The organism is Streptomyces sp. NPDC051684 (assembly GCF_044453445.1).
Taxonomy (GTDB): Bacteria; Actinomycetota; Actinomycetes; order Streptomycetales; family Streptomycetaceae; genus Streptomyces.
Genome location: NZ_JBITCS010000034.1, coordinates 1 through 56,154 on the forward strand (window position 1 = coordinate 1; position 56,154 = coordinate 56,154).

Annotated in this window: 51 protein-coding genes and 2 tRNA genes (1 of these 53 only partly in view); 25 read left to right on the forward strand and 28 right to left on the reverse strand. The window is 70.8% G+C overall.

Translation table 11 applies throughout. The features are described 5' to 3' along the window. Nucleotides 1-196: 196 nt before the first annotated feature. The 5 genes from glmU to ACIA8D_RS32150 all read left to right on the forward strand — a co-directional run bounded on the left by glmU (nt 197) and on the right by ACIA8D_RS32150 (nt 4,752). Nucleotides 197-1,654, forward strand: coding sequence for a bifunctional UDP-N-acetylglucosamine diphosphorylase/glucosamine-1-phosphate N-acetyltransferase GlmU (gene glmU / locus ACIA8D_RS32130; RefSeq protein WP_399237684.1), 1,458 nt, complete (start codon nt 197-199; stop codon nt 1,652-1,654). 130 nt (nt 1,655-1,784) lie between these two features. Beyond that, entirely contained in the window at nt 1,785-2,762 is a 978-nt protein-coding gene (locus ACIA8D_RS32135) for a ribose-phosphate diphosphokinase (protein ID WP_399237685.1), read from the forward strand. A 190-nt stretch (nt 2,763-2,952) separates the two neighbouring features. Further along, nucleotides 2,953-3,546: a 50S ribosomal protein L25/general stress protein Ctc gene (locus ACIA8D_RS32140; protein WP_399237686.1), complete on the forward strand. Its 594-nt coding sequence runs from the start codon at nt 2,953-2,955 to the stop codon at nt 3,544-3,546. A gap of 82 nt (nt 3,547-3,628) precedes the next feature. After that, nucleotides 3,629-4,222 carry an aminoacyl-tRNA hydrolase gene (pth, locus tag ACIA8D_RS32145; RefSeq protein ID WP_399237687.1) on the forward strand — a complete coding sequence of 198 codons (594 nt, stop codon included), beginning with the start codon at nt 3,629-3,631 and terminating at the stop codon, nt 4,220-4,222. A gap of 74 nt (nt 4,223-4,296) precedes the next feature. After that, a complete protein-coding gene (locus tag ACIA8D_RS32150; RefSeq protein ID WP_399237688.1) occupies nt 4,297-4,752 on the forward strand; it encodes a hypothetical protein in 456 nt (151 codons plus the stop codon). Between the two features lies 1 nt (nt 4,753). Here ACIA8D_RS32150 and ppc read toward each other — a convergent pair whose 3' ends face one another. Next, nucleotides 4,754-7,492 (reverse strand): phosphoenolpyruvate carboxylase, encoded by a 2,739-nt coding sequence (gene ppc, locus ACIA8D_RS32155; protein WP_399237689.1) that lies wholly within the window; start codon nt 7,490-7,492, stop codon nt 4,754-4,756. A 302-nt stretch (nt 7,493-7,794) separates the two neighbouring features. Here ppc and ACIA8D_RS32160 point away from each other — a divergent pair, with 302 nt between their 5' ends. Both ACIA8D_RS32160 and ACIA8D_RS32165 read left to right on the forward strand, forming a co-directional pair. Next, nucleotides 7,795-8,784: an acyl-CoA desaturase gene (locus ACIA8D_RS32160; protein ID WP_399237690.1), complete on the forward strand. Its 990-nt coding sequence runs from the start codon at nt 7,795-7,797 to the stop codon at nt 8,782-8,784. Between the two features lie 12 nt (nt 8,785-8,796). After that, nucleotides 8,797-9,498 (forward strand): TetR family transcriptional regulator, encoded by a 702-nt coding sequence (locus ACIA8D_RS32165; RefSeq protein ID WP_399237691.1) that lies wholly within the window; start codon nt 8,797-8,799, stop codon nt 9,496-9,498. A gap of 51 nt (nt 9,499-9,549) precedes the next feature. Here the strand turns inward: ACIA8D_RS32165 and ACIA8D_RS32170 are convergent, their stop codons facing one another. Continuing rightward, nucleotides 9,550-9,939: a VOC family protein gene (locus ACIA8D_RS32170; protein WP_399237692.1), complete on the reverse strand. Its 390-nt coding sequence runs from the start codon at nt 9,937-9,939 to the stop codon at nt 9,550-9,552. Continuing rightward, nucleotides 9,936-10,736 carry a trans-aconitate 2-methyltransferase gene (locus tag ACIA8D_RS32175; RefSeq protein ID WP_399237693.1) on the reverse strand — a complete coding sequence of 267 codons (801 nt, stop codon included), beginning with the start codon at nt 10,734-10,736 and terminating at the stop codon, nt 9,936-9,938. Before ACIA8D_RS32175 ends, ACIA8D_RS32170 begins: the two co-directional genes overlap by 4 nt. An 88-nt stretch (nt 10,737-10,824) precedes the next feature. Between ACIA8D_RS32175 and tamR the strand changes: the two genes are divergently transcribed. Then, the gene (gene tamR, locus ACIA8D_RS32180) at nt 10,825-11,322 is read left to right on the forward strand and encodes a MarR family transcriptional regulator TamR (RefSeq protein WP_399237694.1); all 498 of its coding nucleotides are present in this window, start codon (nt 10,825-10,827) and stop codon (nt 11,320-11,322) included. A gap of 84 nt (nt 11,323-11,406) precedes the next feature. Here tamR and ACIA8D_RS32185 read toward each other — a convergent pair whose 3' ends face one another. Next, nucleotides 11,407-12,156, reverse strand: a complete 750-nt coding sequence (locus ACIA8D_RS32185) for a LuxR C-terminal-related transcriptional regulator (protein ID WP_385760490.1) — start codon at nt 12,154-12,156, stop codon at nt 11,407-11,409. Between the two features lie 289 nt (nt 12,157-12,445). Between ACIA8D_RS32185 and ACIA8D_RS32190 the strand changes: the two genes are divergently transcribed. Then, nucleotides 12,446-12,901, forward strand: coding sequence for a GNAT family N-acetyltransferase (locus tag ACIA8D_RS32190; protein ID WP_399237771.1), 456 nt, complete (start codon nt 12,446-12,448; stop codon nt 12,899-12,901). Between the two features lie 114 nt (nt 12,902-13,015). On the opposite strand, the gene galK is transcribed toward ACIA8D_RS32190, so the two are convergent. The 3 genes from galK to galT are packed head-to-tail and all read right to left on the reverse strand — an operon-like array spanning nt 13,016 to nt 16,233. After that, nucleotides 13,016-14,179, reverse strand: a complete 1,164-nt coding sequence (gene galK / locus ACIA8D_RS32195) for a galactokinase (protein ID WP_399237695.1) — start codon at nt 14,177-14,179, stop codon at nt 13,016-13,018. Nucleotides 14,180-14,206: 27 nt separating this feature from the next. Then, the gene (gene galE, locus ACIA8D_RS32200) at nt 14,207-15,169 is read right to left on the reverse strand and encodes a UDP-glucose 4-epimerase GalE (RefSeq protein ID WP_399237696.1); all 963 of its coding nucleotides are present in this window, start codon (nt 15,167-15,169) and stop codon (nt 14,207-14,209) included. After that, nucleotides 15,169-16,233, reverse strand: a complete 1,065-nt coding sequence (gene galT / locus ACIA8D_RS32205; protein ID WP_399237697.1) for a galactose-1-phosphate uridylyltransferase — start codon at nt 16,231-16,233, stop codon at nt 15,169-15,171. Before galT ends, galE begins: the two co-directional genes overlap by 1 nt. Nucleotides 16,234-16,468: 235 nt before the next feature. Here galT and ACIA8D_RS32210 point away from each other — a divergent pair, with 235 nt between their 5' ends. Both ACIA8D_RS32210 and ACIA8D_RS32215 read left to right on the forward strand, forming a co-directional pair. Further along, entirely contained in the window at nt 16,469-18,151 is a 1,683-nt protein-coding gene (locus ACIA8D_RS32210) for a sodium:solute symporter family protein (RefSeq protein WP_399237698.1), read from the forward strand. Nucleotides 18,152-18,169: 18 nt separating this feature from the next. Then, a complete protein-coding gene (locus ACIA8D_RS32215; RefSeq protein ID WP_385760508.1) occupies nt 18,170-18,472 on the forward strand; it encodes a hypothetical protein in 303 nt (100 codons plus the stop codon). 121 nt (nt 18,473-18,593) lie between these two features. Here the strand turns inward: ACIA8D_RS32215 and ACIA8D_RS32220 are convergent. From ACIA8D_RS32220 to ACIA8D_RS32235, 4 genes are all read right to left on the reverse strand, one after another. Continuing rightward, nucleotides 18,594-18,666 (reverse strand) — tRNA-Arg (locus ACIA8D_RS32220). 47 nt (nt 18,667-18,713) lie between these two features. Beyond that, nucleotides 18,714-19,403 (reverse strand): LuxR C-terminal-related transcriptional regulator, encoded by a 690-nt coding sequence (locus ACIA8D_RS32225; RefSeq protein ID WP_385760511.1) that lies wholly within the window; start codon nt 19,401-19,403, stop codon nt 18,714-18,716. Between the two features lie 249 nt (nt 19,404-19,652). After that, nucleotides 19,653-21,275 carry a PQQ-binding-like beta-propeller repeat protein gene (locus ACIA8D_RS32230; RefSeq protein WP_399237699.1) on the reverse strand — a complete coding sequence of 541 codons (1,623 nt, stop codon included), beginning with the start codon at nt 21,273-21,275 and terminating at the stop codon, nt 19,653-19,655. A gap of 175 nt (nt 21,276-21,450) precedes the next feature. Then, nucleotides 21,451-23,274, reverse strand: a complete 1,824-nt coding sequence (locus ACIA8D_RS32235) for an ABC-F family ATP-binding cassette domain-containing protein (RefSeq protein ID WP_399237700.1) — start codon at nt 23,272-23,274, stop codon at nt 21,451-21,453. 272 nt (nt 23,275-23,546) lie between these two features. Between ACIA8D_RS32235 and ACIA8D_RS32240 the strand changes: the two genes are divergently transcribed. Further along, the gene (locus tag ACIA8D_RS32240; protein WP_399237701.1) at nt 23,547-24,614 is read left to right on the forward strand and encodes an agmatine deiminase family protein; all 1,068 of its coding nucleotides are present in this window, start codon (nt 23,547-23,549) and stop codon (nt 24,612-24,614) included. A 12-nt stretch (nt 24,615-24,626) separates the two neighbouring features. Here ACIA8D_RS32240 and ACIA8D_RS32245 read toward each other — a convergent pair whose 3' ends face one another. The 6 genes from ACIA8D_RS32245 to rsmI form a co-directional block, all read right to left on the reverse strand. Then, entirely contained in the window at nt 24,627-25,532 is a 906-nt protein-coding gene (locus tag ACIA8D_RS32245) for a 4-(cytidine 5'-diphospho)-2-C-methyl-D-erythritol kinase (protein ID WP_399237702.1), read from the reverse strand. After that, nucleotides 25,529-26,395, reverse strand: a complete 867-nt coding sequence (gene rsmA, locus ACIA8D_RS32250) for a 16S rRNA (adenine(1518)-N(6)/adenine(1519)-N(6))-dimethyltransferase RsmA (protein WP_399237703.1) — start codon at nt 26,393-26,395, stop codon at nt 25,529-25,531. The genes ACIA8D_RS32245 and rsmA overlap by 4 nt, the downstream gene beginning before the upstream one ends. Nucleotides 26,396-26,497: 102 nt before the next feature. Continuing rightward, entirely contained in the window at nt 26,498-27,742 is a 1,245-nt protein-coding gene (locus ACIA8D_RS32255; RefSeq protein ID WP_399237704.1) for a ubiquitin-like domain-containing protein, read from the reverse strand. A 163-nt stretch (nt 27,743-27,905) separates the two neighbouring features. Further along, nucleotides 27,906-28,838, reverse strand: coding sequence for a TatD family hydrolase (locus ACIA8D_RS32260; protein WP_399237705.1), 933 nt, complete (start codon nt 28,836-28,838; stop codon nt 27,906-27,908). A 24-nt stretch (nt 28,839-28,862) separates the two neighbouring features. Then, a complete protein-coding gene (locus ACIA8D_RS32265) occupies nt 28,863-29,315 on the reverse strand; it encodes a hypothetical protein (protein ID WP_399237706.1) in 453 nt (150 codons plus the stop codon). 198 nt (nt 29,316-29,513) lie between these two features. Continuing rightward, nucleotides 29,514-30,389 carry a 16S rRNA (cytidine(1402)-2'-O)-methyltransferase gene (rsmI, locus tag ACIA8D_RS32270; protein ID WP_399237707.1) on the reverse strand — a complete coding sequence of 292 codons (876 nt, stop codon included), beginning with the start codon at nt 30,387-30,389 and terminating at the stop codon, nt 29,514-29,516. Between the two features lie 63 nt (nt 30,390-30,452). Between rsmI and ACIA8D_RS32275 the strand changes: the two genes are divergently transcribed. The 5 genes from ACIA8D_RS32275 (at nt 30,453) to ACIA8D_RS32295 (ending at nt 37,262) form a co-directional block, all read left to right on the forward strand. Next, entirely contained in the window at nt 30,453-32,216 is a 1,764-nt protein-coding gene (locus ACIA8D_RS32275) for a dolichyl-phosphate-mannose--protein mannosyltransferase (protein ID WP_399237709.1), read from the forward strand. 126 nt (nt 32,217-32,342) lie between these two features. Further along, entirely contained in the window at nt 32,343-33,974 is a 1,632-nt protein-coding gene (locus ACIA8D_RS32280) for a penicillin-binding transpeptidase domain-containing protein (RefSeq protein ID WP_399237710.1), read from the forward strand. Nucleotides 33,975-34,166: 192 nt separating this feature from the next. Next, a complete protein-coding gene (locus ACIA8D_RS32285; RefSeq protein ID WP_399237712.1) occupies nt 34,167-35,855 on the forward strand; it encodes a penicillin-binding transpeptidase domain-containing protein in 1,689 nt (562 codons plus the stop codon). Between the two features lie 55 nt (nt 35,856-35,910). Then, complete coding sequence (locus ACIA8D_RS32290) at nt 35,911-36,414, forward strand: YbaK/EbsC family protein (RefSeq protein ID WP_399237713.1); 504 nt, start codon at nt 35,911-35,913, stop codon at nt 36,412-36,414. Then, a complete protein-coding gene (locus ACIA8D_RS32295) occupies nt 36,411-37,262 on the forward strand; it encodes an EamA family transporter (RefSeq protein WP_399237714.1) in 852 nt (283 codons plus the stop codon). The genes ACIA8D_RS32290 and ACIA8D_RS32295 overlap by 4 nt, the downstream gene beginning before the upstream one ends. Nucleotides 37,263-37,305: 43 nt before the next feature. On the opposite strand, the gene ACIA8D_RS32300 is transcribed toward ACIA8D_RS32295, so the two are convergent. The 5 genes from ACIA8D_RS32300 to ACIA8D_RS32320 are packed head-to-tail and all read right to left on the reverse strand — an operon-like array spanning nt 37,306 to nt 41,917. Beyond that, entirely contained in the window at nt 37,306-38,097 is a 792-nt protein-coding gene (locus tag ACIA8D_RS32300; RefSeq protein ID WP_399237715.1) for an SDR family NAD(P)-dependent oxidoreductase, read from the reverse strand. A 9-nt stretch (nt 38,098-38,106) separates the two neighbouring features. Further along, nucleotides 38,107-39,312: a serine hydrolase domain-containing protein gene (locus ACIA8D_RS32305; protein ID WP_399237716.1), complete on the reverse strand. Its 1,206-nt coding sequence runs from the start codon at nt 39,310-39,312 to the stop codon at nt 38,107-38,109. A gap of 13 nt (nt 39,313-39,325) precedes the next feature. Beyond that, the gene (locus ACIA8D_RS32310; protein ID WP_399237717.1) at nt 39,326-40,102 is read right to left on the reverse strand and encodes an energy-coupling factor ABC transporter ATP-binding protein; all 777 of its coding nucleotides are present in this window, start codon (nt 40,100-40,102) and stop codon (nt 39,326-39,328) included. After that, the gene (gene cbiQ / locus ACIA8D_RS32315; protein WP_399237718.1) at nt 40,090-40,851 is read right to left on the reverse strand and encodes a cobalt ECF transporter T component CbiQ; all 762 of its coding nucleotides are present in this window, start codon (nt 40,849-40,851) and stop codon (nt 40,090-40,092) included. The genes ACIA8D_RS32310 and cbiQ overlap by 13 nt, the downstream gene beginning before the upstream one ends. 1 nt (nt 40,852) lies before the next feature. Next, entirely contained in the window at nt 40,853-41,917 is a 1,065-nt protein-coding gene (locus ACIA8D_RS32320; protein WP_399237720.1) for an energy-coupling factor ABC transporter permease, read from the reverse strand. Between the two features lie 188 nt (nt 41,918-42,105). Here ACIA8D_RS32320 and ACIA8D_RS32325 point away from each other — a divergent pair, with 188 nt between their 5' ends. Next, nucleotides 42,106-42,480, forward strand: a complete 375-nt coding sequence (locus tag ACIA8D_RS32325; RefSeq protein ID WP_399237721.1) for an SsgA family sporulation/cell division regulator — start codon at nt 42,106-42,108, stop codon at nt 42,478-42,480. Here the strand turns inward: ACIA8D_RS32325 and ACIA8D_RS32330 are convergent. Both ACIA8D_RS32330 and ACIA8D_RS32335 read right to left on the reverse strand, forming a co-directional pair. Continuing rightward, on the reverse strand, nt 42,470-44,668 hold the full coding sequence (locus tag ACIA8D_RS32330; protein WP_399237722.1) for an MMPL family transporter: 2,199 nt from the start codon (nt 44,666-44,668) through the stop codon (nt 42,470-42,472). The two genes, ACIA8D_RS32325 and ACIA8D_RS32330, sit on opposite strands and share 11 nt — an antisense overlap. Nucleotides 44,669-44,781: 113 nt before the next feature. Next, complete coding sequence (locus ACIA8D_RS32335; protein ID WP_399237723.1) at nt 44,782-45,369, reverse strand: TetR/AcrR family transcriptional regulator; 588 nt, start codon at nt 45,367-45,369, stop codon at nt 44,782-44,784. 168 nt (nt 45,370-45,537) lie between these two features. Here ACIA8D_RS32335 and ACIA8D_RS32340 point away from each other — a divergent pair, with 168 nt between their 5' ends. Further along, on the forward strand, nt 45,538-48,864 hold the full coding sequence (locus tag ACIA8D_RS32340) for a S41 family peptidase (RefSeq protein ID WP_399237724.1): 3,327 nt from the start codon (nt 45,538-45,540) through the stop codon (nt 48,862-48,864). A 132-nt stretch (nt 48,865-48,996) separates the two neighbouring features. Beyond that, nucleotides 48,997-50,007: a DUF6528 family protein gene (locus ACIA8D_RS32345; protein WP_399237725.1), complete on the forward strand. Its 1,011-nt coding sequence runs from the start codon at nt 48,997-48,999 to the stop codon at nt 50,005-50,007. Here the strand turns inward: ACIA8D_RS32345 and ACIA8D_RS32350 are convergent. Then, a complete protein-coding gene (locus ACIA8D_RS32350; protein ID WP_399237772.1) occupies nt 49,996-50,625 on the reverse strand; it encodes a MerR family transcriptional regulator in 630 nt (209 codons plus the stop codon). The genes ACIA8D_RS32345 and ACIA8D_RS32350 overlap by 12 nt on opposite strands. Before the next feature lie 176 nt (nt 50,626-50,801). Here ACIA8D_RS32350 and ACIA8D_RS32355 point away from each other — a divergent pair, with 176 nt between their 5' ends. The 4 genes from ACIA8D_RS32355 (at nt 50,802) to ACIA8D_RS32370 (ending at nt 54,456) form a co-directional block, all read left to right on the forward strand. Beyond that, nucleotides 50,802-52,337 (forward strand): flavin-containing monooxygenase, encoded by a 1,536-nt coding sequence (locus ACIA8D_RS32355; RefSeq protein ID WP_399237726.1) that lies wholly within the window; start codon nt 50,802-50,804, stop codon nt 52,335-52,337. Beyond that, complete coding sequence (locus ACIA8D_RS32360; protein WP_399237727.1) at nt 52,334-53,278, forward strand: alpha/beta fold hydrolase; 945 nt, start codon at nt 52,334-52,336, stop codon at nt 53,276-53,278. Before ACIA8D_RS32355 ends, ACIA8D_RS32360 begins: the two co-directional genes overlap by 4 nt. After that, nucleotides 53,275-54,150, forward strand: coding sequence for an SDR family oxidoreductase (locus ACIA8D_RS32365; protein WP_399237729.1), 876 nt, complete (start codon nt 53,275-53,277; stop codon nt 54,148-54,150). Before ACIA8D_RS32360 ends, ACIA8D_RS32365 begins: the two co-directional genes overlap by 4 nt. Nucleotides 54,151-54,273: 123 nt before the next feature. Continuing rightward, entirely contained in the window at nt 54,274-54,456 is a 183-nt protein-coding gene (locus ACIA8D_RS32370; RefSeq protein WP_399237730.1) for a hypothetical protein, read from the forward strand. An 80-nt stretch (nt 54,457-54,536) separates the two neighbouring features. Here ACIA8D_RS32370 and ACIA8D_RS32375 read toward each other — a convergent pair whose 3' ends face one another. Next, on the reverse strand, nt 54,537-55,337 hold the full coding sequence (locus ACIA8D_RS32375) for an exodeoxyribonuclease III (protein ID WP_399237731.1): 801 nt from the start codon (nt 55,335-55,337) through the stop codon (nt 54,537-54,539). A 67-nt stretch (nt 55,338-55,404) separates the two neighbouring features. Between ACIA8D_RS32375 and ACIA8D_RS32380 the strand changes: the two genes are divergently transcribed. Beyond that, the gene (locus tag ACIA8D_RS32380) at nt 55,405-55,911 is read left to right on the forward strand and encodes a GNAT family N-acetyltransferase (protein WP_399237732.1); all 507 of its coding nucleotides are present in this window, start codon (nt 55,405-55,407) and stop codon (nt 55,909-55,911) included. A 61-nt stretch (nt 55,912-55,972) separates the two neighbouring features. Here the strand turns inward: ACIA8D_RS32380 and ACIA8D_RS32385 are convergent. After that, nucleotides 55,973-56,046 (reverse strand) — tRNA-Ala (locus ACIA8D_RS32385). Nucleotides 56,047-56,137: 91 nt separating this feature from the next. Next, nucleotides 56,138-56,154 carry the end of a gephyrin-like molybdotransferase receptor GlpR gene (gene glpR / locus ACIA8D_RS32390; protein ID WP_399237733.1) on the reverse strand. Its footprint extends 1,225 nt past the window's final position, so the window shows 17 of its 1,242 coding nt (coding positions 1,226-1,242); the start codon falls outside the window, past its right edge; its stop codon occupies nt 56,138-56,140.

A 56,154-nucleotide genomic window follows, 5' to 3' on the forward strand; every position in this document is an offset into this window, starting at 1 on the left:
TATACCCCCGGGTTTTTTATGTGGCTGATTTGTGTTTTGGGGGGTTTGGGGGGGGGGTGGGGGGGGGGGGGGGGTTTTTTTGTGGGGGGGGGGCCCCCCCCCCCGGGGGGCCCCCCGCCCCCATGCCCGCCCCAAAACGCCCCGGTATCCTGCGGATGTCCACCCCACAACGCATCCGACGCCGAAGGGCCCACCCGTGAGCAGCGCCAACACCCCGGCAGCCGTCGTCGTACTCGCAGCGGGTGAGGGCACCCGTATGAAGTCGGCCACGCCGAAAGTCCTGCACGAACTCTGCGGCCGGTCGCTCGTCGGTCATGTGCTCGCCGCCTCCCGCGAGTTGGAGCCCCAGCAGCTCGTCGTGGTCGTCGGGCACGAGCGGGAGAAGGTCGCCGCGCATGTGAACGCGGTCGACGCGGGAGCCCGCACCGCCGTGCAGGCGGAGCAGAACGGCACGGGGCACGCCGTGCGGATGGGCCTCGAGGGCCTCAATCCGGACAACGGCCTGGAGGGCACCGTCGTCGTGGTCTGCGGCGACACCCCGCTGCTCACCGGCGGGACGCTCAAGGCCCTGTCCGCGACGCACGCCGCCGACGGCAACGCCGTGACGGTGCTGACCGCCGAGGTCCCGGACGCGACGGGCTACGGGCGCATCGTCCGGGACAACGTCTCGGGGGCCGTCACCGCGATCGTCGAGCACAAGGACGCGACGGAGGCGCAGCGCGCGATCAACGAGATCAATTCGGGGGTCTTCGCCTTCGACGGCCGTCTGCTCACCGAGGCACTCAAGCAGGTGCGTACGGACAACTCGCAGGGCGAGGAGTACCTCACCGACGTGCTCGGGATTCTGCGGGAGGCGGGGCACCGGGTGGGTGCGTCCGTCGCCGCCGACCATCGTGAGATCGCCGGGATCAACAACCGTGTGCAGCTGGCGGAGGCCCGACGCACCCTCAATGACCGCCTTCTCGAGCAGGCGATGCTCGCGGGCGTCACGGTCGTGGACCCGGCGAGCACGTTCGTCGACGTCACGGTGACGTTCGAGCGGGACGCGACCGTGCTGCCGGGTACGCAGCTGCACGGCGCCACGCATCTCGCGGAGGGCTCCGTGGTCGGTCCCAACTCCCGTCTCACGGACACCCGTGTCGGTGCGGGCGCACGGGTCGACAACACGGTGGCGTACAGCTCCGAGGTGGGGCCGGAGGCGTCGGTGGGTCCGTTCGCGTATCTGCGGCCGGGTACCCGGCTCGGTCTGAAGTCGAAGATCGGGACGTTCGTCGAGGCGAAGAACTCGTCGATCGGTGAGGGCACGAAGGTGCCGCACCTGTCGTACGTGGGCGACGCGACGATCGGTGACTTCACCAACATCGGTGCCGCGAGTGTCTTCGTGAACTACGACGGGGAGAGCAAGCACCACTCCACGGTCGGGTCCCACTGCAAGACCGGTTCGGACAACATGTTTGTGGCTCCTGTCACTATCGGGGACGGTGCGTACACCGCCGCCGGGTCCGTGATCACGAAGGATGTGCCGGCCGGTTCGCTGGCCGTGGCGCGGGGCCAGCAAAGGAATATCGAGGGTTGGGTGGCCCGAAAGCGTCCGGGGAGCGCGGCCGCCAGGGCGGCGGAGGCGGCGTCCCGGAATCCGGAATCCGCGGAGTGACGCGGTCTGACCGGAAACAGGTGCGCCCGACACGGCGTACCGTGATAGGTGCTCACGATTCGCCTGGCTCGCTGCTAAAGGGACGCGCGGGCAGCTGCGGCGGACGAACTCGTCTGAGGAGACTAGTGCTGTGACCGGGATCAAGACGCAGGGCGAGAAGAAGTTGATGCTCTTCTCTGGCCGCGCCCACCCCGAGCTTGCCGAGGAGGTCGCGCACCAGCTCGGTGCCGGGATCGTCCCGACCAAGGCGTTCGACTTCGCCAATGGCGAGATCTACGTCCGCTACCAGGAGTCCGCTCGCGGTGCCGACTGCTTCCTGATCCAGAGCCACACGGCTCCGATCAATAAGTGGATCATGGAGCAGTTGATCATGATCGACGCGCTGAAGCGCGCGTCGGCCCGCTCCATCACCGTCATCGTGCCGTTCTACGGTTACGCGCGGCAGGACAAGAAGCACCGTGGACGTGAACCGATCTCGGCGCGTCTGATCGCGGACCTGATGAAGACCGCGGGCGCGGACCGCATCCTGACGGTCGACCTGCACACGGACCAGATCCAGGGCTTCTTCGACGGCCCGGTGGACCACCTGTTCGCGCTGCCGATCCTGGCGGACTACGTGGGCGCGAAGGTGGACCGCAGCAAGCTGACGGTGGTCTCCCCGGACGCCGGCCGCGTGCGGGTGGCCGACCGCTGGTGCGACCGGCTCGGTGCCCCGCTGGCGATCGTGCACAAGCGCCGCGACAAGGACGTCGCCAACCAGGTGACCGTCCACGAGGTCGTCGGTGACGTGAAGGGCCGCGTCTGTGTGCTCGTCGACGACATGATCGACACGGGTGGCACGATCTGCGCCGCCGCGGACGCGCTGTTCGCGCACGGTGCGGAGGACGTCATCGTGACGGCGACGCACGGTGTGCTGTCCGGTCCCGCCGCGGACCGTCTGAAGAACTCGAAGGTGAGCGAGTTCGTCTTCACGGACACGCTGCCGACGCCGGGCGAGCTGGAGCTGGACAAGATCACGGTCCTGTCGATCGCTCCGACGATCGCCTCCGCGGTGCGCGAGGTCTTCGAGGACGGCTCGGTGACCAGCCTCTTCGAGGGCGAGGCCTGATCCGCTAGCGGATCTCCGCACTGAAGATCCATTTGGGTGCGGCCTCCCGCGCCGAGTAGACTGCTGAAGTTGCTCGGCGAGGGAGGCCGCACCTTTTTGGTTCGGCTGTCCGTTATCGACGCGCTCTTCGTAGCAGGCCGTTCGTGGCCGGGTGACCGTTTCCCCTAGTTCTACGAGGAGTTGAGAGCACATGTCCGAGGTCAAGCTTTCCGTCGAGACCCGCACCGAGTTCGGCAAGGGTGCGTCCCGCCGTCTGCGCCAGGTCGAGAAGGTTCCCGGTGTCGTCTACGGCCACGGCAACGAGCCGCAGCACATCGTCCTCGACTCGCACGCCCTGATGCTGGCGCTGCGTACGCCGAACGTCCTGATCAACCTGGACATCGACGGCAAGAGCAACGAGCTGGTCATCCCGAAGGCGGTGCAGCGCGACGCGATCACGAGCTTCCTGGTCCACGTCGACCTGCTCCAGGTCAAGCGCGGCGAGAAGGTCACCGTCGAGCTCCCGATCCACACCGAGGGCGAGCTGGCCCCGGGTGGCAACCTGCTCGAGCACGTGCTGAACACGCTGTCGGTCGAGACCGAGGCCACGCACATCCCCGAGTCGGTCACCGTCTCCGTCGAGGGCCTCGATGCCGGTGCCTCGATCCACGCCAAGGACATCACGCTGCCCAAGGGCACCACGCTGGCCACGGACGAGGACGCGGTCGTCCTCCAGGTCCTGGCCGCGCAGGCCGAGGAGGCCCCGGCCGAGGCCGAGGGCGAGGAGGCGGCCGCGGAGGCCTGAGCCTTCGAGGTCTGACCTGGTGTACGGGGTGGTGGGCGCGGCCCACCACCCCGTTCCGCTATCTCTACCGAAGGAAACGTGGATGTCCGACGAGAACGCTCCCTGGCTGATCGCCGGGCTCGGCAACCCTGGTCCCGAGTACGCGATGAACCGGCACAACGTCGGTTTCATGGTGGCCGATCTGCTGGCGCAGCGGATGGGTGCCAAGTTCAAGCGGGCGACGAAGGGGCAGGCGCAGGTCGTCGAGGGGCGGATCGGCCCGCCGGGGCCGCTGAACCGCCGGGTGATCCTGGCGAAGCCGATGTCGTACATGAATGTCTCGGGTGGTCCCGTGACGGCGCTGTGCGATTTCTACAAGGTGCCCGCCGAGCACATCGTGGCGGTCCACGACGAGCTGGACATCGACTACGGGGTGCTGCGGCTGAAGCTGGGCGGTGGCGACAACGGGCACAACGGCCTGAAGTCGATCACGAAGTCGCAGGGCAGCGACTACCACCGGGTGCGGTTCGGGATCGGTCGTCCGCCGGGGCGGATGCAGGTCGCGGACTTCGTGCTGAAGGACTTCTCGTCGACGGAGCGCAAGGAGCTCGACTACTTCGTGGACCGCGCGGCCGACGCCGCGGAGGCGCTGGTGATCGAGGGCCTGGAGCGGGCGCAGTCGACGTACAACTCCTGACCTGTACGGACTTGTCGGCGGCGTTTTCGGCCGGGAGTTGACCGTACGCAGGGTGATGGCCAAGGATCCCGGCCATGTTGCCTGTTGCCCGTCAAGTCGCGGCGGCCGCGGTCGCCGCGTTGCTGCTGATCGCCGGCGTGTGGGCGTCGTGGGGTGCGGCGCAGCACGTGATGTTCCCGACGGGTCGTGAGCGCGGCACGATGACGGTGGGCCGGTGCTCGGACGACGCCTGCGCCGGCTCGTTCTCGCCCGCCTCCCCCACTGCCGTACGGCATACGAGCGTGACGATCGACCGCTCGATCGGGGAGAAGAAGGGCGCGCGTTTCCCCGTGGTCCTCAAGCCGGGTTCGACCGATGCGGTGCGCGCGGGCACGGCCGGTTTTCTGCAGGCCTGGGTGCCGCTCGGCGGTGCGCTGCTGCTGGCGGCGGTGGTGCTCGCGGGCGGGATACGCAACCGGCGCCTCACGTGGGTCACGGGAGGCGCCGGTCTCGCGCTGCTGACGGCGGCGTTCGTCGCCGTCGGGTTCTAGGTCAGCCGGTGTTGCGCAGGCCCGCCGCCACACCGTTCACGGTGAGGAGCAGGGCGCGGCCGAGCGTCGGGTCCGGGGTCTCGTCGGCGGCCGCCGCGTCGCGCTGCCGCTTGAGCAGGGCGACCTGGAGGTACGAGATCGGGTCGAGGTAGGCGTCGCGGATCGCGAACGTCTGCTTCAGCACGGGCTGGGAGTCGAGGAGTTCGCTGCCGCCGGTGATGCGCAGGACCTCGGCGACGGTCAGCTCGTGCTCGGCGACGATGGCGTCGAAGACGTGCTTGAGGTCGTCGGGCACGAGGGTGTCGACGTAGTGCTTGGCGATCCGCAGGTCCGTCTTGGCGAGCGTCATCTCGACGTTGGAGATGAAGTTGCGGAAGAAGTGCCACTGCTCGTGCATCTCGTCGAGCACGGTGTCGAGGCCGGCCTCGCGCAGCGCCTTGAGGCCGCTTCCGACGCCGAACCAGCCGGGGACGATCTGCCGCGACTGGGTCCAGCCGAACACCCACGGGATGGCGCGCAGGCCGTCGAGGGAGACGCCGGAGCCGGGGCGGCGGGAGGGCCGCGAGCCGAGGTGCAGGTCGGCGAGCTGGTCGACCGGGGTCGAGGCGAGGAAGTAGTTCGGCAGGTCCGGGTCCTCGACGAGCTCGCGGTACCGGGCGTGCGCCGCGTCGCTCACCACGTCCATGGCGGCGTCCCAGCGGGCGAGGGCCTCGTCGGACTGGCGCGGCGCCGTGTGCAGGGCGGAGGCCTGCAGCGTCGCCGCGACGGTCAGTTCCAGGTTCTCGCGGGCCAGGGACGGCACGAGGTACTTGTCGGAGATGACCTCGCCCTGCTCGGTCACCTTGATCTCGCCCTCCAGGGTTCCCCAGGGCTGGGCGAGGATCGCGTCGTGCGAGGGGCCGCCGCCGCGGCCGACGGTGCCGCCGCGGCCGTGGAAGAGGCGCAGGCGCACGCCGTAGCGGTGGGCCACGTCGCGCAGCCGGCGCTGGGCGCGGTGGATCTCCCACTGGGAGGTGGTGATGCCGCCGAACTTGGAGGAGTCGGAGTAGCCGAGCATGACCTCCTGCACGTCCCCGTTGAGCGCGACGAGGCGCCGGTAGGACGGGTCGGAGAGCATGTCCTCCAGGATCGTGTCGGCCGCCTTGAGCTCGTCGGTGGTCTCCAGGAGCGGCACGATGCCGATCTTGGCCCAGCCGGCGTGCAGGTCGATGAGTCCGGCCTCGCGGGCGAGGACGGTGGCGGCGAACACGTCGTCGGCGCCCTGGCACATCGAGATGATGTACGACTCGATGACCTCGGGCCCGAACACGTCGAGCGCCTTGGCGACGGTGTGGAAGACGCCGAGGGTCTTCTCGCCGTCGGCGTCGAGCGGCGCCGGGGTCGGTGCCAGCGGGCGGCGCGAGCGCAGTTCCTTGGCGAGCAGCTTGCCGCGGTAGTCGCGGGGCATGTCGGCGTAGCGCCAGGACTCCTCGCCGAGCCGGTCGAAGAGCTGGCCGAGGGTGTGGTGGTGGGCGTCGGCGTGCTCGCGGACGTCCATCGTGGCGAGCTGCAGGCCGAAGGCGGAGAGCGTACGGATCGTACGGTTCATGCGGCCTTCGGCGAACAGGCCGCCGCGGTGCTCGCGCAGGGAGGTCTGGATCAGCGTCAGGTCGTGCAGCAGCTCGGCGGTGCCGAGGTAGTCGCGGCCGTCCTGGTGCGGGGTGTTGTTGGCGAGCCGCGTCTTGGTGTTCTCGAGCTTCTGCCGGATCGCGGTGGCCTTGAGCCGGTAGGGCTCCTCGGCGTTGAGCCGCTTGTAGCGGGGGCTGATCTCGGGGAGGCGCTCCAGGTCGCACTGGAGCGAGGTGAGGAGCTCCTCGGTGGCGCCCGTGTAGCGGATCGAGTTCGACAGGAAGCCGCGCAGCTCGTCGATCATGTCGAGCGCGTCGTTGATGCCGTGCTCGTGCTGGAGGATCAGGACGTCCCAGGTGACCTGCGGCGTCACGTTCGGGTTGCCGTCGCGGTCGCCGCCGATCCAGGTGCCGAAGGTGAGCGGGCGGCTCTCCTCGGGGAGCGTGTAGCCGACGCGCTCCAGTTCGGCGGTGAGGTCCTCCAGGACGTCGCCGACGGCGCCGGCGTGCAGCTCGTCCAGGTAGTAGATCGCGTTGCGGGACTCGTCGGTGACCTCGGGGCGCACCACGCGCAGCTCGTCGGTCTGCCAGACGAGGTCGATGTTCTCGGCCAGCCGGGTGTCGTAGCGGCGGCGGTCGGTCTCCAGGACCGGGGTCTCCAGGAGCTCGGCGACGCGGCGCAGCTTGTTGAGGACGCTTCGCCGGGCGGCCTCCGTCGGGTGCGCCGTGAAGACGGGCCGCACGTTCAGGTTCTTGACCGTGTCGCGCAGGTGGTCCGGGTCGGCGTCCTTGAGCCGGTCCGCGGTGCGGGCGAGCAGTCCGCCCTCGGCGGCCCGCATGGCGCGCAGCTCGCGGCCACGGTGCACCTGCTCCGTCACGTTGGCCAGGTGGAAGTACGTGGAAAAGGCGCGGACCAGCTTGGCCGCGGTGTCCAGCTCGGTACCGCCGAGCAGCTCGGCGGCGGCCTCGCCGTCCTCGCGGGTCAGGCGGCGGACCCTTTCGACCAGCTCGAGGAGCTCCGGGCCCTCCTGGCGGACCAGGGTCTCGCCCAGCAGGTCACCGAGCCGACGGATGTCGGCGCGCAGCTCGGCGCTGGTGCTCGTCGCAGCGGTCTGTTCGTCGGCACTGCTCACAGGTGCGGCTCCTTGCAATGGTGAAGCACGTCGGGCACGTGGTGAAGCACGTCGGGAGGGAGGATCCCCGGATCCGGGTACGTAACCCGGGGTGGAGATTCAGTGCGGACCGCGCTGTCCGACCGATTCCAAGGATATGTGCCACCGCCGACGGCGAGGTCGGAGCCTCTTGCCGCACGGCTGCACGATGAATTACTTACGGTGCCGTAGGTTACGGAACCGTAGGCAAGCTGTCCGCGGATCCCCGTGGATCTCCTGACCCGTCACAGCCCGTCTCAACCCTCGACTTACAGGGGACTCCCATGGCCACCAGTAGCGATGTGATCGAAGAAACCGCCGGTCCGGCGTCAGGACCGCCCGCCACCTCGCATTCTGCGACACTCGGCGGCGAACGGAAGCGCTCCGTGGAGCAGATCACACTGCTCCTGTTCATCGTCCTCCCGTTCCTGGCCCTGCTCGCGGCGGTGCCGCTGGCCTGGGGCTGGGGGGTGAGCTGGCTCGACCTCGGGCTGCTCGTCGTCATGTACTTCGTCGGCTGCCACGGCATCACGATCGGCTTCCACCGGTACTTCACGCACGGCTCCTTCAAGGCGAAGCGGCCGCTGCGGATCGCGCTGGCGGTCATGGGCTCGCTCGCGGTGGAGGGTCCGATCGTGCGCTGGGTCGCGGACCACCGCAAGCACCACAAGTTCTCCGACGCCGAGGGCGACCCGCATTCGCCGTGGCGGTACGGGGAGACGGTCCCGGCCCTGCTGAAGGGCCTGTGGTGGGCGCACATGGCCTGGATGTTCGACGAGGAGCAGACCTCGCAGGAGAAGTACGCGCCGGACCTGGTCAAGGACCCGGCGATCCGCGCGATCTCCCGCCAGTTCATCATGTGGACGCTCGTCTCGCTCTTCCTCCCCGCCCTGATCGGCGGCCTGGTCACGATGTCGTGGTGGGGCGCCCTCACGGCGTTCTTCTGGGGCTCGCTCGTGCGGGTGGCGCTGCTGCACCACGTGACGTGGTCGATCAACTCCATCTGCCACGCCGTCGGCAAGCGCCCCTTCAAGTCCCGCGACCGTTCCGGCAACGTGTGGTGGCTGGCCGTCCTGTCCTGCGGCGAGTCCTGGCACAACCTGCACCACGCGGACCCGACGTCGGCGCGGCACGGTGTGGAGCGCGGCCAGATCGACTCCTCGGCCCGCCTCATCCGCTGGTTCGAACAGCTGGGCTGGGCGCACGATGTGCGCTGGCCGTCGAAGGACCGGATCGCCTCGCGCCGCAAGGAGCAGGTCGCCGACGCGGCCTGAGGCCCACACGGCATGATGGAAGACGTGGCGACCGACTCAAGCACCCCGAGCAATTCGAGCAGCGACAGGCCGGACCGGCCCGAGAAGGCTCGGCGCACGCGCAGAACGCGGATGACGGGAGCGGAGCGACGGCAGCAGCTCCTGGAGATCGGTCGTGTCCTGTTCGCCGCCAAGGGCTTCGAGGCGACGTCGGTGGAGGAGATCGCGGCGAAGGCCGGGGTCTCCAAGCCGGTGGTGTACGAGCACTTCGGTGGCAAGGAGGGCCTGTACGCGGTCGTCGTGGACCGCGAGATGCGCCAGCTGCTCGACATGGTGACCGGTTCGCTGACGGCCGGTCACCCGCGTGAGCTCCTCGAGCAGGCGGCGTTCGCGCTCCTCGACTACATCGAGGAGTACACGGACGGTTTCCGCATCCTGGTCCGCGACTCCCCGATTCCGCAGTCCACGGGCTCCTTCGCGTCGCTGATCTCCGACATCGCGACGCAGGTCGAGGACATCCTCGGCCGCGAGTTCAAGAACCGGGGCTTCGACCCGAAGCTGGCGCCGCTGTACGCGCAGGCGCTGGTCGGGATGGTCGCGCTGACGGGTCAGTGGTGGCTGGACGCGCGCAAGCCGGAGAAGGCGGAGGTCGCGGCGCATCTGGTGAATCTGGCGTGGCACGGCCTCGATGGTCTTGAGCCGAAGCCGAGGCTCATAGGGCACCGGAAGCGTTGAGCGCGCCGCACCGGGGCCGAGGTCGCGGGGCTCCGCCCCGGACCCCGCGCCTCAAGCGCCGGCGGGGCTCGAATGTGGGGACTTGGGCTCCAGGATCTCCAGTCTGTTTCCGACAGGGTCGGAGCAGTAGAAGCGATGGTGGCCGGGCAGACGGTCGTCCCATTCGATCTCGACGCCCCGCCCGGTCAGTCGCCGCGCGTACGCCTCGATGTCCCGCACCAGCAGGCCCGGGTGCGCCTTCCTCGCGGGGCGGAAATCCGCCTCGATGCCCAGGTGCAGCTCGATGGCCCCGGCCCGGAACCAGCAGCCGCCCCGCGCCGCGAGCGCAGGTGGCTTGGGGGTTTCGGTCATGCCGAGGGTGTCGGCGTAGAAGGCGCGCAGGGCGCCCTCGCTGCCCGGCGGCGCCGCGAGTTGTACGTGGTCCAGCGAGAGCAGCGTCATGGGCGGGTCGCCACCGCGAAGATGCGGCGGAACGGGAGGACCGTGCCGTGGGGCGTTGACGGGTACGCCTCGCGGAGCAGGTCGCGGTACTCGGTGACGAAGGCGTCGCGGGCCTCCTCGTCGTCCTCCAGCGCCGTCAGGACCGGGCGCAGGCCCGTGCCCTTGACCCAGTCGAGGACCGGGTCGGGGCCCTCCAGGAGGTGCAGGTACGTCGTCTCCCAGGCGTCGACCTCGCAGCCGAGTCCGGCCAGCCGTGCCAGGTACGCCGCGGGCGCCAGCACCGCGTCGCCGTGCCGCAGCACACCGGGCAGGCGGTCCTTCCAGCGGGCCGATTCGGCCAGTTCACGCATCAGGACGTGGCTGGGCGCCGCGAAGTTGCCCGGTACCTGGAAGGCGAACGTCCCGCCGGGGGCCACCGCGTCGATCCACCGGGGGAAGGCGTCGGCGTGGTCCGGGAGCCATTGCAGCGTCGCGTTGGAGACGAGCAGGTCGTACGTTTCCGTGGGCGTCCAGTCGGCCGCGTCCGCGTACGCGAAGTCGAGGCGGTCGGTGGCGTGGGCCGCCGCCTGCTCCAGCATCTGGGGCGAGTTGTCGTAGCCGGTGATGCGGGCGGTGGGCCAGCGTTCGGCGAGCAGCGTCGTGACGTTGCCGGGGCCGCAGCCGAGGTCGGCGATGCGGGCGGGCTCCCCCGGGAGGGCGGGGACGCGGGCCAGCAGATCGACGAAGGGGCGGCCGCGGTGGTCCGCGTGGCGGAGATACTGGTGCGGGTCCCAGGCTGGTGTGGGTGTGGGCGTCATGGAATCAAGCGTCCGCCGCAGGTATCTCGATGTCAAGATAGTCGACCTCAAGAGACTTCACGTCGACACACCCCCTACACTGATCGTCATGGAGGACGAGGTCGACCGTCTGGTCTCAGCGTGGCGCCGAGAGCGCCCCGACCTCGACGTGGAGCCCCTTGAGGTGCTCAGTCGGGTCAGCAGGCTCGCGCGCCATCTCGACCGGGCCCGCCGCCTGGCCTTCTCCGAGCACAACCTGGAGCCGTGGGAGTTCGACGTCCTGACGGCGCTGCGCCGCGCGGGCACGCCGTACCAGCTCTCCCCCGGCCAGTTGCTCACGCAGACCCTGGTGACGTCCGGCACGATGACGAATCGTATCGACCGGCTCGCCAAGAAGGGCCTCGTCGAGCGGCTGCCCGATCCCAGCGACCGCCGGGGTGTCCTGGTGCGGCTCACGGACGAGGGCCGCGACCGTGCCGACCAGGCGCTGGCGGGGCTGCTCGATCAGGAGCGGGCGATCCTGGCGGAGCTCTCCCGAGCGGAGCGGGGTGAATTGGCGTCGCTGCTCCGGCAGTTGACGGCTCCGTTCGACAACATTCCCGGTTGATGTCGGTTTCCGGTTGACGGTGGTTGACGTCGCGGGGCTCTGCCCCGAGCCCCGCTGCTCAATCGCCGCAGGGGCTCAATGACCTCAGCTGGCTGCTTCCAGGTCGACCGGGCCGACGCCCGCCCTGCGGGCGAGTGCGACCGCTGCGAGTGTCGAGTGGACGCCCAGTTTCCCCAGCACGTTCTGCATGTGCGTACGCACCGTGTGCGGCGACAGGAAGAGGCGCTCCGCCACCGCCTTGCGGCCGAGGCCCGCCACCATGCAGCGCAGCACCTCGCGCTCCCGGGGCGTCAGGGACTCCACGAGCCGCTCGGACTCGGTGCGGTGCTTGCGTGCCGCGGTCAACTCCCGCAGTACGCCCGTGAGCAGCGCCGGCGGCAGATGCGTCTCCTCGCGCAGCACGCCCCGTATGACGGTCAACAGGCGTGACAGGGAACAGTCCTTGGCCACCCAGCCGGACGCGCCCGCCTGGAGCGCGAGCGCCGCGCGGCGCGGATCGTCGCGCTCGGCGAGCACCACCGTGCGGACGGCGGGCTGGGCCGAACGAACTCCCGCCACCAGGGAGATGCCGTCGACCAGGCCGTCCTGCGCGGCGCTGTCGGGCACCGGGGTCGGCGCGCGCATGCCCTGGAGCGAGGCGGCGCCCAGGTCCGCGTCGATCAGCAGCACGTCGAAGCGGCGCCCCTCCGCGACCGCCCGGTCGAGGCAGCGCAGCGCGGCGGGGCCGCTCCCGGCGGCCGACACGTCGACATCGGGCTCGGCGGCGAGTGCCGCCGCGAGCGACTCGGCGAAGATGCGGTGGTCGTCGACCACCAGGACCCGGATGCGTACCACGTGATTTACCCCCTTCCCCGAGCTCCGGTACGGAGCAGGGGATACCCCAGCGTCGGGGAACGGATCAACGCGGGTACGGCGCCCGGAGTGCGGGTCGCCGCGGCCGCACGGCCGCCGCCGTGAGCCGAACCGCTGCCCCCGCTCCGGGCGTCGTACCCGGCTGTCTCGCCCCCTGATCGGCACCGGCCCCCACCGGTGCTGTCCTCAGACTAGAGGCGAAGGCCCGGAGGGGAAGTCAATTCGCAGAACTGGTTGGCGGTTGGCGGAGCAGCGACTGTCCTGCGCGTTTATGGTGATGCGCATGTTTCGCATCGAGACAGAAGTCGACAAGGAGCGCGCCCTTCTGCTCCGGTCGCTGCTGAGGGAGACCAACACGGCGGCGTCACCGGAGCTCCGGGAGCTGCGCGGCACCCCTGCCGACCAGCATGTCCCGCTCCAGGTCTGGTTGTTGGACGAGGACGGCACGCTGGCGGCGGGGCTCGACGCGTACACGTGGGCGTGCTGGCTGCACGTGGACCTGCTCTGGGTCGCCGAGCGGCACCGCGGGTCCGGGCTCGGCTCGCGACTCCTCGCGGAGGCGGAACGCATCGCGTACGAGGACCGCGAGTGCGTCGCCTCCCGCCTGGAAACCTGGGACTTCCAGGCACCGGGTTTCTACCGCCTGCACGGCTACGAGGTGGTCTCCGTAATTCCCGACTATCCGCCGGGCCTCAAGGAATTCACCCTCACCAAGCGGCTCGGCTGACGCACCGCGACAGCTCGCCCCGAGACCTGGGCCCGTGCGCGGAGCGCACTCCGTGTCCCCGACTACCCGCCGGGGCTCAAGGAGTTCACGCTGACGAAGCGGCTCGGATGACTGTTACGAGATGCGTCGCGCGCCCGCCGAAGGTACCGCCGGGAAGACGCGCGGCGCCGTGAAGCCCGCCTCCGCGAAGGCGTCGGCGATCGACTTCGTGACGGCGTCGGCGTCGTCCGACTCCACCAGGACGACCGCGGAGCCGCCGAAGCCGCCGCCCGTCATCCGCGCCCCGTGCGCGCCGGACTCCATGGCCGTGGCGACGACGAGGTCCAGCTCGGGGCAGGAGATGCGCAGGTCGTCGCGGAGCGAGACGTGGCCCTGGACGAGGATCGGGCCGATGGCGCGGACGTCGCCGGCGTCGAGCAGCTCGATGACGCGCTCGACGCGGTGGTCGTCGGTGACGATGTGGCGGACGTAGCGGACGACCTTCTCGTCGACGTCGGCGAGTTCCAACTCTGCGACGGACCGGCCCAGTTCGGCGTACGGGACGTCGCGCAGGTGGGAGACGCCGAGGACGCGCGCGCCCTCCTCGCAGCCCGCGCGCCGCTCCGCGTACGCGCCGTCGCCCAGCTCGTGCTTGACGCGGGTGTCGACGACGAGCAGCTGAAGGCCGTGCGCCGCCAGGTCGAAGGGGACCTGGCGGATCGACAGGTCGCGGCAGTCGAGGTGCAGGGCGTGGCCCTCGGTGGCGCAGGACGAGGCCATCTGGTCCATGACACCGCACGGCACGCCGACGAAGGCGTTCTCGGCGCGCTGTGCGAGGACCGCCGACTCCGCGCCCGTGAGCCCGAGTTCGTACAGGTCGTTCATCGCGTACGCGGTCACGACCTCCAGGGCCGCGGACGAGGAGAGGCCCGCGCCGGTCGGGACCGTGGAGGCGAGGTGGATGTCCGCGCCGGTGACGGTGTGGCCCGCCTCGCGCAGCGCCCAGACGACGCCGGCCGGGTAGGCGGCCCAGCCGCCCTGGCCGTACTTGCTGAGCGGGGCGAGGTCGTCGACGCGCAGTTCCACGACCGGGGCGTCGATGTCGGCGGAGTGCAGGCGCAGCACGCCGTCCTCGCGCCGGGCCACCGCGGCGACCGCGGTGTGCGGCAGCGCGAGCGGCATGACGAAGCCCTCGTTGAAGTCGGTGTACTCGCCGATGAGGTTGACGCGGCCGGGGGCCGCCCAGACTCCGGCGGGCTCGTACCCGTACAGGTCCTTGAACTGCGTGGCGACGGACATCAGTTGGCTACCTGACCCTCGTAGTGACTACTGCTGCTCACGGGCCCGGGCGAACGCCCAGGCGTCGGCGACGATGCCCGCGAGGTCCGCGCGGGACGGGTTCCAGCCGAGGCGCTCGCGCGCGGTGTCGGCGGAGGCGACGAGGACGGCCGGGTCGCCGCCGCGGCGCGGGGCGACGACCTCGGGGATCGGGTGCCCGGTGACCTGGCGGACGGTCTCGATGACCTCGCGGACGGAGAAGCCGTTGCCGTTGCCGAGGTTGCAGATGAGGTGCTCGCCCGGCTGCGCGGCCTCGACCGCGAGGAGGTGGGCCTCGGCGAGGTCGGCGACGTGGATGTAGTCGCGGACGCACGTGCCGTCGGCCGTCGGATAGTCGTCGCCGAAGACGTTGATCGCCTCGCGCTTGCCCTGGGCGACCTGGAGGACGAGCGGGATGAGGTGCGACTCGGGGTCGTGCCGCTCACCACAACTTCCGTATGCACCCGCCACGTTGAAGTACCTCAACGAAACGGCCGCGAGCCCGTGGGCGTTCGCCTCACCGGTGATCATGTGATCGACCGCGAGCTTCGAGGCGCCGTACGGGGATGTGGGAGCCGTCGGGTCGGTCTCGGTGATCGGGGTGTTCACCGGCTCGCCGTACGTGGCCGCGGTCGAGGAGAAGACCAGCTTGCGGACATCGGCCGCGCGCATCGCGGCGAGCAGCTCCATGGTGCCGCCGACGTTGTTCGCCCAGTACTTCTCGGGCTTCACGACGGACTCGCCGACCTGCGAGAACGCGGCGAAGTGCAGCACGGCGTCGTAGGAGGAGTCCAGCCACTTGGCGGCGTCGCGGATGTCGCCCTCGATGAAGGCGGCGCCGGCGGGCACGCCCTCGCGGAAGCCGGTGGAGAGGTTGTCGAGGACGACGACCTCGTGGTTCGCCTCAAGAAGGTGCTGGGCGACGACAGAGCCGACGTATCCCGCACCACCCGTGACCAGGTACTTTCCCATTACTCGCTCGCTACCTCTCGCAGTCGCTCGGCCGCGGCCTCCGGCGGCACATCGTTGATGAACACACTCATGCCGGACTCGGAACCCGCGAGAAACTTCAGCTTGCCGGAAGTGCGGCGGACGGTGAAAAGCTCGAGGTGGAGCGCGAAGTCGTCGCGTCCCACGCCCTCGAACTCGTCCAGCGGGCCGAACGGGGCCTGGTGCCAGGCCGCGATGTACGGCGTCGCCGGCTGGTCCGCACCGAAGATCCGGTCGAAGCGCCTCAAGAGTTCCAGATAAATCTTGGGGAACTCTGTGCGCGCGTCCACGTCGAGCGCGAGCAGGTCCGGGACCTGGCGCTTGGGGTAGAGGTGCACCTCGTAGGGCCAGTGCGCGGCGTAGGGCACGAAGGCCACCCAGTGCTCGCCGTCGAGGACGATCCGCGAGCCGTCCTCGGTCTCCTTGGCCACGACGTCGGCGGAGAGGTTGCGGCCGCCGGTCTGTTCCTTGTACTCGGCGGTGTTGCGCAGCATCAGGGCCGTGCGCGGGGTGGTGAAGGGGTAGGCGTAGATCTGGCCGTGCGGGTGGCCGAGGGTGACGCCGATCTCGGCGCCGCGGTTCTCGAAGCAGAAGACCTGCTCGACGGAGTCGAGGTGGGAGAGCTCGGCGGTGCGGTCCGTCCACGCGTCGAGGACGAGGCCCGCCTGCTCCTCGGTGAGGTCCGCGAAGGACTTGTCGTGGTCGGACGTGAAGCACACGACCTCGCAGCGGCCGGAGTCGCCGGCGAGCGAGGGGAAGCGGTTCTCGAAGACCACCACGTCGTACGAGGAGTCGGGGATCTCGCTCAGCCGCTCGCCCTCGGAGGGGCACAGCGGGCACTCGTCGGCCGGCGGGTGGTACGTGCGGCCCTGGCGGTGCGAGGCGATGGCCACGGAGTCGCCGAGCAGCGGGTCGCGGCGCACCTCGGACGTGGTGACCGTGGGGTCGAGGGGGCGGCGGTCGGCCGCGTCCCGGACGACGTCGTCGCGCGAGTCGTAGTAGATGAGCTCACGACCGTCGGCGAGCCGGGTCGACGTCTTCTTCACGTCCGATGCTCCTCATCACACCAACCAAACAGAACCAAACACAACAAAGCATAAGCCAACAGTGGCGTCAAGAGGAACGGTCCGGCGCCGACTGTGCGCTTTCTGTGCCCTCCCGAGCGCTCCGGACGAGGTCTCGATCACAATCCAACAAAGAACATCACGCAAACTGTTCACTTATTGAAGTCGGAGGCGTAGGTTCCGGACTGTTTCAGTTCGCGCAACGAAGCGAGATCTCATGCTGTCCCCCACAACAACCCTGGCCGAGGGGCTCCGGCTGCCCACCAACGGCCTCGACTACGCGATCATGGCGATCTACTTCGTCGTGGTGCTGGGCATCGGCTTCGCCGCCCGCCGGTCCGTGAAGACCAGCCTCGACTTCTTCCTGTCGGGGCGCTCCCTGCCCGCCTGGGTCACCGGTCTCGCGTTCGTCGCGGCGAACCTGGGCGCCACCGAGCTCCTCGGCATGGCGGCCAACGGGGCGCAGTACGGCCTCTACACGGTGCACTGGTACTGGATCGGCGCCATCCCCGCCATGGTCTTCCTCGGCCTGGTGATGATGCCCTTCTACTACTCGTCGAAGGTGCGCTCGGTCCCCGAGTTCCTGCTGCACCGCTTCGGGCCCTCGTCCCATCTGCTCTCCTCGATCATCTTCGCCGTCTCCTCGGTGCTGATCGCGGGCGTCAACCTGTACGCGATGGCCCTGGTGCTCCAGGCGCTGCTCGGCTGGCCGCAGTGGGTGGCGATCGTCATCGCCGGCCTCTTCGTTCTCGCGTACATCACGATCGGCGGGCTCTCCTCCGCGATCTACAACGAGGTCCTGCAGTTCTTCGTCATCCTCGCCGCGCTCATCCCGCTGACCATCGTCGGCCTCAAGCGCGTCGGCGGCTGGGACGGCATCTCGGACTCGCTGTCCAGCTCGCACGGCGACTCGTTCATGACGGCCTGGCAGGGCACCGGCATCGGCGACGCCAACCCGCTCGGCGCCAACTGGCTGACCATCGTGCTCGGCCTCGGCTTCGTGATGAGCTTCGGCTACTGGACGACGAACTTCGCCGAGGTGCAGCGCGCGCTGTCCGCGAAGAACCTCTCCGCCGCCAAGCGCACCCCGCTGATCGCCGCGTTCCCGAAGATCCTCATCCCGATGGTCGTCGTGATCCCCGGCCTGATCGCCCTGGTCATGGAGCCGTCCATCGGCAAGTCCGCGGGCGGCCTCCAGTACAACGACGCCATCCCGGTCCTCATGCGCGACCTGCTGCCCAACGGTGTCCTCGGCATCGCGGTGACCGGTCTGCTCGCCGCCTTCATGGCGGGCATGGCGGCCAACGTCTCGTCGTTCAACACGGTGTTCACCAACGACATCTGGGCCGCGTACATCAAGAAGGGCCAGAGCGACCGGTACTACCTGCAGACGGGCCGCGTCGTCACCGCAGTCGGCGTCGTGATCGGCATGGGCACCGCGTTCATCGCGGGCAGCTTCAGCAACATCATGAACTACCTGCAGACGCTGTTCTCGTTCTTCAACGTGCCGCTGTTCGTGGTCTTCATCATCGGTATGTTCTGGAAGCGGACCACGCCCGCCGCCGGTTTCTGGGGTCTGCTTTCGGGCACCGTGGCCGCGATGGTGAACTACTTCTGGTTCTACAAGCAGGGCGTCATCTCGATCCCCTCGGACCAGGGCGCCAACTTCGTCTCGTCGATCGTCGCCTTCGTGGTCGGCGCGGTGGTGATGTTCGTGGTCACGCTCTGCACCAAGTCCAAGCCTGCCGAGGAGCTGGCCGGTCTCGTGTACGGCACGAAGTCGCCGGGCATGGAGGAGCCGCCGGCCGAGGGTGACGACGCCTGGTACCGCAAGCCGGCCCTGCTGGGCTGGGGAGCGATCATCCTCGCCACCATCTGCTACATCCCGTTCTCCTTCTGAGGTCCGAGGTAACACGACATGAGCGACGAAATGAACCAGCACGTCGAGGAAGTGAAGGAGCTGGAGGCCAAGTCGGCGACGGCTGCCCGCCTCTTCGACGTGCGACGCATCATCGGCGGCCTCTTCGTGGTGTACGGCGTGATCGTCACGATCGCCGGCTTCACGGCGTCCGACGCCGACCTCAAGAAGGCCCAGGACATCAACATCAACCTGTGGACCGGCATCGGCATGCTGCTCCTCGGCCTCTTCTTCCTGATCTGGATGAAGCTCCGCCCGACGGTCCCTCCGACGGCGGAGGAACTGGCGGAGGCGTCCGAGTAGCACCACCCGCCACGTGAACCGGGGCCGGGCCCACCGCTTGGGAGAGCGGCGGACCCGGCCCTTTCTCGGCCACGCAACGCACAAGGCCCGTTCCGTCTGGGCGGAACGGGCCTTGTGACCATGGAGCGCCGGGCAGGCCTTGCACCTGCATCTCCCCGCAGGAAGCGGGACGTCTTTCCTTGGACCACCAACGCGCGGTCGTTCACCGCGAGTTGCGGCGACCAACAAGATCAACTGTAGCTCACGACTCCGGTTCCGGCGAGCCCACCGGCCCCGCCCGGTCAAGGAGGCCCGTGCGCGCCGCGAGCGCCGCCGCCTCAAGGCGTGAGCCGACGCCCAGCTTCATCAGGACCCGCTGCACATGCGTACGCGCCGTGGACGGGGCGATGCCCATGCCCGCCGCGATCAGCCGCGTGTCCTCGCCGTCCGCGACCCGCACCAGGACCTCGACCTCGCGCGGCGTGAGCATCTGGAGCAGCCGCTGCCCCTCGTCGTCCGGCTGGGCCGCAGGGTTGAGCAGCTCCCCGAACGCCCCCTGAAGCAGGGCCGGGGCCACCGCCGCCTCCCCCGCCCGCGCCTTCATCAGGGCACGCTCGACGCCCTCGATGCGCTCGTCGTGCCGTACGTAGCCGGAGGCGCCCGCCGCGAAGGCCGACGCGATGCCTCTGGGCGAGGGGACGGGTCCAAGGACCACGACGGCCACCTGCGGACGCTCGCGCTTGATGCGGACCACCGGGTCGAAGGTGCCGGGCTCCGCGGGGGTCGCCGTGCCCAGCAGGCAGACCTCGGGCGCCCGCGAGATGACCAGGTCCGCCGCTCCGGCCGCCGGTGCGGCCGCCGCGAGCACCCGGTGCCCGCGCAGCTTGAGGGCCGAGGCCAACGCCTCGGCCAGCAGTCGGTGGTCATCGACCACCATCAGCCGCACTCCCATCGGGCCAACCCCCCAATCGACCCCGGGAGTCTCCTCCAACCCCCGGGCCCCCCAAGGACAGGCGAGCCCCCCGACTCCCCGTCCTCCTTCATCCCCCGGAAGCTACACGCTTGTTCGAGGTTGCGCGCCCCCTACCGGCCAGAAGCGGCCCTGAATGCTGAAATCCAGTGCATTGAGGGATGTTTGGGGGTACCGGAACGCCAAGCAAGTGCCAAGAGTTGTGCGTCCGGGGCGAGTTCGCGACCGCTTTCAGCCGGTGCCGAAACCGACCGCCGTGTACCGCCGGCCGCCGTCCCCATAGGGCTCGCCGATCAGCGGCTGACCGAGGAACAGTCTGCCCTTGGAGTAGCGGATTTCGGAGTTCGAGCGGCCCGGCGCGACGCCGCTGACCATGTCCCGGGCGGCGGGCGTGGCCGGCGTCTCCAGCAGCGTCGACTGCTTCAGGGTGCGGGGGTCGATCGTGACCATCCGGCTGCCCTTCTCGGCCGCCCCCGTCGCGAACGCCAGGAGGTTCCCGCCGTCCATGCGCACCGGGAAGATGTCGCGGTGGTCGCCGCCGGTGACGCGGTCGCCCGTGCGCCTGCCGGTGTCCAGGGAGTACGACACGATCTCGTTGGCCGGGCCCGCGCCGCGGGTGGCCTCGTGCGGCCGGGTCGCGAAATAGATCCGCCCATTGCCGACGGTGACCTTCGCGCACCCCTCGGTCTTTCCCACCTCGCAGGCGAAGTCGTACTTCTTGGGATCGAGGGCGATCCTGCTCGTGAGCTTTCCGCGGCCGTCCAGGGCGAAGACGTCGGTGATGGCGCCCGCCGCGCCGGTCCCTCTTCCCACCCCGAAGACGACCGGCTTGGTCGACAGGACCTTGACGTCGCCAAGACCGGAGGCGAGCTTGTAGGACCACTTGGGCTGGCCCGTCACGGGGTCCAGGAGCTGGACGTCGTACGTCGCGTTCTTGCCGTAGGTGCCGCATTTGCGGACCGTCACGAGCTGGGAGCCGCCGTGGTAGCCGAGGTCCTGGCACTCCCCCGTGTCGGGCTGCCACAGGATGCGGCCCGACTTGAGGTCGAAGGCGGCGCCGCCGTCGAGACCGCCGCCCGCCGCGAGCGTGCCGCCCGTCAGGGAGAGCTCCTCGAAGATCCGCCGGTTCGTGCCCTGGCCCAGGCTCTGCGTCCAGAGCTTGTGCCCCGTGTTGACGTCGAAGACCGTGATCTGGCTGCACGGCCTGTGGTCGCCGTTCGCCGGCCGCTTGCCCGCCTCGCTGACCACGGCCGCGAGCGCGCCGTCGGTGACGGAGTCCGTGCCCGCGCACGTCTGCCCCGACAGCGGGAGCGTCCAGGTCTTCCTGCCGCTCGCGGCGTCGTACCCGACGAGCTGGTTCACGCCCGCCTTGGCGTACGTCTTGTCGGTCAGCCAGGAGCCCTGGACGCTGTCCACCTGCCGCTGCGCCACCTTCGGCGCGGGCAGCCGCAGCGTCACCCGCGCCGACGGGTCGGCCGGGGCCTTCTCCGCCCCGAAGCCGTCGCCGCCCTTGTCGCCGCCGTCGGAGCCCGCGGCGCCCGCACCGGGGTCGTCACCGGACCTCGACGCGTAGAGGACGCCGCCGCCGACGATCAGCGCGAGGGCCACGACCGCGGCGCCGATGACGAGCGCGAGCGGCGGCACCTTGGTGCGGGCGGGCGGCTGCGGGCGGCCGTACGGGGGCTGCTCGTACGGCTGTTGACGCTCCAGGCGGGCCCGGGCCTCGGGCGGGAGCGGTGTGCGCAGGGTGCCGTAACCGGGGGCGGTGTACGGCGGCATGGGCGGTGGGGCGCCGAATTCGCCCTGCGGGGAAGGGGGTTCGTTCGGCTGGCGGGGCGGGGGTGGCTGGGTCATGACCTGGGTACCTCGGGGACGTTGAGTTTCGGCAAGGTCAGTCGCCGTGGGCCGGATCGCACGTTCTCGTCCCGGCGGCCCTTTTCTATCACTCGCGTCTGTCACGCACGGCCGACAGGCAACGGGCCGGTCCGTCCCCGTACCCAGGGGAGGACCGGCCCGCGACGCACGTGCCTCACGCGTCCTCGGCGAGCTCCAGCCAGCGCATCTCCAACTCCTCGCGCTGCGCGACCAGATCACGCAGTTCCGCGTCGAGCTTCGCGACCTTCCCGAAGTCCGTGGCGTTGTCCGCGATCTGCGTGTGCAGCTTGCCCTCCTTCTCGGAGATCTTGTCCATCTGCCGCTCGATCTTCTGGAGTTCCTTCTTCGCGGCACGTACATCTTTGGAAGACCCAGTGGCCGCGGAGGGGCCCGCCTTCTCGGCCGCCGCGGGGGCGGCCGCGGGGGCCGGGGAGGCGGCCTCGATCATCCGCCGGCGGCGCTCCAGGTACTCGTCGACGCCGCGCGGCAGCATCCGCAGCGTGGCGTCGCCGAGCAGGGCGTACGTGTTGTCGGTGGTGCGCTCCAGGAAGAACCGGTCGTGGGAGATCACGACCATCGAGCCCGGCCAGCCGTCGAGCAGGTCCTCCAGCTGCGTGAGCGTCTCGATGTCCAGGTCGTTCGTCGGCTCGTCGAGGAAGAGCACATTCGGCTCGTCCATGAGCAGGCGCAGGATCTGCAGCCGCCGCCGCTCGCCACCGGACAGGTCGCCGACCGGCGTCCACTGCTTGTCCTTCGCGAAGCCGAACTGCTCGCACAGCTGGCCCGCGGTCATCTCGCGGCCCTTGCCGAGGTCGACGCGGTCGCGGACCTGCTGGACGGCCTCCAACACCCGCAGCGTCGACGGGAGTTCCGTGACGTCCTGCGAGAGGTAAGCAAGCCGCACGGTCTTGCCCACGACGATCTTCCCGGCGGCGGGCTGGACGTCGCCCTGGCTGCGGGCCGCCTCGTCGAGGGCGCGCAGCAGGGACGTCTTGCCCGCGCCGTTCACCCCGACCAGGCCGACGCGGTCGCCGGGGCCGAGCTGCCAGGTGAGGTGCTTGAGCAGCACCTTCGGTCCCGCGGTGACCGTCACGTCCTCCAGGTCGAAGACGGTCTTGCCGAGCCGGGCGTTGGCGAACTTCATCAGCTCGCTCTTGTCGCGCGGCTCCGGGACGTCCGCGATCAGCTCGTTGGCGGCCTCGATGCGGTAGCGCGGCTTGGAGGTGCGGGCGGGGGCGCCGCGGCGCAGCCAGGCCAGCTCCTTGCGCATGAGGTTCTGCCGCTTGGCCTCCTCGGTCGCGGCGATCCGTTCCCGCTCGGCGCGCGCGAACACGTAGTCGCTGTACCCGCCCTCGTACTCGAAGACGTCGCCCTTCTGCACGTCCCACATGCGCGTGCAGACCTGGTCGAGGAACCAGCGGTCGTGGGTGACGCAGACGAGCGCGGAGCGGCGGGCACGCAGGTGCTGGGCGAGCCAGGCGATGCCCTCGACGTCGAGGTGGTTGGTCGGCTCGTCGAGGACGATCAGGTCCTGCTCGGCGATGAGCAGCTTGGCGAGCGCGATGCGGCGCCGCTCGCCGCCGGAGAGCGGGCCGATCACGGTGTCCAGGCCCTGCGGGAAGCCGGGCAGGTCGAGGCCGCCGAAGAGGCCCGTCAGTACGTCGCGGATCTTGGCGCTGCCGGCCCACTCGTGGTCGGCCATGTCGCCGATGACCTCGTGCCGGACGGTGGCCTCGGGGTCCAGCGAGTCGTGCTGGGTGAGCACGCCCAGGTGCAGGCCGCCGCTGTGGGTGACGCGGCCGGTGTCCGCCTCCTCCAGCTTGGCGAGCATCCGGATCAGGGTGGTCTTGCCGTCGCCGTTGCGCCCCACGACGCCGATGCGGTCGCCCTCCTGCACGCCGAGGGAGACGCCGTCGAGCAGGGCACGGGTGCCGTACACCTTGCTGACTGCCTCGACATTGACCAGGTTGACTGCCATTTCGCTCCGCTCCGGGGGGGGTGGGCCAGTCTTCCAGCCTAGTCGGCTCGCGGGTGGCACTGGTCACCCGTTCCCACGCCACGGGGCTCCGGCCCGACCCCGCGCCTCAATCGCCGGCGGGGCTTGATTGTTCGGCTCACGTCCCCCGTGGTCGTCCGGGGCGGACGGTCGGGCACTGAGCGCTCCGAGAGCTCCTGGGCGTCGGCCGATGGCCGGGGTCCGTATCGCCCTACGCTCGAAGCTGACCAAATTAGCAGTCAGGGAGTACGACCATGGGGAGCGATGCCGGGGCGTCGAAGGGCGGGCGGGACGGCGCCTCGGCCGCGGACGCGACGGGCCGGGGGTGGCGGATGCCCGATGAGGCGCATCCGCACGAGCTGACGTACATGGCGTGGCCCACCCGACGGATCTGGGGCGCCGACACGGCCGGGGTGCGGGCCGACATCGCCGGGATCGCGCGGGCGGTCGCGGCGTTCGAGCCGGTGGCGCTGCTCGCGAACGAGCGGGACGTGGCGGCGGCCCGGAAGGCGTGCGGCTCGGGGGTGGAGGTGGTGCCGATCCCGGTGGACGACCTGTGGATGCGCGACACCGGCCCGAACTTCGTCGTACGGGACGACGGCGGGATCGCCGGGGTCGACCTCAACTTCAACGGCTGGGGCGGCAAGCAGGCCCACCGCCGCGACGGCGACGTCGCCCGCGAGATCCTCGCCGACGCGGACATCCGGCGGATCAGGGCGCCGATCACCGGCGAGGGCGGCTCCATCGAGGTCGACGGGCGGGGCACGCTCATGGCCACCGAGAGCTCGCTGGTCAATGCCAACCGCAACCCCGGCAGGTCGCGCGCCGACATCGAGCGGGCGCTCGAGGAACTGTTCGGCGTGACCACGGTGATCTGGGTGGACGGCGTCCGGGGCGAGGACATCACCGACCACCACATCGACGCGCTCGCCCGGTTCTCCGAGCCCGGGGTCGTGGTCGTGAGCACCCCGGACGACGAGGCCCCGCGGGACGTCTGGACCGACGCCCACGACCAGGCCCGCGGCGTCCTCGACAAGGCGGTGGACGCCCGGGGCCGGCGCCCGGAGATCGTGGAGCTGCCCGAGCCGGTCGACATCGGCCGCCGCGGCGCGGGCTTCCTGGCCAGTTACGTGAACTACTACGTGGTCAACGGCGGGGTGGTCATGCCCCGCTTCGGCGACCGGCGGGCGGACCGGGAGGCCGCGGCGATCGTGCGCGAGCTGTATCCGGGCCGGGAGGTCGTCCAGGTCTCCGTCGACACGCTCGGCGAGGGCGGGGGCGGCATCCACTGCTCGACGCAGCAGCTGCCGAAGTCCCGCTGACGCGGCATCCGCTCACACGAGGGTGGCGCCCGGGGCGGGCGACGGCGCCACCCGCACGGACCGGCAGGTCCCGGACGCGGCGAGGGCGTCGGCCACCCGGCGCGCCGCCGCCTCGTCGGCCGCGAGGAACGCCGTGGTCGGCCCGGAGCCGGAGACCAGCGCGGCGAGCGCGCCCGCCGACGTACCCGCCGCGAGGGTGTCCTTCAGGGACGGGAAGAGGGAGAGCGCGGCGGACTGGAGGTCGTTGGTGACGGTCGCCGCGAGTGCCGTCGCGTCGCCCGTGCGCAGGGCGGCCAGCAGCGCGGGCGCGGCGACGGGCTCGGGGGCGTCGGGGCTGAGGCGGTCGAACTCGCGGTAGACGGCCGGCGTGGAGAGGCCGCCGTCCGCGGCCGCGAACACCCACCAGAACTCCCCGCCCACGTCGAGGAGTTCGAGCTTCTCGCCGCGACCGGTGCCGAGCGCGGCGCCGCCGACGAGGCTGAACGGGACGTCGCTGCCCAGTTCGGCGCAGATGTCGAGGAGTTCCTCGCGGGAGGCGTGCGTGCCCCAGAGCGCATCGCAGGCGAGCAGCGCGCCCGCCGCGTCCGCGGAGCCGCCCGCCATTCCGCCGGCGACGGGGATGTCCTTGGCGATGTGGATACGGACGGTGGGCTCACCGAGACCGTGGCGTGCGGCCAGCGCGAACGCGGCGCGGGCCGCCAGGTTCGTACGGTCCAGGGGCACCTGGTCGGAGCCGGGGCCCGTGCAGGTGAGTTCGAAGGCGTCCGCCCGCTCCACGGTGACCTCGTCGTAGAGGGCCACGGCCAGGAAGACGTTCGCCAGGTCGTGGAAGCCGTCGGGGCGGGCGCCGCCTACCGCGAGCTGGACGTTGACCTTGGCGGGTACGCGTACGGTCACCGATGTCGACGTCGACGTCACTGCTGCTTGGCCTCCGCGATGCGGGCGAACTCGTGGACGGTGAGGGACTCGCCGCGGGCCTGCGGGGAGACGCCCGCCGCGACCAGCGCCTCCTCGGCGGCCTGCGCGGAGCCGGCCCACCCGGCGAGCGCCGCGCGCAGCGTCTTGCGGCGCTGGGCGAAGGCGGCGTCGACGACCGCGAAGACCTCCTGGCGGGAAGCGGTCGTGGGGATCGGCTCGGTGCGGCGCACGAGGGAGACGAGGCCGGAGTCGACGTTCGGGGCGGGCCAGAAGACGTTGCGGCCGATCCGTCCGGCGAGCTTGACCTCGGCGTACCAGTTGGCCTTCACGGACGGGACGCCGTAGACGCGGGAGCCGGGGCCCGCGGCAAGCCGGTCGGCGACCTCGGCCTGCACCATCACGAGGGTGCGCTGGATGGTCGGGAACTGCTCCAGCATGTGGAGCAGGACGGGGACCGCGACGTTGTACGGGAGGTTCGCGACGAGGGCGGTGGGGGCCGGGCCGGGGAGCTCGGTGACCTGCATCGCGTCGATGTTGACGAGGTCGAAGGCGTCCTTCTTGGCCGGGATGCGGGCCGCGACGGTCGCGGGCAGTGCCGAGGCGAGTACGTCGTCGATCTCCACGGCTGTGACGTGGCGGGCCGCGTCCAGCAGGGCGAGGGTGAGCGAGCCGAGGCCGGGTCCGACCTCTACGACGGCGTCCTCCTCGGTCACTTCCGCGGTGCGGACGATGCGGCGGACGGTGTTGGCGTCGATGACGAAGTTCTGGCCGCGTTGCTTGGTCGGCCGGACGTTCAGCGCCGCGGCGAGTTCGCGGATGTCTGCGGCGCCGAGGAGGGGACCCTGAGGTTCTGTGCTGCTCACCGTTCAAGGGTAGCCGTGCCCTGCCGGGGGCCTACCCGTGACGTGGTTGCGGTCGCGGGGCGCTGCCCCGGGCCCCGCTGCTCAATCGCCGCAGGGGCTTGATTATCCGCCCAGGCGGCTCCCGCAATGGGGCCACGGGGTCGCGCCCCGGGTGACGTACAGGCGCTTCGCGCGATACGTCTGCTCCGCCGCCGGCGCGTCCTGGGGGCGGCCCGAGCCGCCAAGGCTCTGCCACGTCTGGGTGTCGAACTGGTAGAGGCCCCCGTAGGTGCCGGTCGCGTCCGTGGCGTTCGGCCGCCCGCCCGATTCGCACGCCGCGAGCCCGGACCAGTTGAGGGAGTCCGCCCCGGACACAGACGTCGGCATCGGCTTCGTGCCGACCCTGACCTGCTGCGTCCGCGGCTCCCGCACGACCTCCTGCCGCACCCGGCGCGGCTTCATCCTGACCCCGTTGACGGTGCGCACCGAGTACGTGACCCGCTTCATGCCCGGCTCACCGGCCCGCGTGACGACCTCCGTGCCCTGGAACTGCGACGCGTCCTCGGTGCGCTCGGTCGCGTAGGGGATCGGCTCCTCGCGGACCTCCTTCTCCCCCGTCACCCGCATCACCGTGATGACCTGTCCGTCGCGCGGAAAGCTGCTCTGCGGCACCGACGTGGTGTCCTGCCCGTGCAGCGTGACCCCCGCGTCCTGGACGGCCTCCCCCACGGTCGCCGCGTTGGTGCGGATGGTGCGGCGGTTGCCGTCGGCCATGATCGTGACGCTGCGTTCGGTGCGTACGTCGAGGTCGAGCCCGTGCCGGGCGATGCGCTGCGAGCGCGAGGCCGAGACGTACGCGCCCTCCGCCCGCACCCCGAGCTGCCTGAGCGCCCCGTGCACGGTGTGCGCCGTCGTCCACACCTCGCGGCGCTGCCCGTCGAGGGTGAGCCGGACGGGCCGCCCGTAGCGGACCGCGACCTCGTCCCCGCTGGCCAGCTCGGCCCCTTCGCCGGGCGCCACGACATCGTGGTCGCCGACGTCCACGCCCTCGTCGGCGAGGAGTTCGGTGACGTCGTCGGCGAAGGTGTGCAGGGTGCGCTCCTTGCCGTCGACGCTGAGGTGGATCGCCTTGTCGTCGGCGACGAAGGCGGAGGTGCCGCCCGCGAGGAACGCCACGACCAGCGCCTGCGGCAGCAGCCTGCGCAGCGATTCGGGGCGCTGCGCCACCTTCTTGCGGCGTGCGGCGCGCCGGGCCTCGGCCCGTCCGCCGGGCGGCGCCGGGGCGACGACCTGGGTCTCCGCCTCGTACGTCCGGTACGGCTCGTACCGCTCATACCGCTCGTACGTCTCCTGCGGCGTAATGCTCACGACGACGCTCCAGGCACTCACAAGGTGTCCGGTCCCCGGGGAGGGGCGGATCGGGCGAGCAGAACCTAGCGGAGCGTTCGTCACTCTCCAAAGCACCACGATTACTCTGTGTGGCGTCTTTGCCCGAAGGTGAGCGGACGCGAGCGCCCGTGAGCGTTATCGATCAGTAATCGAAGGCGCGCGCGGTGTTGGCGGAGACCGACGTCGCGAGGGCTTCCTCCGTGACGCCCTTGACCGCGGCCATCGCGCGCAGCGTGACCGGAATGAGATACGGGGCATTAGGCCGACCGCGGTACGGAGCGGGCGTCAGGAACGGCGCGTCCGTCTCGACGAGGACCAGATCGAGCGGGGCGACCGCGAGCGCGTCGCGCAGCGGCTGCGCGTTCTTGAAGGTCACGTTGCCCGCGAACGACATGAAGTAGCCGTTCTCCGCGCAGATTTGGGCCATGTCCGCGTCGCCGGAGTAGCAGTGGAAGACGGTGCGCTCGGGCGCGCCCTCCTCCTTCAGGACGCGTAGCACATCGGCGTGGGCCTCACGGTCGTGGATGACGAGCGCCTTGCCGTGGCGCTTGGCGATCTCGATGTGGGCGCGGAAGGAACGCTCCTGCGCGGCCTTGCCCTCGGGGCCCGTACGGAAGTAGTCGAGGCCGGTCTCGCCGACGCCCTTGACGTGCGGGAGGGCGGCGAGCCGGTCGATCTCGGCGAGCGCCTCGTCCAGGCCCGCGTCGCCGAGCGGCTCGCGGGCGTCCTGCCGGGACCATCCCGCCCGTCGCCCACCACCACCCTTGTCCGAGCCCCCTTCGGGGCCGCCCCTCTCGATGGGGTCGCCGTGCACGATGCGCGGCGCCTCGTTGGGGTGCAGGGCGACGGTGGCGTGCACGCGCGCGTGCTCCTGCGCCACCGAGGCCGCCCAGCGCGAGCCCGCGAGGTCGCAGCCCACCTGGACGACCGTGGTCACGCCCACCGACGCCGCCTTGGCGAGGGCCTCCTCCACGCTGCCCTCCTGCATGTCCAGGTGGGTGTGGGAGTCGGCGACCTCGACCTCGAGGGGCGCCGGCAGCGGCGGCGGGGTGACGTCCTTGGTGCTGGGGCTCATACCCCCGATCCTACGAAGCCGGTGTCACTCGTCCCGCTTGTGGTGGCTGAAGGGGTGCAGCAGGTCCGACAGGTGCCAGTGGTGCCCCTCGCCGGAAGCGGAGCCCTCGCGCTCCGCCGCCTCCGGCTCCGGCACCTCCACGGGGCCCGCCTGCGCCGTGCGGTGCTGCTGAAGCGCGTCGTGCGCCGAGGAGACCCGCCCCGCGCGCATGATGCGCACGACGTGGCCCCCGCAGTTCATACATGTGGGCCGGGTCAGCGGCGACGGCACCCGCTCGCCCTTGACCACGTACATCACGAACTCCGCACCCTCCCCGTCGACGTGGTGCTCGATCTCGTAGGACTGCTCCCAGCCGTGCCCGCACCGCATGCAGGCGAACGAATACGACTCGTGGGCGATGGATGTCGCCGCGCTGCGATTCGGGACCGGGGGCGTCTGTGCACCAATGGCTGTCTTGGAGACTGCGAACTCGCTCATGCCAGCTCCTCTTGCCCGCTGGACAAACGCTGCTCTTCAGCAGCGTGGGGACGGGTGCGTCCCCTTCAACCAGTGGACGCCTCCGCTGAGCCGAGCGCAAAAGGCCTGTCGACTATTGGATCCGATTTGGTCTTTCCCTGCCGAAACGGGCCGGGCGCGCGGTCTTCGCTTTGCTTTTCAGGTTAGTCCTTTACGCCCCTATGGGGCGGTCCGCGCCGCATTCTTTGCCGCCACCACGGCATCGAACACCTCGCGCTTGGGCAGCCCGGCGTCGGCGGCCACCGCGGCGATCGCCTCCTTGCGCCGCTCCCCCGCCTCCTCCCGCACCCGCACCCTGCGCACCAGCTCATCGGGGGTGAGGTCGTCGGCGGACTTCTCCGGCGCGCCCTCGACGACGACCGTGATCTCGCCCCGGACGCCCTCGGCGGCCCACTCGGCGAGCGCCTTCAGGGGGCCGCGCTTGACCTCCTCGTACGTCTTGGTGAGCTCGCGGCACACGGCGGCGCGGCGGTCCTCGCCGAAGGCCTCGGCCATCGCGGCGAGGGTGTCGTCGAGGCGGTGCGGGGCCTCGAAGTAGACGAGGGTGCGGCGCTCCTCCGCGACCTCCTTGAGGCGGGACAGCCGCTCGCCCGCCTTGCGCGGCAGGAAGCCCTCGAAGCAGAAACGGTCGACCGGGAGCCCGGACAGCGCGAGGGCGGTCAGCACGGCGGACGGGCCCGGCACGGCCGTGACCCGGATGTCCCGCTCGACGGCCGCCGCGACCAGCCGATAGCCGGGGTCGGACACGGACGGCATCCCCGCGTCCGTCACGAGCAGCACCCGCGCCCCGCCGGCGAGCGCCTCGACGAGCTCCGGCGTGCGCGCCGACTCGTTGCCCTCGAAGTACGACACGACACGCCCGCCGACCTGCACCCCGAGCGCCTGCGTGAGCCGCTTCATGCGCCGGGTGTCCTCGGCGGCGACGACATCGGCGGTGGCCAGCTCCTGGGCAAGGCGCGGCGGCGCGTCCGACACGTCACCGATCGGGGTGCCTGCGAGGACGAGCGTTCCGGGGGATTCTGCGGTTCCTGTCACGTTTCCAGTCTCGCAGGAGCGGGCCGCAGGACTCGCACAGTCGTGTTCCCTACGATGGCGCGCGTGACCAGTACCGCGTCGTCGTCCGGGGCGACTCCGACCAGCGCACCGACCGAGCAGGCCGCCAGCACGGAGCCGCAGCAGTCGTCGTGGCTGCGCGGGCTGCGCGGGTACGGATACCGGGCGCAGGCCAGAAGCGGTGCCGTGGGCACGCACCTGGTGCCGCCGTTCCCGCCGCTCGGGGGCCGCCTGTGGGCGTCCTTCGGGCTGAGCCGCTTCTCCGCCGCGCAGGCGGAGCGGATCGTCGGCTGGGTGGGCCCGCTGCTCGTCACGCTCGTCGCGGGCCTCGCCAGGTTCTGGAATCTCGGCAGCCCGAAGGCCGTGATATTCGACGAGACGTACTACGCGAAGGACGCGTGGGCCCTCGTCCACCGCGGCTTCGAGGTGAACTGGCCCAAGGACGCCAACGACAAGATCCTGGCCACGGGCGGAGACGTACCGATCCCGCACGACGCCTCGTACGTCGTGCATCCGCCGGTGGGCAAGTACGTCATCGGCATCGGCGAGTGGATGTTCGGGTTCGACCCGTTCGGCTGGCGGTTCATGACGGCGGTCCTCGGCACGCTGTGCGTGCTGATGGTCTGCCGGATCGGCCGCCGCATCTTCCGCTCCACGTTCCTCGGCTGCCTGGCGGGCGCGCTGCTCGCGGTGGACGGCCTCGCGTTCGTGATGAGCCGGACCGCGCTGCTCGACTCGATCCTCGTCTTCTTCGTGGTGGCGGCGTTCTGCTGTCTGGTGCTCGACCGGGAGCGCACGCGCGGGCAGTTGGCCGCCGCACTGCCCGTCGACGAGCACGGTCTTCCGCACCCCGACGCCGAGGTCGCCGAGTCGCTGTGCCTGGGGTGGCGCCCCTGGCGGCTGCTGGCCGGCCTGTGCCTCGGCCTCGGCGCCGCCACGAAGTGGAACGGCTTCATCTTCCTGGCCGCGTTCGCGCTCATGTCGGTGCTGTGGGACGTGGGTTCGCGGCGGGTCGCGGGCGCCGAGCGCCCCTACCGCGCGGTGCTGCGGCGGGACGTCTTCCCGGCGTTCGTCGCGACCGTCCCGGTGGCCATCGCCACGTACGTACTGTCCTGGCTCGGCTGGATCCTCTCCCCCTCCGACGGCAGCGGCGGCTACTTCCGGGACTGGGCGGCGACGGACGGCAAGGGCGGCGGCTTCACCTGGCTGCCGGACTGGGTGCGCAGCCTGTGGCACTACGAGCACGAGGTGTGGAACTTCAACACCACGCTCAGCTCGCCGCACACCTACCAGTCCAACCCGTGGAGCTGGCTCGTCGACGGCCGCCCGGTCTCGTACTTCTACGAGTCGCCGAAGCCCGGCGCGCAGGGCTGCCCCGCCGACGCCACCGAGAAGTGCGCCCGCGAGGTCCTCGCCCTCGGCACGCCGCTGCTGTGGTGGGCGGCCTGCTTCGCGCTCCTGTACGTGCTGTGGCGCTGGTTCTTCCGCCGTGACTGGCGGGCGGGCGCGATCCTGTGCGGCATCGCGGCCGGCTACCTCCCCTGGTTCAACTACCAGGAACGGACGATCTTCTACTTCTACGCGGTCGTCTTCGCCCCGTTCCTCTGCCTGGCCCTGGCGATGATGCTCGGCGCGATCATCGGCAAACCGGGCTCCCAGGAGCGGCGCCGGGTGATCGGCGCGGCGGGCGCGGGCGCGCTGGTGCTGCTGATCGCGTGGAACTTCATCTATTTCTGGCCGATCTATACGGGCGACGCGATCCCGGTCGACTCGTGGCGTTCACGGATGTGGTTGGACACCTGGGTCTGAGTCGGTTTCGGTCAGCTTTGTGATCTCAATCCGGACACCTTCGGACATCATCTGCGGAACTCGCGGCACTTGGGGCACCCGGCGTGCTTACAGTCCCTCCCGTAAACCTGGGGAGGGGAGCGCGTCATGCGCAAGGGGGTCAAGGTCGCGATCGTCGGCGGGGTGTTCACCGTCATGGTCGGCGGCGCGGGGTATGCGGGGTACAACCTCGTCACGGCGGTCACGGGCGGGAACACCGTGGCGTCGCAGGGGTCCGAGTACAAGTCGGGGCCGCCGAGCGGCGACGAGGTGAAGGAGACGTCGGAGCAGTTCCTCGCGGCGTGGGCGAAGAACGACTCGGCGGCCGCGGCCCGCCTGACGGACTACGCCGACAACGCGATGCGCGTGCTTGAGGACTGGCACGACAAGGCGCACGTCACCCACACCGAGCTGACGCCGACGAAGGCGGACGGCGCGAAGGTCGCCTTCCGCGTCAAGGCCACCGTCACGTACGGCAAGAAGACGAAGACGATGTCGTACGACTCCTCGCTCACTGTCGTGCGCGGGCAGACCACCGGGCGGGCGCTCGTCGACTGGTCGCCGGCCATCGTGCACCCGGCGATGAAGAAGGGCGACACGATCGTCACCGGTGAGGCGACGGTGCCGGCGATCGAGGCCGTGGACCGCAACGGCACCGTGCTGACCAAGGACACGTACCCGTCGCTCGGCCCGGTCCTCGACCAGCTGCGCGCCAAGTACGGGGATTCCGCCGGGGGTTCGTCCGGCATCGAGACCTACGTGGAGCGGACCGACGCGGCCGGGGAGACGACCACGGCGAAGACGCTCCTCACGCTCGCCAAGGGCAAGCCCGGCAAGCTGCGCACGACGATCAGCGCGAACGCGCAGGCGGCCGCCGAGCAGGCGGTGAAGAAGTACCCGGAGTCGTCGGTGGTGGCGGTCAAGGCGTCCACCGGTGAGGTGCTCGCGGTCGCCAACCAGGCGAAGGGCGAGTTCAACGCCGCGTTCCAGGGCGGCACCGCGCCCGGCTCGGTGATGAAGATCGTCACCGCGGCGGCGCTGATCGACAATGGAGTCACCTCGGCGAACGGCCCGGCGCCCTGCCCGGACTCGGCCGTCGCGCTCAGCCAGACCTTCCGCAACCTCAAGGGCATGCGGCCCAACGAGAACGCGACGCTGGCCGACAGCTTCGCGCGGTCCTGCAACACCGCCTTCATCAAGCTCTCCGACGACCTGGGCGCCGCGAAGTTCGCCGCGGAGGCGGAGGAGCGGTTCGGGCTCGGCAAGGACTGGAAGACGGGGATCGTCTCGCGTGACGGTTCGGTGGAGATGCCTGGCGACTCGGACGACGCCGCCGCGATGATCGGCCAGGGCCGGGTCAAGCTGAACCCGTTGAACATGGCGTCGGTGACGGCGACGGCCATCACCGGCGCGTTCCACCAGCCCGTCCTCGTCTCCCGGAAGGTCGACGACAATCCCCTCGCCACGGCGAAGGGCCTCAGGTCCGGCACCTCCGACCAACTGCGGCAGATGATGCGGCTGACCGCGACCAGCGGCACCGCCGCCACGGCCATGGCGGGCGTGCCCGGCGACAAGGGCGCGAAGACGGGCTCCGCCGAGGTCGACGGCCAGGGCAACGCCAACTCCTGGTTCACGGGCTACAGCGGCGACGTGGCGGCCGCCGCGACGGTGCCGCGCGGCGGGCACGGCGGGGACGCGGCGGGCCCGGTCGTCGCGGCGGTGCTGCGGGCGGGGTCGTAGGGCCCGCCCCGGCCGACAGGCCCTGTCTGCGGGCGCCGCGACTACGGGCGGGAGCGTAGTTCCCCTACGACTCCCCGCGCCTGGTGGTGAATCCACGCATCGCCAGGCGTTACCACGTCGTTCTGTCCTACGGAAAGTGCGTTCAGGGCCACCCCGTACCCTGGGCCACCCGTAGATCTCCGGAGGACTCAGGTGGGCAGCAGAGGCAAGCGTCGCGACGAGCCGCGCCGCAACACGAACGCCCTGGTGATCGGTGGCGTCGCCGCCGTCGCCGTCATCGGGGCAGGTGTCGGCGCGTACGCGCTGATCGGGAGCGGTGAGCAGGCGGGCAGCACCTCGGCCGCCGCCGCGGACGGCAAGCCCGACATCCCGAAGGGCCCGCCGACCGCCAAGGAGGTACGGGCCGTCGCCGACGGTTTCCTCACCGCCTGGCAGCAGGGCGACACCGCGAAGGCCGCCGCGTACACGAACGACGCGGCGACCGCGAAGAAGGCGCTCGCGGGTCTCGCCAAGGACGCCCACCTCACCGGCCTGAAGCTCGCTCCCGGCACCCACCAGGGCGCCGAGGTTCCGTTCCACGTCACGTCCACGGTCGAGTACAAGAAGCTGAGCAAGCCCCTCGCGTACGACTCCTCGCTGACCGTCGAGCGCCGCAAGAGCGACGGCAAGGTCCTCGTCGACTGGAAGCCCTCCGTCGTGCACCCGGACCTCAAGGAGGGCGACCACCTGGAGACCGGCGAGGCCGGCGATCCGCCGGTCAAGGCGGTGGACCGGGCCGGGAACGAACTGGACGCGAAGAAGTACCCGTCGATCGGCGCCATCGTCGACGGACTGCGCGAGAAGTACGGGAAGAAGGCTGGCGGCACCGCGGGCGTCGAACTGCGCGTCGTGCGGGCGCAGCCCGAGAAGAAGTCCGAGGACAAGAACGCGCTGCCCGACAAGACGCTGCTCACGCTCTCCAAGGGCACGCCGGGCACCGTGAGGACGACGCTCGACCCGACGCTCCAGGCCGCCGCCGAGGACCAGGTGAAGTCCCGCAAGAGGGCCTCGGTCGTGCTGGTGAAGCCGTCGACCGGCGAGATCCTCGCGGTGGCGAACTCCAACCCCGGGTTCAACACCGCGTTCCAGGGCTCGCTCGCGCCCGGCTCCACGATGAAGGTCATCACGGCGTCGATGCTTCTGGACAAGAACCTCACGGACGTCGACAAGAAGCACCCGTGCCCGAAGTACTTCACGTACGGGCACTGGAAGTTCCACAACGACGACAAGTTCCAGATCAAGGACGGCACGTTCAAGGCGAGCTTCGCCGCGTCCTGCAACACGGCCTTCATCAGCCAGGCCCCGAAGCTCGACAACGACTCGCTGACCAAGCAGGCCCAGCAGGTCTTCGGCCTCGGCATGAACAACTGGTCGATCGGGGTGCCGAGCTTCGACGGCGCGGTGCCGGTGATGTCGGACGCACAGATGGCGGCCTCGCTGATCGGGCAGGGCGGCGTGCGGATGAACCCGCTGAACATGGCCTCGGTGTCGGCGACCGTGAAGGCGGGCGCCTTCCACCAGCCGTACCTGGTCTCGCCCGACTTCGACGACCGGACGCTGGCGAAGGCCGAGAAGCCCATCTCCGCCTCGACGGCCTCCAAGCTGCGGGAGTTGATGCACTACACGGCGATCGCCGGGACCGCGGTGAAGCCGATGTCCGGGCTCGGTTCGGACATGGGCGCGAAGACCGGTTCGGCGGAGGTCGACGGGCAGAAGGATCCCAACGGCTGGTTCACGGCCTGGCGCGGGGACCTCGCGGCGGCGGCCGTGGTACAGCAGGGCGGGCACGGCGGCGACTCGGCGGGTCCCGTGGTCCGCAAGATGCTGCTGGCGGGCGGCTGACCGCACCGCGATACAGGGTCGCGTGCCCCGTACACGTAGGGCTAGCGTGCGGCGCATGACGACAGCGGAAAGCAGCAACAGCGGCACGGCAGCACACCCCCGGTTCGCCGAGGCCGTCACGGCGATGGGCCTGGCCGACCTCCTTCCGCGGGCGCGGCGCTTCCCCGAGGCGACCCGCACCGCGCAGGAGGCGGCCGACGCGATCGGCTGCGAACTGAGCCAGATCTGCAAGTCGTTGATCTTCGCGGCGGACGGGGTGCCGGTGCTGGTCCTGATGGACGGCGCCTCGCGCGTGGACCTCGATCTCGTCCGCGAGGAGCTGGGCGCGGAGAAGGTGACGCGCGCGAAGGCGGACGTCGTACGGGAGTTCACCGGCTACGCGATCGGCGGCGTCCCGCCCTTCGGCCACGCGAACAAGACCCGGGTACTCGCCGACCGCTCCCTCCTCGCGCACGACACGGTGTGGGCGGCGGCCGGCAGCCCCTACGCCGTCTTCCCCATGGGGCCCAAGGAGTTGATCTCGCACGCGGGCGCCGCGCTCGTGGACGTGCGGGCATGACGCCGGTCGTCGCCGCGGCGGTGCTGCTCGCGGCGGTGACCCACGCCTCGTGGAACGCCCTGGCCCACCACATCACGGACAAACTGGTCGGCTTCACGCTCATATCGGGCGGCGGCACGCTGATCGGCCTGGTGCTGGCGGTGTTCGCACCGATACCGGCGGCGGGTGCGTGGCCGTACCTGATCGCTTCGGCGCTGCTGCACATCGCCTACTACGCGCTGCTGATGACGTCGTTCAAGCTGGGCGACTTCGGTCAGGCCTACCCGATCGCGCGCGGCACGGCGCCGCTCGTGGTGACGGTGCTCGCGGCCCTCTTCGCGGGCGAGGTGCCGGGCGGCTGGCAGGCGGCGGGCGTGGCGGTGTCCAGCGCGGGCCTGACGGGCCTGGCGCTGTGGGGTCTACGGGGATCGGGGCGGCGGCCGGACTGGCGGGCGCTCGGCGCGGCCCTGGCCACCGGCGTGGCGATCGCGTCGTACACGGTGGTGGACGGTCTGGGCGTACGGGCCTCGGGGTCCTCGCTCGGGTACATCGCGTGGCTGATGATCCTTGAGGGCATCGCGGTCCCGGTGTACGCGGCGTACCGCTGGCGCGGTCAACTGGTGGAGCGGTTGCGGCCGTTCGCGTGGCGCGGGCTGTTGGGCGCGGCGCTCTCCGTCGCCGCGTACGGTCTGGTGCTGTGGGCCCAGACACGGGCGGACCTGGCGCCGATCTCCGCGCTCCGGGAGTCGTCGATCATCGTGGGGGCGGCGATCGGTGCGGTCTTCTTCAAGGAGCGGTTCGGGGCGCCGAGGCTTGTGGCGGCGGGTGTGGTGGTGGCGGGGATCGGGCTGATGCTGCACGCCGGTTGACGCCGCCCGTGTGCTGAGGGCTCCGCCCCCAGACCCCCGCTGCTCAATCGCCGCAGGGGCTTGATCGGCGCAGGACCATGAACCCGCTGCTGACCGAGGTCGTCCCACCGTCCACCGGCAACGTCACCCCTGTCACCCACCCCGCATCGCGAGACGCGAGGAACGCCACCGCCGCCGCGATGTCGGCCGGCTCCCCGACCCGGCCCAGCGGATACAACTTCCGCATCGTGTCGAGCCGTTCGTCCTGCCCCTCCCACGCCGTGGTGCGCACGGTGCCGGGCGCGACCAGGTTCACGCGCACGCCGCGCGGCCCCGCGTGACCGGCCAACGTACGGGTCAGGGAAGCAAGTCCCGCCTTCGCGGCGCTGTACGCGTGGTTGCCGAAGTCCTGGATCCCGTTGACGGAGCCGATGTTGACGACGGCGCCGCGGCCGGACTCGACGAGGTGCGGCATCGCGGCACGCGCGCACCGGTAGGCGCCCGTGAGCGTGATGTCGAGGTCGCGGGCCCACAGCTCGTCGTCCTCGTCCTCGAAGAGCGGCGCGTCGGGGTGGCAGGCGTAGGCGTTGTTGACGAGGACGTCGAGCCGTCCGAAGGTCTCGACGGCGTACGCGACGGTGGCCTCGACGGAGACCCTGTCCCCCACGTCGCAGGCGAACTCCCGTGCCGCACCGCCCTGTTCACGGATCGAGGCGGCGACCTTCCCGGCCGCCGCCTCGTCGATGTCGCTGACGAGGACGCTCGCGCCCTCCTCGGCCAGCCGGTGCGCGGTGGCGGCGCCGATGCCGCGTCCGGCGGCGGTGATCAGAGCCACGTGATCCTCGAAGCGCTTCATACGCGGACGCTAACCCGCGTTCAGCGCCTCTCGCAGGGACTTCACCAGCGCCTGTGCGCGCGGGTCCGCCGTGACGCCCTTTTGCATGCCGTTCGTGACGTACCCGAACGCGATCCCCGACTCCGGGTCGGCGAAGCCGAGGGCGCCGCCGCGGCCCGGGTGGCCGAAGGAGGCCGGGGAGAGGAGCGGGGAGGCGATGCCGTGCAGCATGTGGCCGAGGCCGAAGCGGGACGGGGAGACGAGGACGCGGTCCGGGCCCGACGAGGCTTCGGTGCGGGCCAGTTGGGCCGTCTCGGGAGTGAAAAGACGCACCCCGCCCGCCACTTCGCCGATCAGTGACGCGTAGAAGCGTGCCAGGCCCTCCGCCGTGCCGATGCCATTCGAGCCGGGGAGCTGCGAGGCCCGGTACGCGGGGTCGTTCTCGTCCGCCTGCGGGGCGATCGTGCCGAAGGCGCGGCTGGTGAGCGAGTCCGGATTCGCGTACGCCTCGGCGATGGCGCGCTTGGGGCGGGAGCGCAGGCCATTGGCGGCGGCCGGGGGTTCGACGGGGCCGACCCTGCCGACCCGGTGGGCCTGCGCGGCCGGGAGGCCGATCCACACGTCGGCGCCGGTCGGGGCCGCGAGCTGCTCGGCGACGTACTCACCGATGGTGCGGCCCGTGACCCGGCGGACCAGCTCGGCCGTGAGCCAGCTGTATGTCTGGGCGTGGTAGCCGTGGTCGGTGCCGGGCGCCCAGAAGGGTTCCTGCGCGGCGACGGCCGCCGCGGCGAGGTCCTGGTCCGCCGCCTCGGCGGGGGTGAGCGGGCGGTCGAGGGCCGGGACTCCGGCGCGGTGGGCGAGGACGTGCCGGACCAGCGCGTCCTCCTTGCCGTGCGCCTTGAACTCGGGCCAGTAGGAGCCGACGGGCGCGTCGAGGTCGAGCTCGCCGCGCTGGTGGAGCAGGAGGAGCGCGGCGGCGGCGATCCCCTTGGTGCCGGAACGCAGCAGCTGGGCCGTCCCGGGCTGCCAGTCCCCGCCCCCGTCGACGTCCCGCGTGCCCGCGTACAGGTCGACGATCCGCTGCCCGTCGCGGTAGACGACGAGCGCGGCGCCGCGCTCACCGCGGGCCGTGAAGTTCTCGTCGAAGGCGCTGCGTATGCCTTCGAATCCGGGGGCGACCGTGCCGTTCACTGCTGTGTCCACGGAATGCTGCAACAGGCGGCGTCGCCCCCGCATTCCGGATGATCGATCAAACCGTCTTCCCGGCCACCGACCGCGGGTCGAAGCCGAAAGGCAGCTCCAGGCGGTGTGCCGCCATCAGGTCCTCGTCCATCAGCAGGTCCGCGGTCGCCCCGTCCGCCGCGATCGCGCCGCCGCTGAGGATCACGGCGCGGGGGCACAGCTCCATCGCGTACGGCAGGTCGTGCGTGACCATGAGGACCGTCACGTCCAGCGAGCGCAGGATGTCGGCGAGTTCGCGGCGCGAGGCCGGGTCGAGGTTGGAGGACGGCTCGTCCAGGACGAGGACCTCCGGCTCCATGGCGAGGACGGTCGCGACCGCCACGCGGCGGCGCTGGCCGAAGGAGAGGTGGTGCGGGGGCCGGTCGGCGAACTCCTCCATGCCGACGAGCGCGAGAGCCTTGCGGACCCGGGCCTCCAGCTCGGCGCCCTTCATGCCGGCCGCCGCGGGGCCGAACGCGACGTCCTCGCGGACCGTCGGCATGAACAGCTGGTCGTCCGGGTCCTGGAAGACGATGCCGACCTTGCGGCGGATCTCCGCCATGTTGCGCTTGTCGACGGGCAGGCCGGCGACCGCCACGGTGCCCGCGCCGCCGGTCAGGATGCCGTTGAGGTGCAGGACGAGGGTGGTCTTGCCCGCGCCGTTCGGCCCAAGCAGCGCGACCCGCTCGCCCTTGCCGATCGTGAGGTCCACTCCGAAGAGGGCCTGGTGTCCGTCGGGGTAGGCGAAGGCGAGCCCGGAGACTTCCAGGGAAGCGGGCGCAGAAGAAGCAGTCACAGCATCCATCCCATCAGGCACACCACGAGCGCCGCACCCGGCAGGGTCAGCGCGTGCGACCACTGGGCCCGGGTCGCCGCCAGATCGTCGATCACCGGCATCGACCCCGCGTAGCCACGGCTGACCATGGCGAGGTGCACCCGCTCCCCGCGCTCGTAGGAGCGGATGAACAGGGCGCCCGCCGACTTGGCGAGCACACCCCAGTGCCGTACGCCCTTGGCCTCGAAGCCGCGCGACTCCCGGGCGATCTTCATGCGGCGCATCTCGTCGGTGATGACGTCGCCGTAGCGGATCATGAACGAGGCGATCTGGACGAGCAGCGGGGGCAGCTTGAGGCGTTGCAGGCCGAGGATCAGTTCGCGCAGTTCGGTGGTCGAGGCGAGCAGGACGGCGGCGGCGACGCCGAGGGTGCCCTTGGCGAGCACGTTCCACGCGCCCCACAGCCCGCTCTCGCTCAGCGACATCCCGAGCACCTGCACCCGCTCGCCCTCCGCCACGAACGGCATGAGGACGGCGAAGGCGACGAACGGGACCTCGATGAGCAGGCGCTTCAGCAGGAAGCCCGCCGGGGCCCGCGCCGTGTACGCCACGGCCGCGAGCAGCACCGCGTACAGGCCGAAGGCCCAGATCGCCTCGCGCGGGGTGGAGACGACGACCAGCACGAAGCAGAAGACCGCGGCCAGCTTGGTGTGCGGCGGTAGCGCGTGCACGGGTGTGGTCCCGGCCCGGTAGAGCTGGTGGGCGTGGCCCGCGCCCATGTCAGGACACCTGCTCCTGCGTCGCCGGCACCTCGGTCGAGGCAGCGTCGCTCGTACGCCTCCTGCGCAGCGCCCAGAAGATGCCGGTGCCCGCGACGACGGTGACGCCGACGCCGATGATCCCGGCGAGGCCGCCGGAGAGGCGGGCGTCGGTGATGTCCTTCACGCCGTAGTCGGCGAGCGGCGAGTCGGCGGAGGCGTGCTCCTCGGTCTTCTTGTCGATGCCCTTGTCGTGGGCGACCTTCTCCAGGCCGTCGGGGTTGGCCGAGGCGTAGAAGGAGACGAAGCCGGCGAGGACCACGGAGGCGGCGAGGCCGATGATCCAGACCTTGCGGCTGGAGCGGGCCGCGACGGGGGCGGCCTCGGGTGCGGGGGCGTCGACCAGCTCCCCGTTGACCTTCAGCTTCAGCGGCTGGTGCAGGCCCCGGGCCCCGTACACGAGGTCGGGGCGCACGGCGACGACGGCGCCAACGGTGAGCGCGGTGATCACGGCCTCGCCGATGCCGATGAGGACGTGCACGCCGATCATCGCGGTGGCGACCTTGCCGATGGAGACGTCGGTCGTCCCTCCGATGGCGTAGATCAGGGTGAAGACGACGGCGGCGGCCGGGACGGAGAGCAGCGCCGCGACGAAGGACGCCACGGTGATCGAGCGGCGGGTGCGCGGCAGCAGCTTCACCAGGCCGCGGAAGACCAGGTAGGCGACGACCGTCGTGGTGATCGCCATGTCGGTGATGTTCACGCCGAGCGCGGTGAGGCCGCCGTCGGCGAACAGCACGCCCTGCATGAGCAGCACCACGGACACGCAGAGGACCCCGGTATAGGGGCCCACGAGTATCGCCGCCAGGGCGCCGCCCAGGAGGTGGCCGCTGGTACCCGCCGCGACGGGGAAGTTGAGCATCTGCACGGCGAAGATGAACGCCGCGACGAGCCCGGCGAGCGGCGCGGCCCGCTCGGAGCCCAGCTCACGGCGGGCGCCGCGCAGGCTGGCGGCGACGGCGCCCGCGGCGACGACGCCCGTGGCGGCCGACACGGGGGCGTTGATGAATCCGTCAGGGACATGCATGGCAGGGAACTCCGCTCGGGGGCCGGGATCGGCGTTCGGTCGACGTCCGGTTCGGCGCCTGGCTCGGCGTCCGGTGAACCGTTCGATGATAGTGCTTTGTTGCGAACACCTTGCAAGAGCGTCTCAGCTCCAAGTGACCCCCGACCTTCCCTGGTCTGCACACCTCCTTATATGCGACATTTAGGGACATGACGGTTGTCGAGCAGTACGTAGAGCAGTACGCCCGGGCCCGAGTCGTCACCGACTCCCCCGAGGCGCACCGGGCGGTCCCCGTCGTACTGCGCCACGAAGGCGGCACGGTCCGTGTCGCCTTGCCCGGCTCCGGCGAGTGGGGGTCCTTCTCCCGCGATCTCCTCGAACGCGGGCTGCGCACCCCGGTCACCGGCGGCCCCGTGCGGATCTGGCCGTGCGGGCGCGTGCAGACGGTCATCGAGTTCCATGCCCCGCACAAGCCGAGCGGGGTGACGGTTGTGCAGTTCGACACGAAAGCGCTGATCCGCTTCCTGCGCCGCACCCACACGCCCGTCACCCCGGCCAGGGCCCCTCAGGACGTCACGCGCTGACGAGCTCCCGGTCCTCCTCGGGACGCTGGTCGTCGGCGGTCCGCAGCCCCTCGCCCTCGACATCCACGTTCGGCAGCACCCGCGCCAGCCACTTCGGCAGCCACCAGGCCCTCTTGCCGAGCAGCGCGAGCACGGCGGGCACCAGCGTCATGCGGACGACGAACGCGTCGAAGAAGACGGCGATGGCGAGGCCGAAGCCGATCATCTTGACCATCTGCTCGGAGCTTCCGATGAAGCCAGCGAACACCGCGATCATGATGACCGCCGCGGCCGAGACCACCCGCGCCCCGTGCCGGAACCCGGTGACAACGGCCTGCGCGGGCCGCTCCCCGTGCACGTACGCCTCCCGCATGCGGGTCACGAGGAACACCTCGTAGTCCATCGCAAGGCCGAAGACGACGCCCACCATGAAGATCGGCATCATCGACATGACCGGACCGGTCTGCTCGACGCCGAACAGCGAACCGAGCCAGCCCCACTGGAAGACCGCGACGACGGCGCCGAGCGCGGCGAGCACCGACAGCAGGAAGCCGAGCGCCGCCTTCAGCGGCACGAGGACGGACCGGAAGACCACCATCAGAAGCAGGAACGCGAGGCCGACGACGAGCGCCAGGTACGGGATCAGCGCGTCGTTGAGCTTCTGCGAGACGTCGATGTTCATGGCCGTCGAGCCGGTGACGCTCAGTTCGGCGCCGGTGTCCGCCTTGATGTCGGCGCCCGCGTCCCGGATGTCGTGCACGACGCTCTCGGTGTCGACCGACGACGGCTTGTACTTCGAGACGACGCTGATGACGGCGGTGTCGCCCGCCTTGTTGAACGTCGCCGGGGTGACGGCCGCGACGCCGTCCGTGCCCTTGATCTCGCGGACGACCTCGGAGACGGCGACCTTCGGGTCGGCCGCGCCCTTGGCGTCGACGACCGTCATGAGCGGTCCGTTGAAGCCGGGGCCGAAGCCCTCGGAGAGCAGGTCGTACGCCTTGCGCTGGGTGGTGCTGGTGGGCTGCGAGCCGTCGTCGGGCAGGCCGAGCTCCAGCGAGGCGACCGGGACGGCCGCGGCGCCGAGGCCGAGGATGCCCACGATCAGGACGGCGACCGGGCGGCGCAGCACGAAGCGGGCCCAGCGGGTGCCCATGTTGACCTTGGGCTCCTTGTTCTCGCCCAGGTCCTTGCGCGCCTTGCGGCCGTGCACCCGCTTGCCCACGTAGCCGAGCAGCGCCGGGATCAGGGTGAGCGCGATGAGCACCGCGATGGCGACGGTGCCCGCGGCCGCGACGCCCATCTTGGTCAGCATCGGGATGTTCACGACGGCGAGGCCGACGAGGGCGATGACCACGGTCAGACCGGCGAAGACGACGGCCGATCCGGCGGTCCCGACGGCCCGCCCCGCGGCCTCCTCGCGCTCCCGGCCCTCGGCCAGCTCGGCCCGGTAGCGGGACACGATGAACAGCGCGTAGTCGATGCCGACCGCGAGGCCGATCATCATCGCGAGCGTGGAGGTGGTGCTGCCCAGGTCGAGCACGTTGGCGAGCGCGGTGATGGTGGAGACGCCGATGCCGACACCGATCAGCGCGGTCAGCAGCGGAAGCCCGGCCGCGATCAGCGAGCCGAAGGTGATCACCAGGACGACGGCCGCGATGGCGATGCCGATGATCTCGGTGGCGCCGGTCTCCGGCATCGCCTGGAGCGCGTCACCGCCGACCTCGACGGTCAGACCGGTCTGCTTCGCCTCGTCGATGACGTCCTGGAGCCCGTCGCGGTCGGCGTCGGCCAGCTCCATCGAGGAGACCTTGTACGTCGCCGACGCGTAGGCGATCGTGCCGTCCTTGCTCAGCGTCTTGGCGACGAACGGGTCCGCGACGGACGCGACCTGCTTCGAGCTGGACTTGATGGCGGCGACGGTGTCCTGGATGTCGGCCTTGTTGCCGGCGTCCGTGAGCTTCTCGCCCTTCGGCGCCTCGAAGACGACGCGGGCGGTGGCCCCGTCGGCGGCGGAGCCGGGGAAGCGCTGGTCGAGCAGGTCGAAGGCCTTCTGGGCCTCGGTCCCCGGTATGGAGAAGGAGCTGGAGGCGGCGGTCGGCGCGGAGGCGGCGCCCACGCCCGCGAGCGTGAGCAGGGCCACCCAGATCAGCGCGACGAAGTGCCGTCGGCGGAACGCGAGTTTGCCGAGTTTGTAGAGGAATGTGGCCACGGAGGCGTACTCCCGGTCAGGTCGAAGGGTTCAGCGGGGCATGGGTCATCGGCCCGACGACATGAGCGGTTGTGCGTCAGGTGAAACAGCGGGGTACAGCGGGGAAGGGCGTGTCAGGCGCTGAGGGCGGGGAGGACCACAGCGTCGATGTACGAGACGAGGTATTCCTGCGTCGGCGGCTCTTCGTCGATGAGCGTGCGGGTGGCGAACGCGCCGATCAGCATGTGGATCAGATAGCCGAGCGCCGGGTTGTCGGCCCGGACCTCGCCCCGGTCCACCGCTCTGCGCACCATCCGGTCGACGCCCGTCATCTCGGGCTCGACGATCCACTCCTTGAAGGCGGCGAGCAGATCCGGATTGGCGTGCACGGCCACCATCAGGCCGCGCATCAGCGCGCTGTTCTGCTCCATGTGACAGTCGTCCTCGCGGAACGCGATCGCATGCAGATCACCGCGCAGCGAGCCGGTGTCGACCTCGTCGAAGTGCGGCTTCTGACTCCGCAGCGCCCTCACCACCAGCTCCGCCTTGCCGCCCCACTGGCGGTAGAGCGTCGCCTTGCTCGAGCGCGTGCGGGTGGCCACGGCGTCCATCGTCAGGGCGTCGTAGCCGACCTCACGGAGAAGTTCGAGCACGGCGCCGTACAGCTCGGCCTCGCGCTCGGGCGTGATCCGGCTGCGACGCGTCGTTGCCTCCGCGACCATGTCACCCACCTGACCTCTCCGTATGCGTACGCCATAAAAGTACCCTGCCTACTAGCGAAACGAAACGGTTTCGTACGTGCGCTGCGCCACATCGGTCCCGAGCACCCTTCTCAGCGAGTCCCGGTTGCCGGAGCCCACCTCGCGGAAAAGCATGAGGAGGTGACTGAGGTGACCGAGGAATCCGAAGCTGCCGACGGCCGCGCGTACCTGCGCTTTCCCCACATCAGCGGCGATCGGCTGTGTTTCGCCGCGGAGGACGATCTGTGGGTCGCGCCGCTCGACGGCTCGGCGCGGGCCTGGCGGGTCACCGTCGACCGCACCAAGGTCAGCCATCCGCGCTTCTCCCCCGACGGCCGGCACATCGCGTACACGACGTGGCGCAGCCTCGACCCGGAGATCCATGTGGCGCCGGTCGACGGCGGCTCCGCGCGGCGCCTCACGTACTGGGGCAGCGTCGACACCCAGGTGCGCGGCTGGTCGCCGCCCGACAAGGACGGGAGGTCCGACATCCTCGCGGTCGCCTCGCACGGCGAGCCGTTCTCGTACTTCACGTTCGCCTACAGCGTCCCGACCGACGGCTCCCCAGGCGGCAAGCTCCCCTGGGGCCCGGTCTCCGACATCCAGGTCGCCGACATCGACGGGGAGCGCCGGACGCTGCTCCTGACCGGCACGCCGCCGCACGAACCGGCCGCCTGGAAGCGCTACCGGGGCGGCGCGCAGGGCCGGCTGTGGGTGCACGGACAGCGCATCCTCGCCGACCTCGACGGGCATCTCGACGACCCGATGTTCGTGGACGGCCGCATCGCGTTCCTCTCCGACCACGAGGGCATCGGCAACGTCTACTCCTGCCTTCCCGACGGCACCGACCTGCGCCGCCACACCGACCACGGCTCGTTCTACGCCCGGCACGCCACCACCGACGGCGCCCGCGTCGTCTACCAGTGCGCGGGCGACCTGTGGATCCTCGACGACCTGGCCCCCGACTCGGTGCCGCGCAGGCTGCGGGTCCGGCTCGGCGGCCCCCGCGCGGGGCGGCGCAGCTACCAGGTGCCCGCCGCGAACCACGTCGACTCGCTCTCCGTCGACGAGACGGGCCGGGCCAGCGCCGTCGTCGTGCGCGGCAGCCTGTACTGGCTCACGCACCGCGACGGCCCCGCCCGCACCATCGCCGACACCCCGGGCGTGCGCGTGCGCCTGCCCGAGATGCTGGGCTCCGGCGGGCAGGTCGCCTACGTCACCGACGCCGACGGCGACGACGCGATCGAGATCGCCTACCTGCCGCGGGCCAGCGGCGACCGGCCGCCCCGCCGGTTCGCCTCCGGGCAGCTCGGCCGCGTCCAGGAGCTGGTCTCCGCCCCGGACGGGGAGCGGCTCGCGGTCGCCTCGAACGACGGGCGGCTGCTGCTCATCGACGTCGGAGAGGAGGAGGGCGGCGAGGCGCCCCTGGAGGAGCCCACGGTCACCGAGCTGATCCGCTCCACGAACGGGCCCGTACGCGATCTCGCCTTCTCCCCCGACGGCTCCTGGCTGACCTGGTCGCACCCCGGCATCGGCCGCTCGCTGCGGCAGATCAAGATGGCCCGGATCAACAGGGGCGGTTCCACCGCGCTCGGCGCGGCCAAGAAGGAGACCGCGACGGTCGTCGACGTCACCAACGGCCGCTTCGAGGACGAGAACCCGGTGTTCACGCGGGACGGCCGCTACCTCGCCTTCCTCTCCTGGCGCGGCTTCGACCCGGTCTACGACGTGCACACGGGCGACCTGTCGTTCCCGCTGGGCTGTCGCCCCTACCTCGTACCGCTGTCGTCCGCGACGCCGTCCCCGTTCGCGCTCTCGCCGGACGGGCGGACGGCGGCGGGCGGCCTGGACCCGGTCGAGGAGGTGGGCGGCGACGGCACGCCGACCGTGGAGATCGAGGGCCTCGCCAACCGTGTCGTGCCGTTCCCCGTCTCGGCGTCCAAGTACTCGTCGCTGCACGCGGTGGCAGGCGGCGGCCTCGTCTGGCTGCGCTGGCCGATCTCGGGCGCGCTCGGCGAGACCTTCGCCAACCCGGCCGACCCCTCCGCTCAGCCCACCCTCGAACACTTCGACCTGGTCAAGGGAAAGAAGTCCCAACTCGTCGCCCACATGGACTGGTTCGCGGTCAGCGGCGACGGCTCCCGCCTCGTCGTCGTCGACGAGGGCGAACTGGAGGCCGTGCCGTCCACCGAGGCGGGCGACAACGACACCACCGTCTGGATCGACCTGCGGCGCATCCTGCACGAGGTCGACCCGGCGGCCGAGTGGCGCCAGGCGTACGACGAGGCGGGCCGGATCATCCGCGCCTACTTCTGGGAGCCGCACATGTGCGGCATCGACTGGGACGCCGTCCTCGACCAGTACCGCCCGCTCGTCGAACGCGTCGCCTCCCCCGACGAGTTCGCCGACCTCCTACGGGAGGTCCTCGGCGAACTCGGCACCTCCCACGCCTACGTGGCCGCCGCCCGCCGCAACGAGGGCCCGCCCCACTACCAGCGCGCCCAGGGCCTGCTCGGCGCCAACTTCGTGTGCCGCGACGGCCGTTGGACCCTCCAGCGGATCCTGCCCGGCGACTCATCCGACTCCAAGGCCCGCTCCCCGCTCGCCGGCACCGGCATCCGCGACGGCGCCGTCCTCACCCACGTCGACGGCCGCCCCGTCGACCCGGTCAAGGGCCCGTACCCGCTGCTCGCGGGCGCGGGCGGCACGACCGTCGAGCTGACCTTCACGCCCGCGGAGGGCGGCGGCCGCCCGCGCCGCGTCGCGGTGGTCCCGCTCGTCGACGAACGCCCCCTGCGCTACCAAGACTGGGTGGCCAAACGCCGCGCTGTCGTCCGCGAACTGAGCGGCGGCAAGTGCGGCTACCTGCACATCCCCGACATGGGCGGCTCCGGCTGGGCCCAGTTCAACCGCGATCTGCGCATGGAGGTCTCCCGGCCCGCCCTCATCGTCGACGTGCGCGGCAACGCGGGCGGCCACATCAGCGAACTCGTCGTCGAGAAACTCACCCGCAAGATCATCGGCTGGGACCTGACGCGCAACGCCCAGGCCGTCTCGTACGCCTCGAACGCCCCGCGCGGCCCGGTCGTCGCCCTCGCCGACGAGGCGACCTCCTCCGACGGCGACATGATCGCGGCGGCCTTCAAACTGCTCGCCCTCGGCCCGGTCGTCGGCCAGCGCACCTGGGGCGGCGTCGTCGGCATGACCGGGCGGCACAAGCTCGGCGACGGCACGGTCATCACGGTGCCGATGAACGCGGCCTGGTTCCCCCAGTACGGCTGGTCCATCGAGAACCGGGGCGTCGAACCGGACATCGAGGCCCTGCGCACCCCGCTCGACTGGGCGGAGGGCCGCCACGCGCAGCTCGACGACGCGGTGGAGCTTGCCCTGAACCTGCTGGCGGAGCAGGGCGCGACGAACCCGCCGGACTACTCGGACGTCCCGGACCGGCGGCGGCCGAAGCTGCCACCACGGTGACCGACCCCTCCGCCGGACCCGTGCCCCACGGATGTCCTGCGGAGGACTTACCCCTTTGCCCCCTGGCATGACAGATTCTGGGCGCGAACATGGCGATGTCGCGCTCGACCACCTGTCTTCCAGGGGGCTTTCATGTCGCACGGCTCACGAAGAGGGATCCTGCTCGGCGCCGCGGGAATCGGGGCGGGACTGGCCCTCGGCGGCAGGCCGGGAGTCGCGGCCGCGACTCCCGGCCTGCCGCCCGTCCTCATCACCGAGCAGGCGAGCAAGCGGCTGCTGGTGATGGACTCCCGGGTGCGGGTGTGGGACCCGGCAGTGGAGCCCGGCGTCGTGCGCTGGGCGTTCTCGCCCGTGGGCGACGCCCGGTACTGGGACGTCGAGCCCGACATCAGCTGGGTGTACCCGAGCGAGGCGAAGGTGCGGCGCCACCGCGGGCGTACGTACGTGCTGACCACGGCCTCGTTCGGGTTCGCGGGCGTGGTGGAGTGGCCGAGCGGGCGGCGGTACTGGGCCGGGGCGCTCGGGCCGGGCGACGACCTGATCAACCCGCACACCGCCGAGATCCTCCCCGACGGGAACGTCGCCGTCGCGTGCAGCACGGGAGCGCGCGTGCGCCTGTACGCGGCGTCCCTCGGGCCGCACACCACGCGGTACACGGAGGCCGAGCTGAAGGGGGCCCACGGGCTGCACTGGGACCCGGTGCGCGAAGTGCTGTGGGCCATGGGCGACGACGAGCTGGTGGCCTACCGGGTGGCGGGTTCGCGCGTACGGCCCGCGCTGGTGCGGCAGTTCGCCGTGGCCCTGCCCGTCGCCACGCCGGGGAAGTCCGCCGGCGGGCACGACCTGTTCCCCGTGGCGGGCGTGCCGGGGCGGATGTGGGTGACGACCACCGCGTCGGTGTTCCAGTACGACGTCGTCGGCCAGGGCTTCACGCAGGACTTCGCGGGGGCACCGGAGATCGCCCGCAAGTCCGTGAAGTGCGTGGGGGACGACCCGCGCACCGGGCGGGTGGTCACCACCGTGCCGGAGAAAGGGCTCGGCGAGACCTGGTGGACGACCACCGTGAGCCTGCGCCAACCGGACGGGGCCTTCACGTACGTCAACGGCGGGATCTACAAGGCCCGTTGGTGGCTACCCAGGTGACCCGTCGGACGACTCCAGGCGGCGGTCGATCGCCAGGGACAGCTCCGCCTCCACCACGCCCTTCGCAAGCGGGCGCAGCCGGTCGATGTCCTTGTCGGAGGCGTGCTCGGCGACGAGGTCGGTGAAGAGCGCGGCCAGGGCGTCGGCGTGGTCACGCACCCGCCTGGCCGCCGCGAGCACGTCGGCCAGCGGGATGCCCTCGCGGACCAGGGCCGCCGAGATGTCGAGGAGGCGGCGGCTGATGTGCACGATCTCCTCACCGTCGATGCCCAAGTAGCCGAGGTCCAGGGCGGCCTGGAGGTTCTCCGGGGTGACGTCGTCCGCGAAGTAGTCGGCGAGTTCCGCGGCGGAGAGCCGGACGGGGACCTCCTCCGTGGGCTGCACTCCGAGGAGTTCACCGACGTCGCGGCCTCGGTCGAAGGCCTCGGAGAGCTCGCTGATCCCGTTGAGGGTGTGGCCGCGGTCCAGGAGCGAGGCGATCGTGCGCAGGCGGTCCAGGTGCGTCTCGTCGTACCAGGCGATGCGGCCCTCGCGGCGGGGCGGCTTGATGAGTCCGCGTTCCCGGTAGAAGCGCACGGTGCGGACCGTGATGCCGGCCGCCTTCGCCAGCTCCTCCATGCGGTACTCGCGCTTGCCCACGTCTGCTTTCACGTCTCCTCCCACGCGGGAACCCTATGTCGTACTGCCGGTAACTTTCCTTGGTCCGACCCCTACCCATGAGTACGCACAGCCTCTACTCTCCGAATTACGCCAGTGTTCACTGGCAGAGTCGCAGTGGCAAGGGAGGCGCCGGGATGGCCGAGCAGGAGCACGAGCACGTACGAGTGGCGGTGATCGGATCCGGCTTCGGCGGCCTCGGCGCGGCGGTCAGGCTGCGGCGCGAGGGGATCACCGACTTCGTGGTCCTGGAGCGGGCCGGCGCGGTCGGCGGGACCTGGCGCGACAACAGCTACCCGGGATGCGCCTGCGACGTCCCGTCCCACCTCTACTCCTTCTCGTTCGCGCCCAACCCGGACTGGCCGCGGACCTTCTCCGGCCAGGAGCACATCTGGGAGTACCTGGAGCACGTCGCCGACACCTTCCGGCTGCGCCCGCACATCCGCCTCAACTCCGAGGTGAACCAGCTGCGCTGGGACAGCGACAAGCTCCGGTGGGAGATCGACACCGCGAAGGGCACGCTCACCGCCGACGTCGTCGTCTCCGCCACCGGACCACTCTCCGACCCGAAGACCCCGGACATCCCCGGGATCGGCACCTTCCCCGGCAAGGTCTTCCACTCCGCGCAGTGGGACCACGACTACGACCTGCGGGGCAAGCGCGTCGCCATGATCGGCACCGGCGCCTCCGCCATCCAGATCGTGCCCGCCATCCAGAAGGAGGTCGGCAAGCTCACCCTCTTCCAGCGCACACCGCCGTGGGTGATGCCGCGCGCCGACCGGCCCATCTCGAAGGCCGAACGCTGGCTGCACCGTCAGCTCCCCTTCACCACCCAGGCGCGCCGCGGACTCCTGTGGGGCATCCGCGAGTTGCAGGTCCAGGCGTTCACCAAGCACCCCAACGAACTGGGCATGGTCGAACAGCTCGCCAAGCGGAACATGCACCGCGCGATCAAGGACCCGGAGCTGCGCGCCAAGCTCACCCCGGACTACCGCATCGGCTGCAAGCGGATCCTGCTCTCCAACACGTACTATCCGGCGCTCGCCCAGCCCAACGTCGACGTCGTCGCCTCCGGACTGAGCGAGATCCGCGGCAACACCCTCATCGCGGCCGACGGCACCGAGGCCGAGGTCGACGCGATCGTCTTCGGCACCGGCTTCCACGTCACCGACATGCCGATCGCCCAGCGCGTCGTCAACGGGGAGGGCGAGAGCCTCGCGGAGAGCTGGAAGGGCGGCATGGCCGCCCTGCGCGGCGCCACCGCCGCCGGATTCCCCAACTTCATGACCGTCATCGGCCCCAACACCGGGCTCGGCAACTCCTCGATGATCCTCATGATCGAGGCCCAGCTGAACTACCTGGCCGACTACATGCGCCAACTGCACGTCCTCGGCGGCCGCGTCGCCCTGAACCCGCGCGAGACCGCCGTCACCGGCTGGAACAACCGCGTGCAGGACCGCATGAAACGCACCGTGTGGAACACCGGCGGCTGCAACAGCTGGTACCTCGACGAGAACGGGGTCAACACCACGGTGTGGCCGGGCACGACCACCGAATTCCGGCACGCCACCCGGCATGTCGACGTAGGCGAGTACGAGGTGGTGCGCGCGCCCGCGAAGACCGGCGCCGCCAAGACCCGTACCAAGAAGAAGACCGAGGTGAACGCCGCATGAGCCGCCTGATGCGCCATGTCACGACGGGACCGTACGCACCGCCCGTCGCCGCCCGCGAGCTGACCGTCACCTCCGCGGACGGGGCCCGGCTGCACGTCGAGGTGCACGGCCCCGAGGGCGCCCCCGCCGTCGTGCTCTCGCACGGCTGGACCTGCTCGACGGCGTTCTGGGCCGCGCAGACCCGGGCCCTCGCCACCGACCACCGCGTCATCGTCTACGACCAGCGCGGACACGGCCGCAGCCCGGCCACCGACCGGCCCCCGTACACCACCGACATGCTCGCCGACGACCTGGAGGCCGTGCTCGGCGCGACCCTGGAGCCGGGCGAGCAGGCCGTGCTCGCCGGACACTCCATGGGCGGCATGACGATGATGGCCGCCGCCGGACGCCCGAAGTTCCAGGAGCACGCGGCCGCCGTCCTGCTCTGCAGCACCGGAAGCTCCCAGCTTGTCGCCGAGGCCACCGTGGTGCCGCTGATGCGCGCGAGCGGCCTGCGCACCCGGATCACCCGCGCGATCCTCGGCTCCAAAGCGCCGCTCGGGCCCGTCACGCCCATCGGCAAGCGGGTACTCAAGTACGCGACGATGGGCCCGGGTTCGGCCCCCGACAAGGTCGAGGCCTGCGCGCGGATCGTGCACGCCTGCCCGCGCGGGGTGCGCTACGGCTGGTCGCACGTCCTCGAACACCTGCAACTGGACGCCGGGGTCGAGCAGTTGACCATGCCCGTCGCCGTCGTCGCGGGAACCGCCGACCGGCTCACCCCCGTCGCGCACGCCCGGCGGATCGCCGCCGCGCTGCCCAACTCCGCGGGCCTGACCGAGCTGGCCGGGCTCGGCCACATGACACCCGTCGAGGCACCCGACGCCGTCACGGCGAAGATCCGTGAACTCACCAAGGAACACCTGAACTCGCAGTCCCAGAAGGGGGCGGATGCCGCATGAGCAGGGTCAGTCTCGAAGGACAGGTCGCGGTCGTCACGGGAGCCGCGCGCGGCGTGGGCGAACTGCTCGCCCGCAAGCTGTCGGCGCGCGGCGCGAAGATCGCGCTGGTCGGCCTGGAGCCGGACGAGCTGAAGCAGGTGGCCGCCCGGCTGCACTCCGACGCCGACTGGTGGCACGCCGACGTCACGGACCACGTGGCGATGGCCCAGGTCGCCCAGGAGGTCAAGGACCGCTTCGGGAAGGTCGACATCGTCGTCGCCAACGCGGGCGTCGCGACCGGCGGCCCCTTCGCCGAGTCCGACCCGATCGCCTGGCGGCGCGTCATCGAGGTCAACCTCATCGGCTCCGCCGTGACGGCCCGCGCCTTCCTCCCCGTCCTGACGGAGTCCCGCGGCTACCTGCTCCAGATCGCCTCCCTCGCCGCGATCACCCCCGCCCCGATGATGACCGCCTACTGCGCCTCCAAGTCGGGCGTGGAGGCCTACGCGCACAGCCTGCGCGCCGAGGTCGGCCACAAGGGCGTACGCGTCGGCGTCGGCTACCTGTCGTGGACCGACACCGACATGGTGCGCGGCGCCGACCAGGACGACGTGATGCGCGAACTGCGCCAGCAGCTGCCGTGGCCGTCGAACAAGACCTACCCCCTCGGCCCGGCGGTCGACCGCCTCGTGGCGGGGATCGAGCGCCGCGCCCCGCACGTGTACGCGCAGTGGTGGCTGCGCGGCATGCAGGGCATACGCGGCTACCTGCCGGCGGCGATCGGGATCGTGGGCCAGCAGCGGGTCCGCAAGTTCGAGGGCCGCCTCGGAACCGTGTCCAAGGGCCTCGTGGGAGCAGGCGGGGCCGCCGACGAGGCATCGCGGGGTCGCTGACCTGGCCTTTTCTGCCCCGCCCCGCACTCTCGAACACACCCCGTCATTGATCAAAATGCGACACAACGGGTACCGTGCAAGTCTGGTCGAGGCCCACCCCCCATCCTTCATGGAGTGCATCAAATGGGTATCTCTGACCAGTTCAAGGACAAGGCCGAGCAGCTGCAGGACAAGGCCAAGGAAGCCATGGGCGGCTCCGAGGGCAAGACCGAGGAAGGCCAGGACCGCGCCAAGGAAGGCATGGACCAGGCCAAGGACAAGGCACAGGACGCCGCCCAGGAGGCCAAGGACCGCTTTCAGCAGTGACGCCGCCTGAACTCATGTGACTGGGCCCCGTCCGGAAATCCGGACGGGGCCCAGTCATGTCGCCTCACCGGCGCCGATGCCTACTCGTACACGACGGTGACGGGCGCGTGGTCCGACCAACGCTCGTCGTGCTTGGCGGCGCGCTCGACGAAGCCCTTCACCGCGCGCTCCGCGAGCCCCGGCGTCGCCACCAGGTAGTCGATGCGCCAACCTGAATCGTTGTCGAAGGCCCGCCCCCGGTACGACCACCACGAGTACGGGCCCTCGACGTCCGGGTGCAGGGCGCGGACCACGTCGACGTAGCCGCCGTCCGTGGGGTCGAAGACGGAGGACAGCCACGCGCGCTCCTCCGGCAGGAAGCCGGAGTTCTTCTTGTTGCCCTTCCAGTTCTTGAGGTCGGCCTCCTGGTGGGCGATGTTCCAGTCGCCGCAGACCACTACCTCGCGGCCGTCGGCGGCGGCCCGCTCGCGCAGCTCCTTCAGGTAGGGAAGGAACTCGCCCATGAAGCGGATCTTCTCGTCCTGGCGTTCCGTGCCGACCTCGCCGGAGGGCAGGTAGAGGCTGGCGACGGTGACGCCCGGCAGGTCCACCTCCACGTAGCGGCCGCTGTCCGCGAACTCGGTCGAGCCGAAACCGATCTGGACGCGCTCCGGCTCGCGCCGCGTGTAGAGGGAGACGCCGGCCCGGCCCTTGGCGGCGGCCGGCGCGTGCACGACGTGCCAGCCCTCGGGCTCCCGCACGTTCTCGGGCAGTTGGTGCGGCTCGGCGCGCACTTCCTGGAGGCAGACGGCGTCGGCGGAGGTCTCGGCGAGCCACTCCACGAAGCCCTTCTTGGCGGCGGCCCGGAGCCCGTTCACATTCACAGAGGTCACAGTCAGCACCCCGGCACGATACCGGCAGACTGGACGGGACAGTCGCAAGCTCCCGCATAGAGTTACGATGTCCCGTATGACTATTCAGCTTTCCGGAGTCGGGGCCCCGAGCCTGCGTCCCACCTCCTTCGGCCACCGCGACGCGATCGCGCTGAACGACCGCGTCCAGCTCGAATACGCGGAGCGCTACGGCGACGAGGGCGACGTCACGCCGCTGGACCCGACGATGTTCGAGCCGCCGCGCGGCCTCTACCTGCTCGCGTACGACACCTCGGGCACGCCGCTCGCGACCGGCGGCTGGCGCGGCCAGGAGGCGAACGACGAGGGGTACGCGGACGGCGACGCCGAGCTGAAGCGCATGTACGTCACCCCGGAGGCGCGCGGCCTGGGCCTGGCCCGGCGGATTCTCGCGGCGTTGGAGGAGGACGCCCGGGCGGCGGGCCGCACGCGCATGGTTCTGGAGACGGGCCTCAAGCAGCCGGAGGCGATAGCCCTGTACGCGTCGAGCGGTTACGAGCCGTGCGCGAAGTTCGGTCACTACCGGTTCGACGAGTTGAGCCGGTGCTTCGCGAAGAAGCTCTGAACGGAAGGGACTCCGGACATGCGAAAACCCCGGCGGTTTCCCGCCGGGGTTTTCGTTGCTGTGGACGTGAGGGGATTCGAACCCCTGGCCCCCTCGATGCGAACGAGGTGCGCTACCGGACTGCGCCACACGCCCTTGCAACGAGTGAAACTCTAGCACCCCGATCCGGGTGCTTGGAAATCCGTTCCCTGGCTGGTCAGCCGGGCGGGCCCGGAAGTGGTCCGGCTCACTCGTTGGCGGCGC

Bases quoted from the DNA above. Each gene is read 5' to 3' on its own strand.
- ACIA8D_RS32140 (WP_399237686.1), top strand. From the start codon at position 2,953: ATGTCCGAGGTCAAGCTTTCCGTCGAGACCCGCACCGAGTTCGGCAAG.
- pth (WP_399237687.1), top strand. From the start codon at position 3,629: ATGTCCGACGAGAACGCTCCCTGGCTGATCGCCGGGCTCGGCAACCCT.
- ACIA8D_RS32150 (WP_399237688.1), top strand. From the start codon at position 4,297: ATGTTGCCTGTTGCCCGTCAAGTCGCGGCGGCCGCGGTCGCCGCGTTG.
- ACIA8D_RS32160 (WP_399237690.1), top strand. From the start codon at position 7,795: ATGGCCACCAGTAGCGATGTGATCGAAGAAACCGCCGGTCCGGCGTCA.
- ACIA8D_RS32165 (WP_399237691.1), top strand. From the start codon at position 8,797: ATGATGGAAGACGTGGCGACCGACTCAAGCACCCCGAGCAATTCGAGC.
- ACIA8D_RS32170 (WP_399237692.1), bottom strand. From the start codon at position 9,939: ATGACGCTGCTCTCGCTGGACCACGTACAACTCGCGGCGCCGCCGGGC.
- ACIA8D_RS32175 (WP_399237693.1), bottom strand. From the start codon at position 10,736: ATGACGCCCACACCCACACCAGCCTGGGACCCGCACCAGTATCTCCGC.
- tamR (WP_399237694.1), top strand. From the start codon at position 10,825: ATGGAGGACGAGGTCGACCGTCTGGTCTCAGCGTGGCGCCGAGAGCGC.
- ACIA8D_RS32190 (WP_399237771.1), top strand. From the start codon at position 12,446: ATGGTGATGCGCATGTTTCGCATCGAGACAGAAGTCGACAAGGAGCGC.
- galK (WP_399237695.1), bottom strand. From the start codon at position 14,179: ATGTCCGTCGCCACGCAGTTCAAGGACCTGTACGGGTACGAGCCCGCC.
- galE (WP_399237696.1), bottom strand. From the start codon at position 15,169: ATGGGAAAGTACCTGGTCACGGGTGGTGCGGGATACGTCGGCTCTGTC.
- ACIA8D_RS32210 (WP_399237698.1), top strand. From the start codon at position 16,469: ATGCTGTCCCCCACAACAACCCTGGCCGAGGGGCTCCGGCTGCCCACC.
- ACIA8D_RS32215 (WP_385760508.1), top strand. From the start codon at position 18,170: ATGAGCGACGAAATGAACCAGCACGTCGAGGAAGTGAAGGAGCTGGAG.
- ACIA8D_RS32225 (WP_385760511.1), bottom strand. From the start codon at position 19,403: ATGGGAGTGCGGCTGATGGTGGTCGATGACCACCGACTGCTGGCCGAG.
- ACIA8D_RS32230 (WP_399237699.1), bottom strand. From the start codon at position 21,275: ATGACCCAGCCACCCCCGCCCCGCCAGCCGAACGAACCCCCTTCCCCG.
- ACIA8D_RS32235 (WP_399237700.1), bottom strand. From the start codon at position 23,274: ATGGCAGTCAACCTGGTCAATGTCGAGGCAGTCAGCAAGGTGTACGGC.
- ACIA8D_RS32240 (WP_399237701.1), top strand. From the start codon at position 23,547: ATGGGGAGCGATGCCGGGGCGTCGAAGGGCGGGCGGGACGGCGCCTCG.
- ACIA8D_RS32260 (WP_399237705.1), bottom strand. From the start codon at position 28,838: ATGAGCCCCAGCACCAAGGACGTCACCCCGCCGCCGCTGCCGGCGCCC.
- ACIA8D_RS32265 (WP_399237706.1), bottom strand. From the start codon at position 29,315: ATGAGCGAGTTCGCAGTCTCCAAGACAGCCATTGGTGCACAGACGCCC.
- ACIA8D_RS32280 (WP_399237710.1), top strand. From the start codon at position 32,343: ATGCGCAAGGGGGTCAAGGTCGCGATCGTCGGCGGGGTGTTCACCGTC.
- ACIA8D_RS32290 (WP_399237713.1), top strand. From the start codon at position 35,911: ATGACGACAGCGGAAAGCAGCAACAGCGGCACGGCAGCACACCCCCGG.
- ACIA8D_RS32295 (WP_399237714.1), top strand. From the start codon at position 36,411: ATGACGCCGGTCGTCGCCGCGGCGGTGCTGCTCGCGGCGGTGACCCAC.
- ACIA8D_RS32300 (WP_399237715.1), bottom strand. From the start codon at position 38,097: ATGAAGCGCTTCGAGGATCACGTGGCTCTGATCACCGCCGCCGGACGC.
- ACIA8D_RS32305 (WP_399237716.1), bottom strand. From the start codon at position 39,312: ATGCGGGGGCGACGCCGCCTGTTGCAGCATTCCGTGGACACAGCAGTG.
- ACIA8D_RS32310 (WP_399237717.1), bottom strand. From the start codon at position 40,102: ATGGATGCTGTGACTGCTTCTTCTGCGCCCGCTTCCCTGGAAGTCTCC.
- cbiQ (WP_399237718.1), bottom strand. From the start codon at position 40,851: ATGGGCGCGGGCCACGCCCACCAGCTCTACCGGGCCGGGACCACACCC.
- ACIA8D_RS32320 (WP_399237720.1), bottom strand. From the start codon at position 41,917: ATGCATGTCCCTGACGGATTCATCAACGCCCCCGTGTCGGCCGCCACG.
- ACIA8D_RS32325 (WP_399237721.1), top strand. From the start codon at position 42,106: ATGACGGTTGTCGAGCAGTACGTAGAGCAGTACGCCCGGGCCCGAGTC.
- ACIA8D_RS32335 (WP_399237723.1), bottom strand. From the start codon at position 45,369: ATGGTCGCGGAGGCAACGACGCGTCGCAGCCGGATCACGCCCGAGCGC.
- ACIA8D_RS32345 (WP_399237725.1), top strand. From the start codon at position 48,997: ATGTCGCACGGCTCACGAAGAGGGATCCTGCTCGGCGCCGCGGGAATC.
- ACIA8D_RS32350 (WP_399237772.1), bottom strand. From the start codon at position 50,625: ATGGAGGAGCTGGCGAAGGCGGCCGGCATCACGGTCCGCACCGTGCGC.
- ACIA8D_RS32355 (WP_399237726.1), top strand. From the start codon at position 50,802: ATGGCCGAGCAGGAGCACGAGCACGTACGAGTGGCGGTGATCGGATCC.
- ACIA8D_RS32360 (WP_399237727.1), top strand. From the start codon at position 52,334: ATGAGCCGCCTGATGCGCCATGTCACGACGGGACCGTACGCACCGCCC.
- ACIA8D_RS32365 (WP_399237729.1), top strand. From the start codon at position 53,275: ATGAGCAGGGTCAGTCTCGAAGGACAGGTCGCGGTCGTCACGGGAGCC.
- ACIA8D_RS32370 (WP_399237730.1), top strand. From the start codon at position 54,274: ATGGGTATCTCTGACCAGTTCAAGGACAAGGCCGAGCAGCTGCAGGAC.
- ACIA8D_RS32380 (WP_399237732.1), top strand. From the start codon at position 55,405: ATGACTATTCAGCTTTCCGGAGTCGGGGCCCCGAGCCTGCGTCCCACC.